The 56984-nt window shown below is 70.4% G+C and carries 47 protein-coding genes, 3 tRNA genes and 3 pseudogenes (1 of these 53 only partly in view); 25 read left to right on the forward strand and 28 right to left on the reverse strand.

What is annotated here, in order from left to right; translation table 11 throughout:
- Both cutA and ACIQM3_RS14975 read left to right on the forward strand, forming a co-directional pair.
- Window positions 1-131: the 3' end of a divalent-cation tolerance protein CutA gene (cutA, locus tag ACIQM3_RS14970; protein ID WP_401623795.1), read on the forward strand. It extends 208 nt beyond the left edge of the window; 131 of the gene's 339 nt are visible here — the last part of the coding sequence; its start codon lies off the left edge, out of view; it ends in the stop codon at window positions 129-131.
- Window positions 128-598, forward strand: coding sequence for a gamma-glutamylcyclotransferase family protein (locus ACIQM3_RS14975; protein WP_401623797.1), 471 nt, complete (start codon window positions 128-130; stop codon window positions 596-598). Before cutA ends, ACIQM3_RS14975 begins: the two co-directional genes overlap by 4 nt.
- Here the strand turns inward: ACIQM3_RS14975 and ACIQM3_RS14980 are convergent.
- Together ACIQM3_RS14980 and ACIQM3_RS14985 are read right to left on the reverse strand one after the other, a co-directional pair.
- Window positions 561-2636, reverse strand: a complete 2076-nt coding sequence (locus ACIQM3_RS14980; protein ID WP_401623799.1) for a molybdopterin oxidoreductase family protein — start codon at window positions 2634-2636, stop codon at window positions 561-563. The two genes, ACIQM3_RS14975 and ACIQM3_RS14980, sit on opposite strands and share 38 nt — an antisense overlap.
- 67 nt (window positions 2637-2703) lie before the next feature.
- Window positions 2704-3459, reverse strand: coding sequence for a vancomycin high temperature exclusion protein (locus ACIQM3_RS14985; RefSeq protein WP_401623800.1), 756 nt, complete (start codon window positions 3457-3459; stop codon window positions 2704-2706).
- 198 nt (window positions 3460-3657) lie between these two features.
- On the opposite strand from ACIQM3_RS14985, the gene ACIQM3_RS14990 reads away from it, so the two are divergent.
- The 5 genes from ACIQM3_RS14990 (at window position 3658) to ACIQM3_RS15010 (ending at window position 10599) form a co-directional block, all read left to right on the forward strand.
- Window positions 3658-4563, forward strand: coding sequence for a sirohydrochlorin chelatase (locus ACIQM3_RS14990; RefSeq protein ID WP_401623802.1), 906 nt, complete (start codon window positions 3658-3660; stop codon window positions 4561-4563).
- A 36-nt stretch (window positions 4564-4599) separates the two neighbouring features.
- Entirely contained in the window at window positions 4600-5910 is a 1311-nt protein-coding gene (locus tag ACIQM3_RS14995; RefSeq protein WP_401623804.1) for a deoxyguanosinetriphosphate triphosphohydrolase, read from the forward strand.
- A 118-nt stretch (window positions 5911-6028) separates the two neighbouring features.
- Window positions 6029-7288, forward strand: coding sequence for an NAD(P)/FAD-dependent oxidoreductase (locus ACIQM3_RS15000; protein ID WP_401623805.1), 1260 nt, complete (start codon window positions 6029-6031; stop codon window positions 7286-7288).
- Window positions 7289-7384: 96 nt separating this feature from the next.
- Entirely contained in the window at window positions 7385-9292 is a 1908-nt protein-coding gene (gene dnaG, locus ACIQM3_RS15005) for a DNA primase (protein ID WP_401623807.1), read from the forward strand.
- A 230-nt stretch (window positions 9293-9522) separates the two neighbouring features.
- The gene (locus tag ACIQM3_RS15010; protein WP_401623809.1) at window positions 9523-10599 is read left to right on the forward strand and encodes an RNA polymerase sigma factor; all 1077 of its coding nucleotides are present in this window, start codon (window positions 9523-9525) and stop codon (window positions 10597-10599) included.
- Between the two features lie 47 nt (window positions 10600-10646).
- Here the strand turns inward: ACIQM3_RS15010 and ACIQM3_RS15015 are convergent, their stop codons facing one another.
- The 4 genes from ACIQM3_RS15015 to ACIQM3_RS15030 form a co-directional block, all read right to left on the reverse strand.
- A complete protein-coding gene (locus ACIQM3_RS15015; protein WP_401623811.1) occupies window positions 10647-12569 on the reverse strand; it encodes an ABC transporter ATP-binding protein in 1923 nt (640 codons plus the stop codon).
- Window positions 12569-14302, reverse strand: coding sequence for an ABC transporter ATP-binding protein (locus ACIQM3_RS15020; protein ID WP_401623813.1), 1734 nt, complete (start codon window positions 14300-14302; stop codon window positions 12569-12571). The genes ACIQM3_RS15015 and ACIQM3_RS15020 overlap by 1 nt, the downstream gene beginning before the upstream one ends.
- A gap of 111 nt (window positions 14303-14413) precedes the next feature.
- A complete protein-coding gene (locus ACIQM3_RS15025) occupies window positions 14414-15859 on the reverse strand; it encodes an FGGY family carbohydrate kinase (protein WP_401623815.1) in 1446 nt (481 codons plus the stop codon).
- A gap of 81 nt (window positions 15860-15940) precedes the next feature.
- The gene (locus tag ACIQM3_RS15030) at window positions 15941-16243 is read right to left on the reverse strand and encodes a YtxH domain-containing protein (protein WP_401624359.1); all 303 of its coding nucleotides are present in this window, start codon (window positions 16241-16243) and stop codon (window positions 15941-15943) included.
- A 181-nt stretch (window positions 16244-16424) separates the two neighbouring features.
- On the opposite strand from ACIQM3_RS15030, the gene ACIQM3_RS15035 reads away from it, so the two are divergent.
- From ACIQM3_RS15035 to ACIQM3_RS15045, 3 genes are all read left to right on the forward strand, one after another.
- Window positions 16425-16497: transfer RNA gene (locus ACIQM3_RS15035), tRNA-Asn, on the forward strand.
- Between the two features lie 5 nt (window positions 16498-16502).
- A tRNA-Asn gene (locus ACIQM3_RS15040) sits at window positions 16503-16575 on the forward strand.
- Window positions 16576-16786: 211 nt separating this feature from the next.
- Window positions 16787-16860, forward strand: a tRNA-Ile gene (locus ACIQM3_RS15045).
- A gap of 379 nt (window positions 16861-17239) precedes the next feature.
- On the opposite strand, the gene ACIQM3_RS15050 is transcribed toward ACIQM3_RS15045, so the two are convergent.
- Both ACIQM3_RS15050 and ACIQM3_RS15055 read right to left on the reverse strand, forming a co-directional pair.
- A complete protein-coding gene (locus tag ACIQM3_RS15050) occupies window positions 17240-17542 on the reverse strand; it encodes a hypothetical protein (protein WP_401623817.1) in 303 nt (100 codons plus the stop codon).
- 166 nt (window positions 17543-17708) lie between these two features.
- Window positions 17709-18695 carry an AraC family transcriptional regulator gene (locus ACIQM3_RS15055; RefSeq protein WP_401623819.1) on the reverse strand — a complete coding sequence of 329 codons (987 nt, stop codon included), beginning with the start codon at window positions 18693-18695 and terminating at the stop codon, window positions 17709-17711.
- A 151-nt stretch (window positions 18696-18846) separates the two neighbouring features.
- Between ACIQM3_RS15055 and ACIQM3_RS15060 the strand changes: the two genes are divergently transcribed.
- Complete coding sequence (locus ACIQM3_RS15060) at window positions 18847-21744, forward strand: AAA family ATPase (protein ID WP_401623821.1); 2898 nt, start codon at window positions 18847-18849, stop codon at window positions 21742-21744.
- Here ACIQM3_RS15060 and ACIQM3_RS15065 read toward each other — a convergent pair.
- Window positions 21701-24421: an AAA family ATPase gene (locus tag ACIQM3_RS15065; RefSeq protein ID WP_401623823.1), complete on the reverse strand. Its 2721-nt coding sequence runs from the start codon at window positions 24419-24421 to the stop codon at window positions 21701-21703. The two genes, ACIQM3_RS15060 and ACIQM3_RS15065, sit on opposite strands and share 44 nt — an antisense overlap.
- A gap of 239 nt (window positions 24422-24660) precedes the next feature.
- Here ACIQM3_RS15065 and ACIQM3_RS15070 point away from each other — a divergent pair, with 239 nt between their 5' ends.
- Window positions 24661-25629 carry a helix-turn-helix domain-containing protein gene (locus tag ACIQM3_RS15070; RefSeq protein WP_401623824.1) on the forward strand — a complete coding sequence of 323 codons (969 nt, stop codon included), beginning with the start codon at window positions 24661-24663 and terminating at the stop codon, window positions 25627-25629.
- A gap of 119 nt (window positions 25630-25748) precedes the next feature.
- Here ACIQM3_RS15070 and ACIQM3_RS15075 read toward each other — a convergent pair whose 3' ends face one another.
- From ACIQM3_RS15075 to ACIQM3_RS15120, 10 genes are all read right to left on the reverse strand, one after another.
- Window positions 25749-26630, reverse strand: a complete 882-nt coding sequence (locus ACIQM3_RS15075; protein ID WP_401623826.1) for an alpha/beta hydrolase — start codon at window positions 26628-26630, stop codon at window positions 25749-25751.
- A gap of 29 nt (window positions 26631-26659) precedes the next feature.
- Window positions 26660-27505, reverse strand: a complete 846-nt coding sequence (locus ACIQM3_RS15080; protein WP_401623828.1) for an alpha/beta fold hydrolase — start codon at window positions 27503-27505, stop codon at window positions 26660-26662.
- A gap of 258 nt (window positions 27506-27763) precedes the next feature.
- Window positions 27764-28336, reverse strand: a complete 573-nt coding sequence (locus tag ACIQM3_RS15085) for a Dps family protein (protein ID WP_401623830.1) — start codon at window positions 28334-28336, stop codon at window positions 27764-27766.
- Window positions 28337-28338: 2 nt separating this feature from the next.
- Complete coding sequence (locus ACIQM3_RS15090; protein ID WP_401623832.1) at window positions 28339-28875, reverse strand: DoxX family protein; 537 nt, start codon at window positions 28873-28875, stop codon at window positions 28339-28341.
- 37 nt (window positions 28876-28912) lie between these two features.
- Window positions 28913-29575, reverse strand: coding sequence for a hydrolase (locus tag ACIQM3_RS15095; protein WP_401623834.1), 663 nt, complete (start codon window positions 29573-29575; stop codon window positions 28913-28915).
- A 302-nt stretch (window positions 29576-29877) separates the two neighbouring features.
- On the reverse strand, window positions 29878-31776 hold the full coding sequence (locus tag ACIQM3_RS15100) for an amidohydrolase (RefSeq protein WP_401623836.1): 1899 nt from the start codon (window positions 31774-31776) through the stop codon (window positions 29878-29880).
- Window positions 31777-31889: 113 nt separating this feature from the next.
- A complete protein-coding gene (locus tag ACIQM3_RS15105) occupies window positions 31890-32300 on the reverse strand; it encodes an SsgA family sporulation/cell division regulator (RefSeq protein ID WP_401623838.1) in 411 nt (136 codons plus the stop codon).
- Between the two features lie 59 nt (window positions 32301-32359).
- Entirely contained in the window at window positions 32360-33067 is a 708-nt protein-coding gene (locus ACIQM3_RS15110; protein WP_401623840.1) for an acetate uptake transporter family protein, read from the reverse strand.
- 81 nt (window positions 33068-33148) lie between these two features.
- A complete protein-coding gene (locus ACIQM3_RS15115; RefSeq protein ID WP_401623842.1) occupies window positions 33149-34120 on the reverse strand; it encodes an alpha/beta hydrolase in 972 nt (323 codons plus the stop codon).
- A gap of 141 nt (window positions 34121-34261) precedes the next feature.
- A complete protein-coding gene (locus tag ACIQM3_RS15120; RefSeq protein WP_401623844.1) occupies window positions 34262-35233 on the reverse strand; it encodes an alpha/beta hydrolase in 972 nt (323 codons plus the stop codon).
- Window positions 35234-35565: 332 nt separating this feature from the next.
- Between ACIQM3_RS15120 and ACIQM3_RS15125 the strand changes: the two genes are divergently transcribed.
- Window positions 35566-36639, forward strand: coding sequence for a helix-turn-helix domain-containing protein (locus tag ACIQM3_RS15125; protein WP_401623846.1), 1074 nt, complete (start codon window positions 35566-35568; stop codon window positions 36637-36639).
- Between the two features lie 287 nt (window positions 36640-36926).
- Here ACIQM3_RS15125 and ACIQM3_RS15130 read toward each other — a convergent pair.
- Window positions 36927-37097: pseudogene (locus tag ACIQM3_RS15130) on the reverse strand (LLM class flavin-dependent oxidoreductase); the annotation flags it as partial.
- A gap of 297 nt (window positions 37098-37394) precedes the next feature.
- Between ACIQM3_RS15130 and ACIQM3_RS15135 the strand changes: the two are divergent.
- Window positions 37395-38345 carry a helix-turn-helix domain-containing protein gene (locus ACIQM3_RS15135; RefSeq protein WP_401623848.1) on the forward strand — a complete coding sequence of 317 codons (951 nt, stop codon included), beginning with the start codon at window positions 37395-37397 and terminating at the stop codon, window positions 38343-38345.
- 807 nt (window positions 38346-39152) lie between these two features.
- Here the strand turns inward: ACIQM3_RS15135 and ACIQM3_RS15140 are convergent.
- A pseudogene (locus tag ACIQM3_RS15140) lies at window positions 39153-39428 on the reverse strand (SDR family NAD(P)-dependent oxidoreductase); the annotation flags it as partial.
- Window positions 39429-39543: 115 nt separating this feature from the next.
- Between ACIQM3_RS15140 and ACIQM3_RS15145 the strand changes: the two are divergent.
- The 5 genes and pseudogenes from ACIQM3_RS15145 to ACIQM3_RS15165 all read left to right on the forward strand — a co-directional run bounded on the left by ACIQM3_RS15145 (window position 39544) and on the right by ACIQM3_RS15165 (window position 42310).
- Window positions 39544-39744, forward strand: coding sequence for a hypothetical protein (locus ACIQM3_RS15145; RefSeq protein ID WP_401623850.1), 201 nt, complete (start codon window positions 39544-39546; stop codon window positions 39742-39744).
- Window positions 39745-39779: 35 nt separating this feature from the next.
- Window positions 39780-39980: pseudogene (locus tag ACIQM3_RS15150) on the forward strand (Tn3 family transposase); the annotation flags it as partial.
- A gap of 118 nt (window positions 39981-40098) precedes the next feature.
- A complete protein-coding gene (locus ACIQM3_RS15155; RefSeq protein WP_363173309.1) occupies window positions 40099-40428 on the forward strand; it encodes a PadR family transcriptional regulator in 330 nt (109 codons plus the stop codon).
- 2 nt (window positions 40429-40430) lie between these two features.
- Window positions 40431-40811 carry a DUF1048 domain-containing protein gene (locus tag ACIQM3_RS15160; protein ID WP_401523951.1) on the forward strand — a complete coding sequence of 127 codons (381 nt, stop codon included), beginning with the start codon at window positions 40431-40433 and terminating at the stop codon, window positions 40809-40811.
- Window positions 40812-41074: 263 nt separating this feature from the next.
- The gene (locus tag ACIQM3_RS15165) at window positions 41075-42310 is read left to right on the forward strand and encodes a serine hydrolase domain-containing protein (RefSeq protein ID WP_401623852.1); all 1236 of its coding nucleotides are present in this window, start codon (window positions 41075-41077) and stop codon (window positions 42308-42310) included.
- Between the two features lie 223 nt (window positions 42311-42533).
- On the opposite strand, the gene ACIQM3_RS15170 is transcribed toward ACIQM3_RS15165, so the two are convergent.
- From ACIQM3_RS15170 to ACIQM3_RS15180, 3 genes are all read right to left on the reverse strand, one after another.
- Window positions 42534-42929, reverse strand: a complete 396-nt coding sequence (locus ACIQM3_RS15170; RefSeq protein WP_401623854.1) for a hypothetical protein — start codon at window positions 42927-42929, stop codon at window positions 42534-42536.
- The gene (locus ACIQM3_RS15175; protein WP_401623856.1) at window positions 42905-44275 is read right to left on the reverse strand and encodes a DUF1996 domain-containing protein; all 1371 of its coding nucleotides are present in this window, start codon (window positions 44273-44275) and stop codon (window positions 42905-42907) included. Before ACIQM3_RS15175 ends, ACIQM3_RS15170 begins: the two co-directional genes overlap by 25 nt.
- Window positions 44276-44453: 178 nt before the next feature.
- On the reverse strand, window positions 44454-46172 hold the full coding sequence (locus ACIQM3_RS15180; protein ID WP_401623858.1) for a discoidin domain-containing protein: 1719 nt from the start codon (window positions 46170-46172) through the stop codon (window positions 44454-44456).
- Between the two features lie 327 nt (window positions 46173-46499).
- On the opposite strand from ACIQM3_RS15180, the gene ACIQM3_RS15185 reads away from it, so the two are divergent.
- Both ACIQM3_RS15185 and ACIQM3_RS15190 read left to right on the forward strand, forming a co-directional pair.
- Window positions 46500-47492, forward strand: coding sequence for a LacI family DNA-binding transcriptional regulator (locus ACIQM3_RS15185; protein WP_401623860.1), 993 nt, complete (start codon window positions 46500-46502; stop codon window positions 47490-47492).
- Window positions 47493-47684: 192 nt separating this feature from the next.
- On the forward strand, window positions 47685-48404 hold the full coding sequence (locus tag ACIQM3_RS15190; RefSeq protein ID WP_401623862.1) for a hypothetical protein: 720 nt from the start codon (window positions 47685-47687) through the stop codon (window positions 48402-48404).
- A 161-nt stretch (window positions 48405-48565) separates the two neighbouring features.
- Here the strand turns inward: ACIQM3_RS15190 and ACIQM3_RS15195 are convergent, their stop codons facing one another.
- Both ACIQM3_RS15195 and ACIQM3_RS15200 read right to left on the reverse strand, forming a co-directional pair.
- The gene (locus ACIQM3_RS15195; protein WP_401624361.1) at window positions 48566-49120 is read right to left on the reverse strand and encodes a TerD family protein; all 555 of its coding nucleotides are present in this window, start codon (window positions 49118-49120) and stop codon (window positions 48566-48568) included.
- Between the two features lie 84 nt (window positions 49121-49204).
- Window positions 49205-50236, reverse strand: coding sequence for a LacI family DNA-binding transcriptional regulator (locus ACIQM3_RS15200; RefSeq protein ID WP_401623864.1), 1032 nt, complete (start codon window positions 50234-50236; stop codon window positions 49205-49207).
- Window positions 50237-50352: 116 nt separating this feature from the next.
- Between ACIQM3_RS15200 and ACIQM3_RS15205 the strand changes: the two genes are divergently transcribed.
- The gene (locus ACIQM3_RS15205) at window positions 50353-51204 is read left to right on the forward strand and encodes a phytanoyl-CoA dioxygenase family protein (RefSeq protein ID WP_401623866.1); all 852 of its coding nucleotides are present in this window, start codon (window positions 50353-50355) and stop codon (window positions 51202-51204) included.
- Entirely contained in the window at window positions 51197-52639 is a 1443-nt protein-coding gene (locus ACIQM3_RS15210; RefSeq protein ID WP_401623868.1) for a sugar porter family MFS transporter, read from the forward strand. The genes ACIQM3_RS15205 and ACIQM3_RS15210 overlap by 8 nt, the downstream gene beginning before the upstream one ends.
- A 194-nt stretch (window positions 52640-52833) precedes the next feature.
- Here the strand turns inward: ACIQM3_RS15210 and ACIQM3_RS15215 are convergent, their stop codons facing one another.
- Together ACIQM3_RS15215 and ACIQM3_RS15220 are read right to left on the reverse strand one after the other, a co-directional pair.
- Complete coding sequence (locus tag ACIQM3_RS15215) at window positions 52834-54018, reverse strand: glycoside hydrolase family 76 protein (protein WP_401623870.1); 1185 nt, start codon at window positions 54016-54018, stop codon at window positions 52834-52836.
- Window positions 54019-54277: 259 nt separating this feature from the next.
- Window positions 54278-55201: an MBL fold metallo-hydrolase gene (locus ACIQM3_RS15220; RefSeq protein WP_401623872.1), complete on the reverse strand. Its 924-nt coding sequence runs from the start codon at window positions 55199-55201 to the stop codon at window positions 54278-54280.
- Between the two features lie 155 nt (window positions 55202-55356).
- On the opposite strand from ACIQM3_RS15220, the gene ACIQM3_RS15225 reads away from it, so the two are divergent.
- Complete coding sequence (locus tag ACIQM3_RS15225) at window positions 55357-55554, forward strand: hypothetical protein (RefSeq protein ID WP_401623874.1); 198 nt, start codon at window positions 55357-55359, stop codon at window positions 55552-55554.
- On the forward strand, window positions 55551-56942 hold the full coding sequence (locus ACIQM3_RS15230; protein ID WP_401623876.1) for an amidase: 1392 nt from the start codon (window positions 55551-55553) through the stop codon (window positions 56940-56942). Before ACIQM3_RS15225 ends, ACIQM3_RS15230 begins: the two co-directional genes overlap by 4 nt.
- The last annotated feature ends 42 nt before the right edge of the window (window positions 56943-56984 follow it).

Below are 56984 nucleotides of genomic sequence, written 5' to 3' on the forward strand. Positions count from 1 at the left end.
AGCTGGAGGCCCACCTCGTCGCGGCCCACGGCTACGGGACGCCCGAGATCATCGCGACGCCCGTCGTGCGCGGCAACGACCGCTACCTCGCCTGGGTGTCCGCGGAGACGGCGCCCGACGCGACGCTGTGACCGGCGTCCGGCTGCCCTTCTTCGTATACGGCACGCTGCTCCCGGGGGAGCCCAATCACGACCAATTCCTCCGGGGCCGCACCCGCGGGGAACGCCCGGCCGTGCTGCCGGGCGCCCTCCTCTATGAGGGCCCGGGCTATCCGTACGCGATCGAGGGCCACGGTTCCGTCCACGGCGCGCTGGTCACCGCCGCGCCCGGGGCGTACGCGGAACTGCTCGGGCTCCTGGACGACCTGGAGCAGTACCTGGGGCCGGACCACCCGCGCAATCTGTACGAGCGGGTGGTCCGCCGGGCCGTCCCCGCGCCGCTGCCGGACGCGCCCGGATCAGGCTCCGCCGAGCCCGTGCGCGCCTGGGTCTACCTCGCCGCCACAGCAGTCGCCCGCTCCCTGCGCACCGGCGGCACACCCGTACCGGGCGGCGACTGGCTCAGCCGGCCGCTTCCACCCGTACGGCGCACACCTTGAACTCCGGCATGCGCGACACCGGGTCCAGCGCCGGATTCGTCAAGGAGTTGGCCCGGCCCGTGCCCGGCCAGTGGAACGGCATGAACACGGTGTCCTGCCGGATCGCCACGGTGATCCGCGCCGGCGCCACCGCCCGCCCCCGCCGCGAGGTGACCGCGACGTCCTCGCCCTCGGCCACCCCGATCCGCTCGGCGAGCCGGGGATGCAGCTCCACGAACGGCCCGGGGGCGGCCGCGTTCAGCTCGGCCACCCGGCGGGTCTGCGCCCCCGACTGGTACTGGGACACGACCCGCCCGGTGGTCAGCACCACCGGGTACTCCGCGTCCGTCTCCTCCGCGGCGGCCCGGTGCGTGACGGGGACGAACCGGGCCCGGCCGTCGTCCGTGGCGAACCGCTCCAGGAACAGCCTCGGCGTCCCGGCGTGCTCCTCGTCCGGGCACGGCCAGAACACCCCGTCCTCCGCCGCGATCCGGGCGTAGGTGATGCCCGCGTAGTCGGCGGGACCGCCCGCCGAGGCCCTCCGCAGCTCGTCGAAGACCTCCTCCGGATCGGCCGGGAAGCCCTTCCCGTGCCCCAGGAGGCCGGCCAGCGCGTTCAGCACCTCCAGGTCGCTGCGCACCCCCTCCGGCGGGGTGACCGCGCGCTGCCGCAGCAGCACCCGCCCCTCCAGGCTGGTCGTCGTCCCGCTCTCCTCCGCCCACTGCGTCACCGGCAGCACCACATCGGCCAGCGCCGCCGTCTCCGACAGCACCACGTCCGCGACCGCCAGGAAGTCCAGCGACTTCAGCCGCTCCTCGATGTGCCCCGCGTGCGGCGCCGACACGACCGGGTTGGACCCCATGACCAGCAGCGACCGCACATCCCGCCCCAGCGCGTCCAGCAGCTCGTACGCACTGCGCCCCGGCCCCGGCAGCGAATCGGGGTCGACGCCCCAGACCCCGGCCACATGGCGGCGCGCGGCCGGATCGGTGAGCTTGCGGTAGCCGGGCAGCTGGTCGGCCTTCTGGCCGTGCTCACGGCCGCCCTGGCCGTTGCCCTGGCCGGTCAGACAGCCGTACCCGGACAGCGGACGGCCCGCCCGGCCGGTGGCCAGGCAGAAGTTGATCCAGGCGCCGACCGTGTCCGTCCCCTTCGACTGCTGCTCGGGGCCCCGCGCGGTGAGCACCATCCCGCTCTCCGCCCCGCAGAACATCTCCACGGCCTCGCGCAGTTGCGGCACCGGCACCCCGGTGAGGCGCTCCACCAGCTCCGGCCAGTGCGCCATGGCGCCTGCCCTGGCCCCGTCCCAGCCGCTCGTCCGGGCGCGGACGAACTCCTCGTCCACCCGGCCGTCCGCCACGACCAGGTGCAGCATGCCCAGCGCGAGGGCGAGGTCGGTGCCCGGCCGGGGCGCCAGGTGGAGATCCGCCTGCTCGGCGGTCCTGGTCCGGCGCGGATCGATGACGATCAGCCGGCCGCCGTTCTCCCGCAGTTCGGTCAGATAGCGCAGCGCGGGCGGCATCGTCTCCGCGAGATTCGAGCCGACCAGGATCACGCACCCGGTCCGGGGGATGTCCTCCAGCGGGAACGGCAGCCCACGGTCGAGACCGAAGGCCCGCTGGTGTGCGGCGGCCGCCGACGACATGCAGAAGCGGCCGTTGTAGTCGATCTGCGAGGTGCCGAGCACTACCCGGGCGAACTTCCCGAGCGCGTACGCCTTCTCGTTGGTGAGCCCGCCCCCGCCGAAGACGCCCACGGCGTCCGCGCCGTGCTCCGCGCGCGTCACGCGCAGCCCGTCCGCGATCCTCTCCAGCGCCTCGTCCCAGCTCGCCGGCGCCAGCTCACCGCTCTCGCCGCGCACGAGGGGCCCCGTCAGCCGCACCCCCGCGGCGAGGACGGCGGGAGCCGTCCGCCCCTTGCCGCACAGGGCTCCCCGGTTGACAGGGAATTCCGTACGCTCCACGACCTCGACCACCCCGCCGTCGGTGACCGGTCGCAGCTTCATCCCGCACTGGAGCGCGCAGTACGGGCAGTGGGTGGACGTCTCGGTGCGGGCCATACGCCCAGCGTGCGAGGTGGGTATTACGAGTGCCGGTGCGTCCGGTTACGCCCCCGGTACGCACACCTCAGCCCGCCCCGCCCGCCGCCGTGAGGTCGCCCGCGAGCGCCTCCTCCACCCCCGGCTCCCGCGGCCCCAGGAAGTGCGGGTCCGGCTCGAACACCACGTCCAGGAGCGCCTTGCCCGCCGCGAACACCTCCCGCGTCCCGCCGTAGTACCAGGTGACGTCGTGTACGTCGTCGGCTCCCACCCCGTAGGCGTCGATCCCCGCCGAGCGGCACAGGGCGATCGCCCGCCGTATGTGGAAGCCCTGGCTCACCAGGACGGCCCGGTCGACCCCGAATATCTTCTTGGCGCGGACGCAGGAGTCCCAGGTGTCGAAGCCCGCGTAGTCGCTGACGATCCGGCCGTCCGGCACCCCGCGCGCCGTGAGGTACGTGCGCATGGCGTCCGGTTCGTCGTACTCCACGCGGCTGTTGTCCCCGGTGACCAGCAGGGCCCGGACCTTGCCCGCCCTGTACAGCTCGGCGGCGGTGTCCAGCCGGTGCGCGAGATACGGCGACGGCCGGCCCTCCCACAGCCCCGCCCCGAACACCACGGCGACCTCCCGCGCCGGGGCGCCGGCCGTCGTCCGCACCCGGGCGTCGGCCGTGGTGTGCAGCCAGGCCGCGGGCGCCAGAGCCACCGAGCAGACGACCATCAGCGCCTGCACCAGCCGCCGCTGCCCCCGCCGGGTCCGCGGCAGCCGCGGCCGCGCGGCGGCGAGCCCTCCCAGCACCACGCGCCCCGCACGACGGAGCCCTCCCGGTGTCCTCAACCGCATGCCCGCGCCCCCCGCGCTCGTACCGGATCCCTCAGGAAAGGGACGAACGGCGAGCGCGAAAGGTTCGCCGCCCGATCCGGATTCACGCTCCGGTGTGAACACGCGCCGACACCCACGACCCCCACCCTGTGAGGCGGAGGCAAACACTCGTCACCGGTGCGAAACGGCCCGGCAACGTCCGCCCGGCACCATCGGTCCATGACGGAGACGGCATCGGAACACCCTCGTGAGTCCCTGCCCCTCGACAGCACGGCGCAACTCCTGACCCGTATCACCGCCCAGCTCGGCACCCAGCTCAGCCTCGTCTCCCCGAACGGAACCCGCAGGCCCATGCACCGCATCCGGAGATCCGCCCCCACCCTGGTCGCCGTCGCGCACGGCAGCCGGGACCCGCAGGCCCTGCACACCGTCCTGGAGCTCCTGGACCGGGTACGGGAGCTGCGGCCCGCCCTCGACGTCCGGCTGGGCCACATCGAGCTGAACGAGCCCCTGCTGCCGGACACACTGGACGGCATCGGGCGGGGAGACGCCGTGCTCGTGCCCCTGCTGCTCGGCCGCGGCCACCACGTCCGGCACGACCTGCCCCTCGCCGCGGCGGCCGCGGGCCACCTCCGGACCCGGGTGGCGGCCCCGCTCGGACCGCACCCGCTGCTCGTCGAAGCCCTGTACGAGCGACTGGCCGAAGCCGGCTGGCGGGACGAGGACGGCACGAGCCGCGACGCAGCCGTCGTGCTCGCCGCCGCCGGGTCGCGCGACCCCGACTCGGACGTCGACGCGCGCCGCACCGCCGCCATGCTCAGCGACCGCCTCGGCGGAGTGCCCGTCGTGCCCGCCTACGCCTCGGCGTCCACACCCGACGTGCCCACCGCCCTGCGCGCACTCGCCGCCCGCGGCCGCCACCGGGTGGCCCTCGCCTCGTACTTCACGGCCCCCGGCCGCTTCGCGACCGTCTCGGCCGCCGCCGCCCCGGGTATCGCCGCCGCCCCTCTCGGCGCGCACCCCGCCATGGCCCGCCTCCTGCTGCACCGCTACGACCAGGCCCTCACCGGCACCGCGCCCGCCCACGCACCCCTGGCGCACCCGCACCTCCTCGCCACCGCCTGACCCTCCCTGTCAGCCCGTCCGTCTAATGTCGGGAACATGGACGGTACGCACGACCCCAGGGACACGCCCTACGGCACCGCTGACACCGAGCGCTGGGACACCGAGCCCGACAAAAGGCCCGGACGTACGGCCTTCCAGCGCGACCGCGCCCGGGTGCTCCACTCCGCCGCCCTGCGCAGGCTCGCCGGCAAGACCCAGGTCGTCACGCCCGGCACCCGCGGCCTGGCCTGGGACGCCAGTCCTCGCACCCGGCTCACCCACTCCCTGGAGTGCGCCCAGGTCGGCCGGGAGCTCGGCGCCGCCCTCGGCTGCGACCCCGACCTCGTGGAGGCGGCCTGCCTCTCCCACGACATGGGCCACCCGCCCTTCGGGCACAACGGCGAACAGGCGCTCAACGACTTCGCGTCGGACTGCGGCGGCTTCGAGGGCAACGCGCAGTCCCTGCGCCTGCTGACCCGCCTCGAACCCAAGCGCTTCGTCCGCGATCCCCGCAGCGGGGGGCTCGTCAGCGTAGGGCTCAATCTGACCCGCGCGGCCCTGGACGCCGCCACGAAGTACCCCTGGCCCCGGGGCGCGCACCCCACCGACCCCGGCTCCCCGAAGTTCGGGGTGTACGAGGACGACCTGCCGGTCTTCGCCTGGGCCCGCGAGGGCGCGCCCGAGGACGGCAGATGCTTCGAGGCCCAGGTCATGGACTGGTCCGACGACGTCGCCTACTCGGTGCACGACTTCGAGGACGGACTGCACGCCGGACACATCGACCCCGGCTGCCTCTTCTCCGAGCCCGAGCGCGCGGAGATCTGGGGCGTAGCCATCGGGCGGTACGTCCCGGCGGGCACCGACCCCCAGGAGCTCGCCGACGCCCTCGACCGGCTCACCGCCCAGGAGTGGTGGCCGCACGGCTACGACGGCACGGCGGTCGCCCAGGCCCGGCTGAAGGACGCGACGAGCCAGCTCATCGGCAGGTTCTGCCTCGCCGCCGAGGCCGCGACCCACTCCACGTACGGGCCCGGCCGGCTCGGCAGGTACGGCGCCGAGCTGATCGTCCCGCGCGAGGTGCGCAACGAGTGCGCCGTGCTCAAGGCCGTCGCGGACCGTTACGTCATGCAGCGCGCCGAGCAGGAGGCCATCCGCGCCGATCAGCGGATCGTGATCGCCGAGCTCGCGGCCGCGCTCACCGCCCGCGCGCCCGAAGGACTCGAACCGCAGTTCCGCGCCCTGTACGAGACGGCCGCCGACGACCGGGCCCGCAAGAGGGTTCTCGTCGACCAGATCGCCGCACTCACGGACGCCTCCGCGCGGTCCCTTCACGGAACACTCACGGGCGTTGGGCAGACTGGACCATGACCGGGCCACATGCCAGCGGCGGTGACCTGATCGGGGCACACCCTCTTTCGCCATCACGCTGCGTGCGGGACGCTCGCAGGTGGCGGCGCCGCGCAGCACAGTACCGAGGAGGCATCAAGTGGTCGACGCACATCGGACGTTCGTCATCATCGGCGGAGGGCTCGCCGGAGCGAAGGCGGCCGAGACACTCCGGGCGGAGGGCTTCAGCGGCCGGGTGATCCTCATCGGCGACGAGCGCGACCACCCGTACGAGCGGCCGCCCCTGTCCAAGGGATACCTGCTGGGCAAGGACGAGCGGGACTCCGTGTTCGTCCACGAGACCGCCTGGTACGCGGGCGCCGACATCGAGCTCCACCTCGGCCAGGTGGTCACCTCCATCGACCGGGCCGGCCGCTCCGTGCAGCTCGGCGACAACACGGTCGTCCACTACGACAAGCTGCTGCTCGCCACGGGCGCGGAGCCCCGCCGTCTCGACGTCCCGGGCACCGACCTCGTCGGCGTCCACCACCTGCGCCGTCTCGCCCACTCCGACCGGCTGCGCAACGTCCTCGCCGCCCTCGGCCGTGACAACGGCCACCTGGTGATCGCCGGAGCCGGCTGGATCGGCCTGGAGATCGCCGCGGCGGCCCGCGGCTATGGCGCGGAGGTCACCGTCGTAGCCCCATCGCCGACCCCGCTGCACCACGTCGTCGGCCCGGAGGTCGGCCAGATCTTCACCGAGCTGCACGCGGAGCACGGCGTCCGCTTCCACTTCGGCGCCCGCCTCACCGAGATCACCGGACAGGACGGCCTGGTCCTCGCGGCCCGTACGGACGACGGCGAGGAGCACCCCGCCCACGACGTGCTCGCCGCGATCGGCGCGGCCCCGCGCACCTCGCTCGCCGAGGCCGCGGGGCTCGACATGGCGGGCCGGGCCGAGGGCGGCGGTGTCGTCGTCGACGCCTCCCTGCGTACCTCCGACCCGCACATCTACGCCGCCGGGGACATCGCGTCCGTGGACCATCCGCTCTTCGGCGGCCGGCTGCGCGTGGAGCACTGGGCGAACGCCCTGAACAGCGGACCGGCCGCGGCGAAGGCCATGCTCGGCCAGGACGTGTCCTACGACCGGGTGCCGTACTTCTTCTCCGACCAGTACGACCTCGGCCTGGAGTACTCCGGCTGGGCCCCGCCCGGTTCGTACGACCAGGTCGTCATCCGGGGCGACGCCGGCAAGCGCGAGTTCATCGCCTTCTGGCTGAAGGACCGCCGGGTCCTCGCCGGGATGAACGTCAATGTGTGGGACGTCACCGAAAGCATCCAGAAGCTGATCAAGGCCGCCCGGCCGGTCGACCCGGACACCCTGGGCGACCCCTCGGTACCCCTGGAATCCCTGCTCTGACCGGTGGCCCCGGCATCCGGGACGGGCCGGCGCCCCAGGGGTGCGCCCCCGCTGCCGCCGGTCCCGGATGCCCGGCCCCACCCGTAGACTTCACGCGTGGCAGGCAGGATCAATGACGACGACGTGAAGGCGGTCCGGGACGCGGTCCCGATCGACGCCGTCGTGTCCGAGTACCTTCAGCTGCGCAACGCGGGCGGTGGAAACCTCAAGGGCCTCTGCCCCTTCCACGACGAGAAGTCCCCCTCCTTCCAGGTGAGTCCGGCCAAGGGCCTGTTCCACTGCTTCGGCTGCCAGGAGGGCGGCGACACGATCGCCTTCGTGATGAAGATCGATCACCTCACCTTCTCCGAGACGGTCGAACGCCTCGCCGGCCAGGCGGGCATCACCCTGCGGTACGAGGAGGGCGGCTACAACCCCTCCCACCAGCGCGGCGAGCGCATCCGCCTGGTCGAGGCCCACAAGATCGCCGCGGACTTCTACCGCGAGCAGCTGAACGGGCCGGAGGCGGAGATCGGCCGGGCGTTCCTCGCCGCGCGTGGCTTCGACCAGGACGCGGCGGCCCACTTCGGCGTCGGCTACAGCCCCGCGGGCTGGGACCACCTCACCCGCTATCTGCGGGGCAAGGGCTTCAGCGACAAGGAGCTCATCAGTTCCGGTATCTCCCAGGACGGCCGCCGCGGCCCCATCGACCGCTTCCGCGGCCGGCTGATGTGGCCGATCAGCGACACCTCGGGCGACATCGTCGGCTTCGGCGCCCGCAAGCTCCGCGACGACGACAACGGCCCGAAGTACCTCAACACCCCCGAGACCTCGATCTACAAGAAGTCCCAGGTGCTGTACGGCATCGACCTGGCCAAGAAGGACATCGCCAAGGCGAGCCGCGCCGTCGTCGTCGAGGGCTACACCGATGTCATGGCCTGCCACCTCGCCGGGGTCACCACCGCCATCGCCACCTGCGGCACCTCGTTCGGCAACGACCACATCAAGATCCTCCGACGGCTCCTGATGGACAACGGCAGCGCCCGGGTCATCTTCACCTTCGACGGTGACGCCGCAGGCCAGAAAGCCGCCCTGCGCGCCTTCGAGGACGACCAGAAGTTCGCCGCCGAGACGTACATCGCGATCGCCCCGGACAACATGGACCCGTGCGACCTGCGGCTCGCCAAGGGCGACGACGCCGTCCGGGACCTGGTCGAGCCCCGCACCCCGCTCTTCGAATTCGCGCTCCGCCAGATCGTCGGCCGCTACGACCTGGAGACCCCGGCCGGCCGGGCCGCCGCGCTCGACGAGGCCGCGCCCGTCGTCGCCAAGATCAAGACGAGCAGCGTCCAGCGGGAGGTGGCCGTCCAGCTCGCCGGCTTCGTCGGCATCCTCGACCAGGAATTCGTCGTCCACCGGGTCAACCAGCTCGCCCAGTGGGCCCGCGGGCGGGGAGACCAGCGAGGACCCGCGTCGGCCTCGCGTACCGGCAACGCGCAGCACCAGCAGGTCCAGGCCCCCGCCGCCCCGCCCGGCCCCGCGCTCAACCTCCGCAGTCCCGCGCACCGCACCGAGCGCGAGCTGCTCAAGCTCGCGCTGCAGAAGCCCGCCCTGGTCTCCCCGGCTTTCGACGCCTACGGAGTCGACGAGTTCACCGCCCCGCCCTACGCCGCCGTACGCCAGTGCATCGCGGAGGCGGGCGGCGCGGAGCTGGGCGTCGCCGAGACCCGCGAGTATCTGGTCCAGGTGCTCGACGCGACCCCCGACGACACGGTGCGCAAGCTCGTCACCGAGCTCGCGGTCGAGGTCTTCCACGGCAAGACCATCGACGAGTCGTACGCGGGCCAGCACCTGGTCAAGGTCCGCCTCCGCGCCGTCGACCGCAGGATCGACGACGTACAGAGCAGCCTCGCCCGCCTCGGCAGCAATGTCGCCCCGGACCATCTGGCCGCCGCGCAGAACGAGGTCTGGGTGCTCCAGCAGTACGCACAGTCGCTGCGGAGCCACGGCGCCGACGCCCTCTGAGCCTCAGGGCCTGTGCGGAGTTGTCCCGCGGCGTCGCGGGACAATGCCGCACAGGCCTATCAGCACGCCGTTACTCTCCGGACGCAAAAAGTCACCGCACGCCCCTCGTGGCGGCGATGTGTCGTACCCCACACTGGGTGACGGTTCCTGAGTCGTCGGAGCGCGGCCGGTCCGCCCGGGGCGGACCTCCATCCCCGCGGTCCGCCAGCGATCACCTGGAGGTCGCCCCCGTGCAGACCCGGACCGTGCCGACCACGACCGAGCATGTCCCGGCGATTCCCGCGCAGAACCGGGTCACACGTCACCCGGAGACGGCGGGCACGCCCCAAGCGGTGCTGGAGGAACCGGTGGAGCCTCCAGAGGCATCGGAACCGCGGAGCCGCCCGGAAGCGGGCGGGCCTACCTCCGACCTCTTCCGCCAGTACTTACGGGAGATCGGGCGGATACCGCTGCTCAGCGCCGCCGAGGAGGTCGACCTCGCCCGCCGTGTCGAGGCGGGGCTCTTCGCCGAGGAACGGCTCGCCTCCACCCCCGACCCCGACTCCCGGCTCGCCTTCGACCTGGACCGGCTCGTGGTCATGGGGCGGATGGCCAAGCGCCGGCTCATCGAGGCCAACCTCCGCCTCGTGGTCTCCGTGGCCAAGCGCTACGTGGGCCGGGGCCTGACCATGCTCGACCTGGTCCAGGAGGGGAACCTCGGACTGATCAGGGCGGTCGAGAAGTTCGACTACGCCCGGGGCTACAAATTCTCCACGTACGCGACATGGTGGATCCGCCAGGCGATGTCCCGCGCGCTGGCCGACCAGGCCAGGACCATAAGGGTCCCGGTGCATGTCGTCGAGCTGATCAACCGGGTCGTGCGCGTCCAGCGCCGTCTGCTCCAGGAGCGCGGTTACGAGCCCACCGCCGAAGAGGTCGCGGCCCAGCTCGACCTGACCCCGGAACGTGTCGTCGAGGTCCGGCGCCTCGCCCAGGAACCCGTGTCCCTGCACGCCCCCGTCGGCGAGGAGGACGACGTCGCCTTCGGCGATCTCATCGAGGACGGCGACGCCGCCTCACCCGTGGAGTCCGCGGCCTTCCTCCTGCTGCGCGAACACCTGGAGGCGGTGCTCTCCACCCTCGGGGAGCGGGAGAGAAAGGTCGTCCAGCTCCGCTACGGGCTCGACGACGGGCGGCCCCGCACGCTCGAGGAGATCGGACGGATCTTCGGCGTGACACGCGAACGCATCCGCCAGATCGAGTCCAAGACGCTCGACAAGCTGCGGGACCACGCCTTCGCCGACCAGCTCCGCGGCTACCTCGACTGAGACCGGCCGGCCCCGCCCCGACCGGACCGAGCCCGGCCCCCTCCCGGTCAGTCGACCTCGGCCAGTGCCTCCGAGAACTGCGCGGCGTACAGGCGGGCGTAGGCCCCCTCGGCGGCCAGCAGCCCCTCGTGCGTGCCCTGTTCGACGATCGAGCCGTTCTCCATCACCAGGATCACGTCCGCGTCCCGGATGGTGGAGAGCCGGTGCGCGATCACGAAGCTGGTACGGCCGTGGGCCAGCCGCGCCATCGCCTTCTGGATCAGCACCTCGGTCCGGGTGTCCACCGAGCTGGTGGCCTCGTCGAGCACCAGGATCACCGGGTCGGACAGGAACGCCCGCGCGATGGTGATCAGCTGCTTCTCGCCCGCGCTGACCCCGGCCCCGTCGTCGTCGATCACCGTGTCGTAACCGTCGGGCAGGGTACGGACGAAGCGGTCGGCGTGGGCCGCCCGCGCCGCCTCCTCGATCTCCTCCCGGGTCACCTCGCGCGACGCGCCGTAGGCGATGTTCTCCGCGATCGTGCCGCCGAACAGCCAGGTGTCCTGGAGCACCATCCCTATGCCCGAGCGGAGTTCGTCACGCGACATCTTCGCCGCGTCGACCCCGTCCAGGACGATCCGGCCGCCCGTCACCTCGTAGAACCGCATCAGCAGGTTGACCAGCGTCGTCTTGCCGGCGCCGGTCGGGCCGACGATGGCGACCGTGTGGCCGGGCTCCACGCTCAGCGAGAGGTTCTCGATGAGGGGCTTCTCCGGGTCGTACCGGAAGGACACGTGCTCCAGCGAGACGCTGCCGCGCCGCTCCTGGGGCCGCTCCGCCGGCTCCGGGTCGGGTCCCTGCTCCTCGGCGTCCAGCAGACCGAAGACCCGCTCCGCGGACGCGATCCCCGACTGCACCAGGTTCGCCATCGACGCGACCTGCGTCAGCGGCATCGAGAACTGCCGTGAGTACTGGATGAAGGCCTGCACGTCACCGATCGACAGCGCACCCGACGCCACCCGCAGACCGCCGACGACCGCGACCAGCACGTAGTTCAGGTTCGACACGAACATCATCAGCGGCTGCATGATCCCGCTGTTGAACTGGGCCTTGAATCCGGCCTCGTACAGCGCGTCGTTCTGCTCGGCGAAGTCCTTCGCGGACTCCTCCTGCCGCCCGAAGACCTTCACCAGGGCGTGGCCGGTGTACATCTCCTCGATGTGGGCGTTGAGCCTGCCCGTCACCTTCCACTGCGCCACGAAGTGCGGCTGCGACCTCTTGCCGACCCGCGCCGCGACGAACACGGACAGCGGGATCGTCACCAGCGCGACCAGAGCCAGCAGCGGCGAGATCCAGAACATCATGATCAGTACGCCGACGATGGTCAGCAGGGAGTTGATGAGCTGGCCCATCGTCTGCTGCATCGTCTGCGAGATGTTGTCGATGTCGTTCGTCGCCCGGCTCAGCACCTCACCGCGCTGCTGCCGGTCGAAATAGGAGAGAGGGAGTCGCGCCAGCTTGGTCTGCAGGTCCTCCCGCAGCTGGAAGACGACCCGGTTGATCACCCGGATCGACAGCCGCGTCGACACCAGCATCAGCAGCCCCGCGCCGACGTACACCACCAGCGCCGCCAGCAGGACCTGGCCCACCGCACCGAAGTCGATGCCGTCGCCGGGGGTGAAGTCCACCCCGGTCAGCATGTCGGCGAGCCCGCCGTCGCCCCGCTCGCGCAGGCCGTCGATGGCCTGCTCCTTCGTCGTGCCGTCCGGCATCTGCCGTCCGACGACACCCGCGAAGATCAGGTCGGTGGCCCCGCCGAGGATCTTGGGCCCCAGCACGGAGAGCGCCACGCTCAGCGTTCCCGCGCCCAGCATCAGATACAGCGAGGACTTCTCCCTGCTGAACCGTCTCAGGAGCCGTTTCCCGGACCCCTTGAAGTCCATGGACCGCTCCGTGGGCCCTGCCATCATCCGTCCGCCCGGCCCGGCCATCAGGCGGCCTCCGCTTCCGTCAGCTGGGAGAGCACGATCTCCCGGTAGGTTTCGTTGCCGTCCATCAGCTCGTGATGGCTGCCCGTCCCGACGACCCGGCCCTCGTCCAGCACCAGGATCCGGTCGGCGTCACGGATCGTGGACACCCGCTGCGCCACGATCACCACGGTCGCCCCCGCCGTCTCGCGGGACAGCGCACCGCGCAGCGCGGCGTCCGTCGCGTAGTCCAGGGCGGAGAACGAGTCGTCGAAGAGGTAGATCTCCGGCTGCTGCACCAGCGTCCGCGCGATCGCGAGCCGCTGCCGCTGGCCGCCGGAGACATTGGTGCCGCCCTGGGCGATCGGCGCGTCGAGCCCGTGTTCCAGCCGCTCCACGAAGTCCTTCGCCTGTGCCACCTCCAGCGCGTGCCACAGCTCCTTGTCGGTCGCGTCCGGATTGCCGTAGCGCAGATTCGTCGCGACCGTCCCCGAGAACAGGTACGGCTTCTGCGGGACCAGGCTCACCGTCTTCGCCAGCAGGACCGGATCCAGCGTCCGCACATCCGTACCGTCGACGAGCACATCGCCGTCCGTCGCGTCGAACAGCCGCGGTACGAGACCCAGCAGCGTCGACTTCCCGCTGCCCGTCGACCCGATGATCGCGGTCGTCTCCCCGGGCCTCGCCACCAGATCGACCGAGCGCAGCACCGGCTCCTCGGCGCCCGGGAAGCGGAATTCGGCGCCCCGTATCTCCAGATGGCCGTGCTTGAGCAGCTTCGTGACCGGAGCGGTGGGCGGCACCACGCTCGACTCGGTCTCCAGGACCTCCTGGATGCGCTCCGCGCAGACCTCGGCACGCGGCACCATGATGAACATGAAGGTGGCCATCATCACCGACATGACGATCTGCATCAGATACGCGAGGAACGCGGTCAGCGCCCCGATCTGCATCCCGCCGCTGTCGATGCGGTGCGCCCCGAACCAGACCACGGCGATGGACGACAGGTTCACGACCGTCATCACCGTCGGGAACATCAGGGCCATCAGCCGCCCCGTCGACACCGCGACGTCCGTGAGCTCCGTGTTGGCGCCGCGGAAGCGTTCCTCCTCGTAGCCGTCACGGATGAAGGCGCGGATGACACGGTTGCCGGTGATCTGCTCGCGCAGCACGCGGTTCACCGTGTCCAGCCGCTCCTGCATCGTGCGGAACAGCGGCCGCATCCTCCGCACGATGAGGCTCACCGAGATGCCGAGCACGGGCAGCACCGCCAGCAGAACCGCCGACAGCGGGACGTCCTGGCCGAGCGCCATGATGACGCCGCCGACACACATGATGGGCGCCGACACCATCAGGGTGAACGCCATCAGGACGAGCATCTGGACCTGCTGCACGTCATTGGTCGTACGGGTGATCAGCGAGGGAGCCCCGAACCGTCCCACCTCGCGTGCGGAGAACGACTGCACCCGGCCGAATATCGAGGCCCGCACATCGCGTCCCAGGGCGGAGGCCGTCCGGGCGCCGTAGTAGACCGCCCCGATGTTGCAGACGATCTGGATGATGCTGACGGCGATCATCACGCCGCCGAATTCCAGGATGTAACCCGTGTCACCCTGTACGACACCGTTGTCGATGATGTCCGCGTTGAGGCTGGGCAGATAGAGGCTTGCGCAGGTCTGCAGCAGCTGGAGGAACACCAGCAGCACGATCGGACGTCTGTACGGACCCAGATAGGTCCGCAGGAGTTTTATGAGCACGCGAGTCTCTCGGAGTCGGCGAGGGCAGAGGCCGGTCCATACTCCGGCACCCCCCACCCCGACTGCCAACGCTTTTGTCCAAGTCCCGGTCAAATTCCGGGACCGCGTCGCTCAGGCGGTTCCGCCGAACGCCCCGGGGTGGATCTGGTCCCTGGTCGCCCCGTACTGCTGGCGTACCGCGCGGCCCACGGCGAGCTCCTCACCCGGCTCCAGCACCTGCGCCGCCGCGCCCTGCCAGGCCGGGGGAGTACGCGGGTCGAGCTTCCCCTCCGAGACCCCGAGGGCCCACGCCGCCTGCCTGGCCGCGCCCAGCGCCGCGTACTCGGCGGGCTGCGGCACGACGACCTGGGTTCCGAGCAACGCGGGCGCCAGCGCCTGCACGGCGGGCAGTTCGGCGGCGGCGCCCAGCAGGAACACGCGCCGCACCTCCACACCCCGGTCCCGCAGCACGTCCAGGGCGTCGGCCAGCGAGCACAGCATCCCCTCGAAGGAGGCCCGCGCCAGGTGCTCGGGCTTCATCGACTCGCGCCGCAGCCCGCTCAGCGTTCCCGCGGTGTGCGGCAGGTGGGGGGTGCGCTCACCCTCCAGATAGGGGAGCAGGACGAGCCCCGAGGAACCCGGCGTCGACTTCAGCGCCAGCGCGGACAGTTCGTCGAGGCCCTCCAGGCCCAGCATCTCGGCCGTGCCGCGCAGTGCGCGTACCGCGTTCGACGTGTGGACCACCGGCAGATGCATCCCGGTCGCGTCGGCGAAGGAGGTGATCATCCCCGTGGGGTCGGCCAGCGCCTCGTGGTGCACGGCCATCACCGAACCCGAGGCGCCCAGCGACACCACGGCGTCCCCTACCGCGACGCCCAGCCCGAAGGCCGCGGCCATCGTCTCGCCGGTGCCCGCCGAGATCAGCAGACCTTCCGGAGTCGTCCCCGCGGCGTCGGCCGGGCCGAGGACCTCGGGCAGCGCGGCCTGATGGCCGAGCGCGAGTTCCACGAGATCGGGCCGGTAGGACCCGGAGCCCGCCGACCAGTAACCGGTGCCGGACGCGGCACCGCGGTCGGTCGTACGCCGGGCGGGCCGGCCGAGGAGCTGCCACACAAGCCAGTCGTGCGGCTGCAGTACGGCGGCGACGCGCTGCGCGTTCTCCGGCTCCGACCGCACCAGCCAGCGCAGCTTCGCCACGGGCTGTGCGGCCTGCGGGACAGCACCCACGGCCTCGGCCCAGGGCTGCCGCCCACCGAGCCCGTCGATCAGATCCGCCGCGGCGGCCTGCGCCCGACGGTCGTTGCCGAGCAGCGCCGGCCGTACGAGATTGCCCTGGTGGTCCAGCGGCACCAGCCCGTGCTGCTGCGCGGACACACCGATGGCCTGCACGCCTTCGAGCAGCCCTCCTGAGGCCGCCTCACCGAGTGAGAGCAGCCACGCCTGCGGATCCACCTCCGAGGCCTTGGCCTCGATGGGATGCGCGGCGTACCCCTGCCGCAGCACCGCACCGGTGTCCGTGTCGCAGACGACGATGTGCGTGAAGGCGGATGAACTGTCCAAGCCGGCCACTATGCCCATGGGCACGATTCTGCCGCACCTGGAGAGCGTTCCGTACGCGGACCGTTCCGTACCGGGCGTGTGCCCGGTACGGAACGGGCCTCAGGTGTTCGTCGTGCCCCAGTCGTCGCTGCCGCTGTGGCCGTTGCGCTCCCGCAGCGAGCGCACCCGGTCGGAGACGGACACGGGGACCTTGTCCCCGACCTTCTCGCTCACCGAGTGGTACGCCTTGCCGGCGAAGTCCCGGCCGCCGTGCGCGGCGGACTCCGCCGCGTTCCGCACAGCGGGGTTCTCGGCCAGTGTCTGCGCCGCCTTCTTCAGTTGCTCGTAACGCTCGCGCCCGGCTCGCGTGCCGAGCACGTAACCGAGCGCCGCTCCGGCGATGAACGTGAGCCGGTACCGCATGGCTGCCACCCTTCCTTACGCTCCGTGCGACGTGTGCTGCCCGCCTACCCGCACACACCGAGATCACCCCGGGAGATACCGATTGGCGGAGCACCCCCCTGGTTGCGCTAATGTATGTGTCGCAGCGAACGCGCGCCGCTCGGCAGCCGCCAGGCAGGTACGATTCGAGGCAACGCAGCAATCCCCTGTAGCTCAATTGGCAGAGCAGCCGGCTGTTAACCGGCAGGTTACTGGTTCGAGTCCAGTCGGGGGAGCGCGATCCCCTGTAGCTCAATTGGCAGAGCATTCGGCTGTTAACCGGAGGGTTACTGGTTCGAGTCCAGTCGGGGGAGCGATACGGAGAAGGGCCCCTCGGGGCCCTTTTTCGTGTGCCCGCGCGAGGGCGCTCGTGACTCTTTCGGGGTGATTCCGCACCGCCCGGAACCGGGCAGCAAGCAGCGCAGTCTTCATGGTCACGCGAAGCCGACCATCCGCAGCAGGAGATCGTATGACCGGCTATGCTGCGGCAGAAGGCGCGCACACTTGTACGCGCCACGCCGTAACGGGGCGGTAGCTCAGCCGGTTAGAGCAGCGGACTCATAATCCGTCGGCCGTGGGTTCGAGTCCCACCCGCCCCACCCAGCATCCCCAGGCAGAAACGATCTGACCTGGGGAAACGCGAATTTGGCGGCGGTTTTCCGTGCGGTACCAGCCGCGCGCCGTGCGGTACTGGCCCGCTGGCGCAGCGTGCCGACGCACTTTTGACGCGTCTGACCTGGCCTTTTGTGTCGGTCGCTTGAGAGAGCGTCGTGGCTGGTTCCCACGGCTGTCTATCGCCTGAACGGCGAGTCGTTCAGGACCCGCGGGTCCTCGAGTCCTGCCCCGCAGGGCTGCTTCGGGTTGATGCCGAAGAGTCGAGCATGAGGACGAGACCGTCGTCCGGTGGGCACACTGTACGTACGAGCCTCTGACGGACTGGCGGCAGCTCACGATCTCGCGGGAACTCCTGGTCCCGCTTCAGGCGGTTGCGAGAACTGCGGCTGCGAGCAGCAGGACAAGTCCTCCCGCTGCGATGACACTGCTGAGGAGCCTGAAGAACAACGGCCGAACGATGTCGGTGTCGGCGATGCCCAGATTGCCAGTCCGCTGCGCCTTCAGTTCGGGAGCGGCCCGACGGCGCGTCGTCGGGCCGCCCACGGCACCACGCAGGTCGAAAGCCCACCTGCCTCCATAACCAACGGCTGCGATCCCCAGCACTGCGATGAAAATGAGAGCCCCGGTCGGGGTGGAGGAATCCGCAGTCGACGCGGCGGTGATCATGACCTGAGGCGCATCATGGCACGTAGGTGCGGGCGCGTCACTGCTCCGCCGGGATGCTTCGCAGGGTTAAGGACATCTCGGTTGCGCCTCGGTTCTCGGATCAGCCCGCGCATGCCCTGGTCAAGCCGCCACCGGGCGAACGTCGAGATCTCCGACAGGGGCAAGCTCAGGGTCGGTTTCTCCAGTCACGCGGAGTGACGCCGTACTTTGCCCGGAAGCGGCGGGCGAAGTGGCTGGCATTGATGAAGCCGCATTGGGCGGCGACGGCGCCGATCGGCAGGTGCCGGAAGCTGTCGGAGGCAAGCATTTCGCGAGCTCTGGTAAGGCGTTCGGTGATGATCCACTGTTCGAGTTGGATGCCCGCACCACTCAGCACGGCGTAAAGATGGCGCTCCGAGACGGCGTGGGCGGTAGCGATGCGCCCGGCGGTCAGGTCGGGTTCGGTGAGGTGGCGGCCCGCGTAGGCCATGATCCGCGTCACCAGGGTGTCCGCCATGGCGGATCTGACCTGTGATGTGCATTCGTCGTGCACAGCGGACAGCAGCAGTGCGCGGATGAGCTCCGTCGTGGCGCCCGCCAGAGCCGTTGCTCCGGGGTCGCCCTCGATTCGCCCGGGATCGCGCAGCAGGCCTTCGACGTGCCGGAGGACGAGATCGTGCAACGGGCTGGCCCGCAGATGTAGGGACGCCCGGTGCACTGTCTCGACGGACAGCCCCAGACGGTCGACGTCCAGAACCACCGCCCGGCTGGCACCGTCGCCGCTCCAGCCGTACACGCGTGGTGTCAGCTCATGAAAGACGCAGAGGTCATCCGGGCCGAGCAGGCGTTGGGTGCCTGCCGTGTCGGCGCGGCCGACCCCGGCTGTCTGGAGCGAGACGGAGACCACGGGGCGGCTGCGTTGGTCGTGTACGTGCCGTTGTGTGCGTCGTAGCTCGAAGCCGGAGTTGTGGGTGGCGAAGCAGTCGAGGCCGCCGACCCGCCACAGCTCCATGTGTGCCCGGATGCCGGTCTCGGGTTCCTCGTGGGCGATGTCGTTGGGGACCGACTCGTTGGTCATCGCGTGGTGGAACGCGTCCACACGGTCACGCGGCGCGACGTCCGCCAGGTCGAGCAGCAGCACGATGTTCCCTCCCTGCGAGCTGCGTTGTCTCATTGTGCACCTGGTGCAGGCCATTTGATCTGCGAAGACCTCTTCTTGCCCCAGTGTGCTCAACCGGGCTCCGCCCATGGTCGCGACTCCGCCCGCGGCTCACGATGGCTGGCGCGGTACGCCGAGGACACTGGATTTTCAAGCGGGGGGACCGATGACAGATGAGGAGGCGGCGCCCCTCGCACAGGGGGCGCGGATGCTGGAGGCCGGGCTGCTGGGCCGAGGCGCACAGTGGGCGGTACTCGCGGCTGCGGTCGAGCGGGTCCGGGAAGGACACGGTGGTGCCGTCTGGGTGCGCGGCCAGCCGGGGATCGGCAAGACCGTGCTGCTGGGACAGGCCGGGGAACTGGCGGCGGCGCGCGGGCTGAGACTGCTGCGGGTGACGGGGTCCGAAGCGGAGAAGGACGTCCCGTTCGCCGCTCTGCACCAGCTGGCGTGGCCGCTGTTGCAGCAGTCCAGAAAGTCCCGGGACACGGCCTCGCCCGGCCTGGCAGCGCTGGAGGCGGCGCTGGGACTCACCTCGGACGACACCCCGGCGTACGCCGTGGCCACGGCCACGTGGGATCTGCTGACGTCCGCGGCACGGGACCGTCCGGTCGTGGTACTCGTCGACGACCTCCACTGGATCGACGCCTCCAGCGCCGACGTCCTGCACGTCGTGCAACGCAGACTGGCGGACGTCCCGGTGCTCGTGCTGGCGACGATCCGGGACGACGCGTGGCCGGGGCTCGACGACACCGGGGTGTGCGTGGCAGCGCTCGGACCGCTGGGCGATTCCGGGGCCGCAGCGCTGCTGGACGTGTCCCATACCGGTCTGCCGGCCGACGCCCGGGCCCGGATACTGCGGGAAGCGGCGGGCAATCCGCTGGCGCTGGTCGAGTTGCCCACCCAGCTTGCCGCAGGGCACCGTGACGGTCATTTCCCGCTGCCGGAGCAACTCCCGCTGAGTGAGCGCCTGGAGCGGATCTTCGCCGGGTGGGTGCGGGGGCTCGCACACGAGACCCGGTTCGTGTTGCTGCTGTGTGCGCTGGCCGGGCACGGCGAACCGGCCGTACGGCTGGTCGGGTCGGTCGCCGACGCGGCGGGGGCCGATGCGGTGGCCGCGCATCTTGCCGCCGCCGAGCGAAGAAAGGTGGTCAGCGTGGACCCCCGGACCGGCCGGGTTCGCTTCCGGCACCCCCTGGTGCGTTCGGCCCTGGTCCGATCCGCCCCGGGCGTCGAACGGCGGCGCGCGCACGCCGCCTGGGCCGCGGTGCTGGCCGAGGGCGAGGTGCGTCAGGTGACCCACCTGGCCGAGGCCACGGCCGTTCCGGACGAAACCGTGGCCCTCGCGCTGGAGAAGGTGGCCAGGGCGACGGAGTCCCGCGGTGGGTTCACCGAGGCGGCCCGCCTCCACGCCCGTGCCGCCAGTCTCAGCGACAGCGCCCCCGCCCGGAGCCGGCGGCTGGTCGCGGCGGCGTTCGCGGCGGCGCAGGGCAGTCAGGTCGCCCTGGCGTCGCAGTTGCTCGGCGAGGCCCGGGCGCAGGGGGTGCGTGCCCAGGACCGGAATCTCTTCGACTACACCTGTGCCCAGGTGCGGTTGCACACTGAGGGTGATTTCGGGCCGATCCTCGCGCTGCTGCCGCGGGTGTTGGACCAGCTGACGGCGGACGAAGCCCCCCTGCGTCTCCCCGGTCTGTTTCTGCTGCTGCTCGCTGCCGGGTTCACCTCAGAACCGTCCGCCTGGCAGGCGGTCGCTGCCCGGCTCGGCGACGCGCCCGAGATTGTGGCGCTCGGGTACGACGCGTGGAACGATCCGGCTCGCCGTGCGCACGGTGGCGCGGAACGGCTGGCGCGGCTAGTGGCAGCCGGTCCCGCTGACCGGGCGGCGCCGGAACTCTGGCTGCTGTTGTTCGCCGCGAGTGGTCTGGGCGTCGTCGGTGAGCAGGCCGAGCTGTGGCAGTGGGCGGCTCGGCGGTATCCGGGCGCGACGGAGGCATTGATCGAGGCGGCGTCCGCGCACGACGACTACCTGAGCGGCAATTGGGACCGATGCGTCGAGCGCTCCGGCGCGGCAGCCGCGCAGGCTCGGGCCAAGGGCAGCGTCTTCAATGAACGCGTCCACGGCTACAAGGCTGGCTACGTCGTGGCGGCCCGGGGCGAGCGGATGGCCGTCGAGGCTTTCGTCGCCGAGGTGGAACCGTGGGCCGTGGACCGCGGACTGACCATGATCCGGCACCGACTCCGGGCGATGCGGGCTATGTGCGCGCTGGCACTTGGCGACTACGAAGGCGCGTACGCCCACGCCGCGGTCCTCACCCCGCCGGGGACGCTGCCGGCCGACGTGAGCCAGTTCCACCTGGTCTTTCTCGACCTCGTCGAGGCGGCTGTGCACACTGGGCGCAGTGTCGAGGCCCGCCGTCACGTGGAAGCAGGCCGAGCCGCCCGGATGGGGCTGATCTCCCCTCACCATGCGTTCGTTCTCCTCGCCGCCGAGGCCGTCGTAGCCGAGGACGTCGACGCCGCGTGCGAGGCGGTGTACGCAGCCGACGGCGAGCGGTGGCCGTTCGAGCTCGCCCGAGTCCATCATCACCACGGTGCATGGCTCAGGCGCCACGGGCGGCGGGCCGAGGCACGGGCCCGTCTGCTGACGGCTCACCGGCTGTTCGCCGACCTGGGGGCCGGCCCCTGGCTGGAGCGCACCGCCGAGGAGCTGCGCGTCGCGAACCGGTTGAAGGCGGTCGAGCCGGCTCCTCTCACGCCTCAGGAGCTGCGTATCGCCGGACTTGTGGCCCACGGCTTGAGCAACCGGGACATCGGGGAGCGCCTGCGGGTTTCCCCGCGGACCGTCGCCAGCCACCTCTACAAGATCTATCCGAAGCTCGGCATCAGCAGCCGGGCCGCTGTGGCGAAGGCGATGGCTCCCCGACGGACGGCTCCCGCCGACCCGGGTCCGCCCCGACGGGTCATCACGCCCGTCGGTCGCTCCTCCGGTGGCGCCGGGCTCCCCGAAGCCGCCGGTGCGCCTGTCAGTCCTCCCCCAGAGCCCAGGCGAGAGCCGCCCGCGAGCTGATCCCCAGCTTGGGAAAGATCCGGTAGAGGTGTCCGGAGACAGTGCGGGGCGACAGCCGGAGGAGAGAACCGATCTCCTTGTTCGTCAGGCCGTCCGCGGCAAGCCGGGCGATGCGCAGTTCCTGGGCCGTGAGGAGGCCCGGCCTGTCGCCCGGCGCCCTCACGGGATGCCCGGCCGACCGCAGTTCACGCTCCGCCCGCTCGGCCCAGGGCAGCGCGCCCAGCGAACGGAAGGTCCGGTGCGCCGCTCCCAGCGCGTCGCGGGCCGTGAGGCTCTGCGCGCGGCGCAGCCGTTCTCCGTCTGCGAGCCGCAACCGTGCCATCTCGAAGATCCACTGCTCCGCGCCGGGGACGGCGTACGCCTCCCCGTAGCGGTCGTCCGCCTCGTCGTCCGGTGCGGCGAGGGCGCCCGCCGCGGCCAGAAGGAAGGCGTGATGCGGGGAGATCTCGGCCATCCGTGCCTCACGGGCCGCCGCCAGGTGGGCCCGTGCCTCGGCGGAACGGCCTGTGCGCACGGCCGCGTATACGAAGTCCAGAAAGGGCAGCTGGAACCAGGGGAGCCCTCGGGGCAGCTCCCCGGGCGGCATGACGGCGCGGAGAGCGGTGTACGCCTCCTCGTAGCGGCCGTGGGCCAGCGCGGCGAGCGCGTGCAGATGAGCGAGCTGGCGCTGTACGAGGACCATGCCCGCACGGGCCGCGAGGGGTTCGATGGTGAGCGCGATCTCACGCAGACCGGCCTCGTCACCCCGTCCGGCCAAGAAGTGCGCGTAGAGGTGTCGCAAGAGCAAGGCGTTGCAGTGGTACCCCAGCTCGGCCGCGGTCGTCGCTTCGCGCAGGCAGACCTCCGCCTGGTCCCAGTGCCCGTGCAAGTAGTCCTGGCGAGCCTTGGCCTTGGCGATGGAGCCCTGGGTCGCGTAGGAGTGCTGGCCGAGGAACCGTCGCCGCAGGGGTGCGTCGGCCATGTCCAGAGCGGTGGCGGTCCACAGCACCAGCCAGGCGCTCCCGACTCCCTGCTCCTCACTCGGGCCGGCGGCGATGCGGGCCAGTTCTCCGGACGCGCCGTGCGCCGTCCTGGCCGGGTCCGCCCAGACCTGGTGGCACAGCCTGGCGGTCGGGGACATGTGGTGGCGGTGCTTGGCGAGGGCTCGCCAGGCCTGTGTGTCGTCTGTGTAGGACGCCGCGAGGAGCAGCTTGAAGTACACCTGTTCCGCCAGACCGGGGAAGGCGGTGTCCGGCGTCTCGGCGAGGGAGTCCAGGAGCTTCGGCAGCAGTGTGAAGGAGGACGTGAAGTCGACGAGGTGGCTGTGGTCTACGTACACCACGGCATAGGCGAACAGGGGGGCGATGTCGGCGGGGACCGTTCCGCGCCGGAGTTCTTCCACCAGTGACGCGGTGAAGGCGAGCCGTCCACCGCGAGCCGCCATGACGGCCGCCCACGTCAGCCGCCGGGCCCTGTCCTCGGCGTCAGTGCTCAACTTGCCCGCGTGGTACAGGAGGAGGGCCCCCTCTGCATCGCCGCCCCGCCCCGAGAGCGCCCGGCCCGCCTCCTGGAGACGGGCGGCGAGTCGGTCGTCGGGCTGTGTCGTCGCGGCCGCCTCGTGGATCGGCCGGCGAGGGTCGTCGGGCCCCAGTGCCACGGCGAGTTCGCGGTGAGCTGCGCGTTGCTGAGCCTCGGTCGCCCAGGCGATGACGGCGGTGCGGACCAGGGGGTGGCGGAAGACGAGTCGTCCGACCGGGTCGACCTGTGCCAGGCCGCCGGCCTCGATGTCGTCGAGCACCTCGTCCGCCCGGTCCCCAGCGACGGTCCGCAGCCAGCTGCCCACGTTCCAGGCGGCGGTTCCGCCACCGAGCGCGACCAGCAGGAGAACCCGCGCGGCCTCGGGCGACAGGCGGGTGAGCCGGGACAGGAAGAGCCGTTCGAGGCCGGGTCTGAGAGGCGTACGCCGGGACAGCGAGATGTCGTCCCCGGGTCCCGGGTCCAGCTGATGGGGCAGTTCGACCAGGGCCAGGGGGTTGCCGACGGCTTCCGCGAGGACGTATTCCACCGTCGCGGTGGCCAGTCCGGGATGGCGCCGGCGTAGAAGCTGTTCCGCGTCGCTCGGGGTGAGAGGGCCGATGTCGACCACGCGCGCTGCCCAGCCGCCGGCGGCGGGCCCGCCGGGCCGGCCGGCGCTCACCACCACCAGGGGCAGCTCGGCGATACGGCGGTGGAGGAAGGCGAAGACGGTGGCGCTCGACGCGTCGACCCACTGGAGATCGTCCAGCAGGATGAGCAGGGGGCCCTTGCGGGTTGCGTCGGCGAGCAGCGCAAGTGCCGCCGCGCCTACCAGGAGGCCGCCCTGGGCCGGGCCGGTGCCCAGGCCGAGGGCGAGATCCAGCGCCTCCCGCCATCGCCGGGGCAGTACATCGAGCCGATGGGTGAGGGGACGCAGGATCTGGTGCAGTGCCCCGAACGCCGTTCCCTCCTCGGCCTGGACGCCTTCCGCGCGCAGGACGGAGAAACCCTGATCCTCCGCGCAGGCCGCCGCCCAGTCGAGCAACGCTGTTTTTCCCACACCGGCTTCGCCCCGCAGATGGACAGCCGAGCCTTGCCGGTCGCTGCGCCGAGCGGCGTCGAAGGCTGCTGTCAGAAGGGCCGTCTCCGGATGTCGTGCGGTCAGTTCCACGCCGTCAGCCATCGGCACCGCACTCCCTCACCCCACCAGTGCGGACCACCATCGACCGCACGCCGTACGGCACTCTACGACGGGGACGGAAGCGTGTCTGCCTTGCGTTGCCGTCCCGCAGCCGCCCTGTTCCCTGCCCGCACACTTCTGTCCCCGACGTGCTCGAACGGTCCTTCGGAGTGCATCGGCACTCCCGGAATCCGTACCGTCGGCCAGGAGACCGCCGTACGAGGAAAGAAGGTGAGGAGGACTTGGTCACCAGGAATTGGGCTACCTCGCAGGTCGCCCTCACGGACCGTGCGGAGGCCCTGCGCCAGACGATCCGGCGGGAGGTGGTTCCCGTCGAACTCGACCTGCCGCGCAGGCCGGAATCCGTCTTCGCGGACGTGGTCATCAGCGGCGTGGGGCCACTGCAGGTCTCCACCGTGCGGGCCAACCCCGCCCGCGTGCACCGCACGCCGCGGCTGACCACCGCCGACGAGGAGCCCTTCCTCTTCGTCAGCCTCCAGGTCTCCGGCGACAGCACGGTTGTCCAGGACGGCAGGGCCGCGGTCCTGAGCCCCGGCGACATAGCCTTCTACGACACGCGGCGCCCGTACACCCTGCTGTTCGACCGGGGGGTGAACATGCACTTCTTCCGGGTACCGCTGGGCGACCTGGCGTTGCCGGATTCCCTCGTCAGCCGATCGGCGGCCCGGACGCTCGGTGCGGACGGCACTGTCTCGGGGCTCACCGCCAGCTATCTCGCGCGGCTGGCCGCCGATCCCCGGCTCCGTGACGGCAGCGCCGCTCAGCTGCTGGCGGTGCCCACCCTGGAACTGCTGCGAGCCGCGGTGACGGCCGGGGCGGAGACGTGCACCGCCGAGGGCCTTTCGTACGAGTCGCTGGGTGCGAGGATCACCGCCTACATACGGGCGCACCTGGCTGAGGACGACCTGACTCCGGCCACGGTCGCCCGTGCGCACCACATATCGGTCCGGCATCTGTACGCGGTCCTGGCCCGGGAGGGTATCGGGTTCGGTGACTGGGTGAGGGCCGAGCGGCTGGACGCCTGCCGACGTGAGCTGTCCCGCCTTCCCGCGGTCCAGGAACCGATCGCGGCGCTGGCACGGCGGTGGGGGTTCCGTTCCCCGTCTCACTTCAGCCGCGCCTTCAAGGCCGCGTACGGTGTTTCGCCGCGCGCCTGGCGGCAGGGGCGCCGCGCTTCCTGGAACCGATGACCGGGTGGCCCGGCTTTCCGGCGTTCGGGGCCGACGCCGCCGGACCGTACTGAACCGTGAGCGCATGACGGACCTCGGCCGGCCCGGGCACGGGCCGGCCGAGGGTAAACGCGGAGGGGTCAGCCGTGGGGGGTGTGCCCGGTGTCGACATGGCGGCGTAGGAACGCGAGCGCGGTGCCGGCGACCTCGCGCCAGCCGCTGTCGATGGTCAGGGCGTGGCCGCGCCCGGCCATCTCCACGATCTCCGTGACCGCGGCCTTGTTCCTCAGCTGCTTCTTGTACGAGGCGTTGGCGATGGCCCACGGTACGGTGTGGTCCTTCTCGCCGGAGATGATCAGAAGTGGCCCGCGGTCGGCGGCCAGCGTGTCCACCCGGACTTCCGTCCACGGGTTGACGTTGGCTGCCGCCGCCTGGAACAACGGTTCGCCCGGGGCCGGAACGGCGAAGGTGTCGTACAGCTCTCTGGCCTCGGCCTCACTGACGGCGTTGGCGAACGAGTACCGGAACTGCTCGTAGGTGAGGGGCACCGCGCGGTGGTAGTTGGCCGGGTTGCCGAGCACGGCGCCGGCGGCGCGCAGCGAGGACAGGGGAAGCGGCAGCACGCCGCGGAACGGGGCGGGATCGATGGCCACCGAGGCCCGGGACAGGCCCCGGCCCGCGAGGATCTGGGTGATCAGCCCACCGAAGGAGTGCCCGACCACCACCGGGGCGTGTTCGAGCTTGCGGACGAGGTCGCTGAAGTGGTCGGCGACCTGTCCCACGTTCTTGCCCGCGAAGACCTCGGGGTGGGCGTTGGCCTCGCCGACCGTCTCGGGGTCGTCGGGCCAGCCGGGCAGGACCGGGACGAAACCGGCCTCCTCGAACACGGCGGCCCATCGTTCCCAGCTGGTCGGCAGCAGCCAGAGGCCGTGGACGAACACGACGGGGACCCGGCCGTCGGCATTGGCCCGTTCCACCTGAGCCAGGTCACGGGCGTGGGAGTCCTTGGAGGGGAGCGACATGTAACCGTCCTTCGGGAGAGGGGTGTTGGTCAGGGCCGGACGCTGTCGGCGGCGGCCCGGATCACATCGGCCACGTTGTCGGGGGCGCTGTACAGAGGGAGGTGCGAGCTCCGCACCTCCGCCGTGTGCGAACCCGCCCGCCGCGCTTGGAACCGCTGCAGCTCAGGCGGGATGCCGCGGTCCTGGGTGGCGACCAGGGTCCAGGAGGGCAGGTCGCGCCAAGCCGCGGCCGCAGCCCGGTCCCCGAAGGCGGAGGCGCTCAGCGGACGTTGCACGGCGGCCAGCGTGTGCGCGGTGGTGGGCGGTACGTCCTGGGCGAATACCTGGTGGAAGAGGTCGGTTCTGAGGTAGAGATCGACTCCGTCGGACCCGTCGGGTGCGGGCGCGGGCACCTGGGTGAGCGCGGGGGCCAGCTGTGAACCAGGGAACCGGACCGACAGCTCGCCGAGCACCTCGCCGGCATCCGGCATGAACGCCGCGATGTAGACGAGCGCCTCGACGCCGGGGGCATGCGCCGCCGCCTCGGAGACGACAGCCCCTCCGTAGGAGTGGCCGGCCAGCACCACGGGTCCCTCGACGCTCGCCAGGACGGCGGCGACGGAGGCCGCGTCGTGGTGCAGCCCCCGCAGCGGGTTGGCCGGGGCGATCACCTGGTATCCGCGGCGCTGAAGCCGTTCGATCACGGGCGACCAGCTGGAGGCGTCGGCGAAGGCGCCGTGGACGAGGACGAGTGTGGGCTTCTCCGACCGGGAGCGCCGCCGGCCGGCGGTTGCCGGCCCGGAGGCGGAGGCGGGGGAGGTGATCGCAGCCGCCGCGGCCACGGCCGCGCCGGCCGTGATCGCCGTGCGGCGTGACACGGCCTTGGGAAGGGGCATGGGAGTTCGCTCTCTGTCGGTACGGGAAGGAAACGGAGTGGGGGAGGGGCCGGGCGGGACGGACCCTGCCCGGCGGGCGGTCTACGGGCGGGTGGCCGTACCGGATGGACGGACGGCCACGGGCCGGGCGGTGGTGCCCGGCGCGCGCGGGAGCCTTCGGCGTGTGCGCCGGGGGTTCATGGGTGACGGCTTCCTGCAAGTGCCACAGGGCGGCAGCTTTGGAGGTGTCCGACAGCACGGGAACGCCGCAGGAAGCAATCAGGGGCGTGTCAGCGGGCTGTCGACCAGATGCTCGGCGAGGAACCAGACCTGTGCCTCGCCGGTCCGGACGACGCCGGAGACGATCAGGTCGTTGCTTCCGTCGTCGCCCAGCTCCGCGATGCGCCGAGCCGCTTCCCGCGCGTCGACGAGGATCGTCTCGTGCACTTTCAGGAGTCTCGACAGCATCGCCGCCACGTCCTCCGCGCCGTCGGGCGGCCGTGGCACACGGGTCATCTCGGCAGCGTGCCGAGGGTCTCCCACCGCAACGCCCCCGAGGCTCTGGACGCGTTCGGCGAGAGTGTCGACGAGCGCCAGCTGCTGTCCGGCGTGCTGGTCCAGCAACAGGTGCAGCTGGTGGAAGGTGGCGCCGCGCATGAGCCAGTGGTGCTTCTTGTAGAGCGCGTACAGCATCTGGGTGTCGGCGAGGAGGCGGTTGAGGCGCTGACAGGCGTAAAGCCTGCCGTCGTGAGAGAGTCCGACCGGCATCTGCTTGACCGTGCCGAATGCCTGGACCTCGTGGCCCTTCTGGTGCAGCAGCGGCTGCGTGCCGCGGGAGGGGGCGGTCGTCATCTTCAACTCCTGATGTCCAAGGGGCGGGCAGGGGCCCCGGCCCCGGTGCCGGCCGGGGCCGGACGGTGCAGCGCGAGGCGCACGGCGAGACCGCAGGCCGTCCCGCCGGCGACCGCGACGACGGCCCACCAGGCGGGCCAGGGCGTGAGGTGCAGGGCCGAGTCCACGGACCAGCGCCCGGGGCCGGTGAGCGCGAGTGCGGCGGGGACGGCTACGAGGACCAGGGGGTACTCGTAGCCGTCGTTCTGTACCCACAGGCCGTGCGGCAGTTTGACGGTCAGGGCCACCGTCATCACACCGACGACACCGGCCGCCGCCAAGGGGGTGAGGGCGCCGGAGGCGAGGAGGAGCCCCGCCCCGATCTGGGTGCCCCCGGCCGCGAGGGCCGTCATGGCGCCGCCGCGGAAACCGTCCTCCCGGAACTCCTCCGCGCCGCCCGCCAGCCCGTTGCCGCCCAGCCGGACGCTCACCTTCTGCACTCCGTGACCTGCGACGAGCAGCCCGGCGAGAAGCCGAAGGATCAGCAGACCGATGTCCATGGTGGTGCTCCTCGAGTCGTGTCCGTCAGCGGACGGGTCAGCCCGCGGCGTTGGGGTCGATCATGGACTGGGCGTAGACGACACCCATCCCGTAGGCGCCGCCGTGCTCCTTCACGACGTTCAGGGTCTGGGCGTACGTCTCACCGCGCGCCCAGTCGCGCTGGAGCTCAAGCAGCACCTGCAGCCAGGTAACCGGTATGGCGCCGGCGGCGGTCATGCGCTGCATGGCGTGCTCGTGGGCCTCGGGCGTGACGCCGGCCGACGCGTCGGCGACGACGTACACCTCGTAGCCCTGGCCGAGCGCGGAGAGGGCGGGGAGTACCAGACAGACCTCGGTCCACAGCCCGGACAGGATGATCTTGCTTCGGCCGGTGGCCTTGACGGCCTCCACCAGGGCCGGGTCCTCCCAGGCGTTCATCGTGGTGCGGTCCACAATCTCGTGCTTCGGGAAGACCTCACGCAGTTGCGGCAGGATGGGCCCGGAGAACGACTCGGCGGCGACGGTGGACAGCACCACGGGGACGTCGAAGACGGTGGCTGCCTTGGCCAGGCCCACGGTGGAGTTGATGACGCCGGCCCGGTCGGAGCTGGCAGCGCCGAAGAACATCTGTGGCTGGTGGTCCACGAACAGCATCATCGCGTTGTCGGGCGTCAGCAGATCGGGGCTGGGCGCGGCCTTGACGTTGTCGAAGTCGACCATGACAGGTCCTTTCGAAGACGGGGAGGGAAAAGGGAACGAAGAGGGATGCCGGAACGTGGGTGCGACGGCCCGGATCACGGTGTCCGTGCGGCGCGGCCTTTCGGCCCGCGGCCCTTGTTCACTCCTGACGTTATGCGCGCGCCCGTGCCCCGTACTTATCCATGGGTGGCCGCATCTGTTCCCACGCTGCACGGCGGTGCCGGCCCTTTCCGCCCATGCCGAAGGCCCTCGCTGCCGCCGGGAGCCGGCGGCAGCGAGGGCCTTCGTGAAGGGGGCGCGCGGGGCGTGGACGAGGGCCGGCGTCAGAGGACGAAGCAGGGGTCGAAGACCTCCGGAGCGCTCTCGGGGGCGAAGCCCCGGGCGACCCGCCACTGGCGGTGCTGCTCCGAGGCCCCCACCGCCTCGGCCAGCCGGTCGGCCTGGCGCGCACCCGACACCCCTGGTGGCACGGTGGCCTGGTATCCGCCGAAGTACGCCGCCGGGCTCCAGGACGGACTGACCGCCGGCACCGCTTCGTCAAGCCCCTCGTACTCCGCCGCCGCGTAGACCAAGCGGCCACCGACGACGGTCAGTACGGACTCGATGTGCGGAATGTCGTCGTCGTGGACGGAGAAGTAATCGTGTGACAGGACGGTGAAGTCAGCGAAGTACCCCGCCTTGAGGACTCCCTTCACCTCGCTCTCTCCCGTCATACGAGCACCGCCCAAGGTGTACATCTCCAAAGCCTTCTCCCGGGAGACCAGCCGGTCCGGCGGGTACAGACGGAGGTCACCCACGGTGCGCCCGGTGACGAGCCAGTGCAGGGCCACCCACGGGTTGTACGACGAGACCCGGGTGGCGTCCGTGCCCGCCGCCACGGACAGGCCGAGCTCCAGCATCTCCCTGACCGGCGGGGTGCGCATCGCGGCTTCGGCGCCGTATCGGTCGACGAACGCCTTGCCCTGGAAGGACATACGGTTCTGCACGCTGATCGAGCCGCCCAGGGCGGCGGTCCGCTCCAGGGACTGCGGCGACACCGTCTCGGCGTGGTCGAAGAGCCACCGGTTGGCTCCGGGGAAGAGGCCGTCCGCCGCCAGCTTCTCGAGGACCGCCAAGTCGCGGCGGATCGTCTCGTCGTAGGTCGCGTGGAGCCGGAAACCCCAGCCGTTCTCCATAAGCAGCCGGACGGCCTTCTCGAAATCCCCTTCGTAACCGTTGGCGAGTTCGGGTCTGGGCTCTGCGAAATTCTCGAAGTCGGCGGCGGCCCAGGTCAGGTTCTCCCCGGCGCCGTTCAGCCGGAGCCACTCGTCACCCTGGTCCGGGCGTACGGCCTCGATCCAGCGCTTGAGGTCCTCGATCTCCTGACCGGCGTTCTGCGGAAAGAGGTGGTAGGCGATCCGCAGGGACAGGTCGCCGTCCCGGGCCAGCTCGGTCACCGTGCGGTAGTTGTCGGGGAAATTCTGGAACCCGCCGGCCGCGTCGATGGCGGAGGTGAGGCCGAACCGGTTCAGTTCACGCAGGAAGTGCCGGGTCGACGTCTTCTTGTCGTCCTCGCCGAGCGTGGGGGCCGCCGCCAGCGTCGAGTAGAGGATCAGCGCGCTGGGGGCGGCGAGCAGGACGCCCGTCGGTTCGCCGTCACGCCCGCGCACGATCTGCCCGCCCCTGGGGTCCGGGGTCTCGCGGGTGAAGCCGGCGGCGCGTACCGCGGCCCGGTTCAGGAGGGCGGACTGGTAGAGGTGCAGGACGAAGACGGGGGTGTCCGGGGCGGCAGCTGTCAGTTCCGCGACCGTGGGCATCCGCCGTTCGGCGAACTGCTCGGCGGTCCAGCCGCCGACCACCCGTATCCACTGGCCCTTCGGGGTGCGGCCGGCTTGCTCGCGCAGCATGGCCAGGGCCTGCCGCAGCGAGGGGACACCGTCCCAGCGCAGCTCAAGGACGTAGTTGAGGCCACCCCGGATCACGTGCAGATGGGAGTCGTTCAGGCCGGGGACGATCCGGCGGCCGAGAGCGTCCACCACACGGGTTCGTGGCCCGACGTGTCCGGCGATCGCGGCATCGTCACCGAGGGCGATGATCCTGCCGCCGCGCACCGCGATCGCTCCCGCGGCGGGGTGGTCCCGGTCACCGGTGAAGACCTTCGCGTTGCGGACGACCAGGTCCGCGGCGTCCCTGTCCTCGATGTGCTGTGCGGGGGTGATTCCGCTGACCGGCATGGTCGTCATGACTCTCGCTTTCGAAGCGACGGATACGAGTGAGGTGAGCGTTCCGAAGTGACGGGCGGTGGGCGGGTTGCGGGCTCGTCGCGACCGGAGGGCGAAGCGACCGGCCGCGTGCCTCACGCGTGGCGCAGGATGCCGTCGAGCAACCGGTCGAGGTCGCTCTCGACCTGCGCAGCGACCTGAAGGGGCCAGGGCTCGGTCCGGGCGAAGAAGGAGCGTAGGGCCGCCGTGCGGAACCGCACGACACAGTGGCCGCGCGCGGATCGCAACTCCACCTCCGTCTCCTGGGCGCCGCCCGGGCGAACACGGACGTCGCCGCCACCGACGGGGGCGGTGACTCCCTCAATCAGCAGGCTTCTGGCGAAGACCCAGGTCGCTGTGGACTCCCTCGCTCCGCCCCACGGGGCGAAATCGAGCCGCACCGCGAGGGGGTCGTCGGGCTGATGACGGAGCCATACGGTCAGCTGGCCCCCGGCATGCCCCGGCGTCGACACCTGGGCCGTGACGACATGCTGGATAGGCTGCATGGACACTCCTCGGAGTCCTGATCGGCAAGCTACCGGGCGTACTGGCGCGGCCAGTTGCCTCAGAGGGTGCGGCGGACACCGGCCGCGCGTTCGAGGTTGCGCAGTTGGACGCTGAGGTCGCCCTCGACGGCATGGTGTGCTGGGCCGCTGCGGCCGATCGGCAGCACCTGCTCGCCGCGCATGTCCTCCAGCATCAGCGCGAAGGCCGCGTACAGTGCCACACCGGCCAGCACCAGTCCAAGCGCGCCCGACACGGTGCCCACCCACGCGGCACCGGTGAGGTTGAAGACGGCCGCGACGCCGAAACGGGGCACGGCCACGCACAGCACGAGCCACAGGGCTCGTTTGGCCCGGGCCACGCTTGCCATCAGGATCGCGAAGACGGTGAAAGCGAGGTTGAGCACGCCCAGCACCTCTGTCCCGCCCGGCGGTTCGAAGGCCAGCACCAGGGAGCTGGCGAGCCAGGTTCCAGAGAAGCAGGCCATCAGGGTCGCTGCGAGGACATCTCTCGCCCCGAAGGCCAGAATTCCCACCAGGAGTTGAAGCACGAACGCGGGAAGGATGGTGAAGGCCACAGCCCGGTGAGCCGCTTCTTCGAAGACGCCGAGCTGGAAACAGCCGACGATGACCGAGGCGATAGCCACGGCGTAGAAGCCGAGGGGCATCGGTGAGGCGATCGGACGCAGGTTGATGCGGGTCATGCCACGCAGGTCGGGTTCGTGGTGCCTGCCGGTGAGGGAGTTCGGTTCACTGTCGGAGAGGGGCATCTCGCTGCCTGCCTGTCAGAAGGGGATCGAGCGGGCTGGGAGGCAGGGGGAGGCACGCGCGCACCTCCCCACGTCGCCGGTTCAGCTCTTCGAGAGGGCGAGGCGCAGTGTCTCGACAGCCAGTGCGATGGCGGACCGTGCGGCGTAGGTCTCCCGGAGCGCGTTGAGCATGACGAAGTCATGGATGATGCCCTGGTAGCGCACAGCGGTCACCGGGACACCGGCACCGCGCAACTTGTTCGCGTACGCCTCACCCTCGTCGCGCAGGACATCGGCCTCGGCGGTGATGACCAGGGCGGGCGGAAGGCCGGTCAGCTGCGCCTGGCTCGCCCGCAGCGGGGACGCGGTGATCTCGTCGCGCTGCCGCTCGTCGGTGGTGTACTGGTCCCAGAACCACTGCATGCCGTCGCGGCGCAGGAAGTAGCCCTCCGCGTACCGGTGGTAGGAACCGGTGTCGAACGCGGCGTCTGTCACGGGGTAGAAGAGAACCTGTTGCAGCAGGGGCACTCCGCCCCGCTCCTTCGCCATCAGGGTGAGCGCGGCGCTCATGTTGCCCCCGACGGAGTCCCCGGCGACGGCAATGCGGGTGGCGTCGAGGGCTTTGGCCGCTCCGTCGGTCACGATCCAGCGGGCGACGGCCCAGTTCTGTTCGATGGCCACCGGGTAGCGGCTTTCCGGAGACAGGTCGTACTCCGGGAACACGACGGCGGCGCCGGCACCGACGGCCAGTTCCCTCACCAGTCGGTCATGCGTGTGGGCACTGCCGAAGACCCAACCGGCCCCGTGGATGTAAAGGATGACAGGCAGGTCGCCCTCGGCACCTGCGGGACGGACGATGCGCGCCCTGACCACGCCCGTCGACGGGGCCGCGACGGTGATCCACTCCTCGTCGACGGAGTGCGCCTCCACCGGGCCGGACTGGACGTCCTCGACGGCCTTGCGGCCGTCGGCAGGCGGCATCTGGAACAGATAGGGCGGTCGGGCGGTGGCTTCGGCAAAGGCTGCCGCAGCAGGCTCCAGTACGGGGGTGACGGGAAGAAAGTGCTCGGTCATGGCTCGGCCTGCTCCTCGGGTGGACGTTCGCGATACCGCCGATGGGCGGCACAACGGGACGTTATGTCCGTTCACCCCGTGCGGGACGGCACGCTGTGCACAGGTCTTTACCAAGGGCGCACGCGAGCCGGCACCGCGGGCTCAGCGGCTCTGGTGCAGGGCGACGTGGAGGGTGTCCGTGATCTGGATCCGGGCGGCCCGCCCCGCGTCACTCTCCCTCAGCACGTCGAACAGGATGAAACCGTGGATCGTGCCGTGATAGCGCATGGAGACGACGGGAACGCCCGCTGCCCTCAGTTTCGCCGCGTACGCCTCACCCTCGTCGCGTACGATGTCCGCCTCGGCGGTCAGGATCAGGGCGGGAGGCAGCCCCCGCAGATCGTCCGTGGTCGCCAGCAACGGTGACGCGGTGATCTCCCTGCGCTGCGCGGCATCGGGAACGTAGCTCTGCCAGAAGCTCCGCATGGCCGCACTTCCGAGGAAGTAGCCCTCCGCGAACCTGCGATACGAAGCGGTTTCCATGGCAGCGTCCGTGACGGGGCAGACCAGGACCTGGTGCAGGAATTCCACGCCTCCGCGCTCCTTGGCGAGCAGGGTCAGCGATGCGGCGAGATTGGCACCCGCGGAGGCGCCGGCCACGGCGATGCGGCAGCCGTCGAGATCCCAGTCGGCACCGTTCTCGGCGATCCAGCGGACGACGGTGTAACCCTGTTCCACGGCCACCGGATAGCGTGCGGCCGGCGGCCGGTCGTACTCGGGGACGACGACGGCCGCGTCCGCGCCGAGGACGAGGTCTTCCAGGAGCCGTTGGTGTGCGGTGGCGGTGGTGCACATCCATCCGAGCCCATGAAGATACAGAACGACCGGCAAGGGCCCCTCGCTCCCGGCCGGGCGCAGGATGCGCACGCGGATGCGCTCCCCGTCACACCCGGGCAGGGCCAGCCACTCCTCCTCGATGCCGGGGCCGTTATCGGCTTCGCCCTGCAACGCGGCGATCACCGCAGGCGTGGACGGCTGCTCCGTGCCGGCCGGGGCCCCAGGGCATTCATGGGCCTCGATGAATGCCTGGGCCAGCCGTTCGAGGACCAGTGGCGGTCCGGAGAGATATTTCACGGCGAACTCCTGCGCGAGGGCGCTACCCCAGGTCGACGGACAACAGGGCCTTCGAGGCCCGTGGCCGAGAGCTTCCGCTCGGGCCCGGGCCTCCATCCTACGGACGGGCCACCGCCTCCTCGCCCGACCGTATGAACGGCACATGTCTCTCCGCGCACACCTGTTGTCCCAGGAGGCCGGGACGGGAGGCACCTGCTCACGCAGGCACGTCAAATGACCTACATCGAGCCGTCACGTCCCACCGAAAATGAGGCAGAGGCGCGTGACCGCTCACGTCGCCCGTTCAGGAGGCAGGTCGCCCAGCCGGCGGCCGCCCGACGCGAGGAGCGCGAGTGACGGAATTCCTGCGGGAACTGACGGAGAGACCGGACGACGGGACGCCGCGGGCGTGGCATGACGCCTTCGACGACCTGCTCGCCCCGGTCCGGTTCGTGCTGCGGACGCCTCCCGGCACTGATGCGACGCCCGCCGATCCCACACAGATGGTCGCTCACCTCGGCTACTTGGGTCTCCTGTCGCTGTCGGCAGGCCCGTTGCGCGTGACGCGTACGCCTCGTCTCATCGCCCGGAGTCCGGGCACTCAGGTAGCCGTCGTCGTGCAGCAGTCGGGCATGGCCGCGCTCACCCAGGACGGACGGAGCACCGCACTGCCTCCGGGGCACGCGGCGTTCATCGACGTGCGACGGCCGTTCTCGCTGGAACAGCGCCAACCTTTCCGGCTGTTGCTGGTGTCCCTGCCCGAGCAGGTGCTTGGGCAGCCCGCCGATCGCATGCACCGGATCTCCGGCCGCGCGATCCCGCCCGGGGAGGGGGTGGCCGGTCTCCTGATCCCGTTTCTGGAGCGATTGCCCCGGATCGCGGCCCAGCTGCCTTCGGGCGCCGGTGATCTGCTCGCCGGAAGCACGGTCGGGTTCGTAACCCTCCTGATCGATGAGCTACTGGGCGAGGAGCACCGGCCACGGGGCAGTGCGCGGACCCATCTCGTGTCACTCATCCGCCAGTTCATCGACCGCAACCTGGGTGACCTGGAGCTGACGCCGGAACGTGTCGCCGAGGCCCATCACATCTCGGTGCGCTACCTGCACCGGCTCTTCGAAGGAGAGGGGGTGACGGTAGGACGGCTCATCCAACAGCGCCGGGTCGAGGAGTGCGGGAGGGAACTGGGGCGGCGCGGACGTGCCACCCCGACGATCTCGGCGGTGGCACGGAGATGGGGGTTTCACACCCCCGCCCACTTCAGCCGTACGTTCAAGGGAGTGTACGGACTGTCCCCGCGCCAGTGGAGACTCGCGGGAACCCCGCAGCTGAGTCCGACCGCGTCCGGCGCAGACGCAAGTCGTCCTCCGCACCCCCGTGCGGAGGAGCTGGTCACACTGATGTCGTCCGGGCAGACCACCGGCGGGTGACTGCCCCCGCCGCGCGGCAGGCACTCGGCGTCCCTGGGGACCGCGACAGCTCGGTGTCGCCCCCCCCTACGAGGCGGGAGGCACCCCGACCTGCCGCAGCTGGGTCTCGAACATGCGTATTCCCTCCAGGTCGTCCGCTTCCCCGGGAGCGTAGGAGGGCGGGTTCGTGTCCGTCAGGAGGCCGGCCAGTTCCGTGGCCCCGCGCGCATGATCCGCCGGGGCAGTTCGTCGGTGGTCCGGTCTCCGGCGCTTCCCCAGTCCGCCGTCGCAGTGTGGACACCGGTGGGCGGTGCGAAGGGCGGGTTGTGATGCTCGCCCATCGCGAAGACGTCGAGTCCGACATCCTCGGCCTTCAGCGCGATCGTGGTGATCGCCTTGAGGCGCTCGTGCTCGTCCGAGGTTCGGCCTGTTGTCGGATCACCGGTGACGTCACCCACGGTGAAGATCCCGAACTGCATGTGCATCGCTTCCTTCCGATACTCGGCGCGTGGACCGGCCAGGTCGCCGCCTGCGCGTCGGACGAGCGTAGGAAGAGGCACGGCCCGGTGGGGGCCGTGCAGTGAACGATCTCGTGCCGCTCCGTGCGCGGGTGGTCCGGCCGCGGGGGCCGTCGCTCACCCCCGGCCTTCCGGCTGCGATGGCTGCTGCACACCAGCAGGTCAAACGACTTACGCCGAGACGTCCCGTAGGCAGGAGATTGGGAGAGGTGAGAAGTATCGCCGGTCCCTCCGCACGTAGACCCCGGGGAGTTCGCAGTGCACTTCGTCCCGCCGTCTCCGCATCCTCTTCCCGAGTCGGCGCGCGACAGTGTGCGCGCGGCGGGGACCCCTCACGTCCGCGTCGAGATCATCAGCGGCGAAAGACTCAGCGGTGCGCGTTCTTTGCCGGAAGCGCCGACGGCCGAATCCGGTCTCCGCGACATCATGGTCTGCGCACCCGTTGAAGGGACGCTCCTGCTCACCCCGGCGTCGCCCGTCCTGCTGGACGCGGACAGTCTCCTCCTGATTGATTCCGAACGCCCCGTCACTGTGACCGAGGCGAGCCGGTGTGAGCTGGTCGTGCTACGCGTGCCCCGCTACCAACTGCCCTGCTCCGAGGAATTGCTCGCGCGCACATCCGGCCGGGTGTACCCCACCACAACGGGAACCGCCGCTCTGTTGGGTCCCCTTCTCACCACCATGAGCACAGTGGTGGACCCGTATGGAGAATGCGTGGCAGAGCGGCTGCGTAACCAGCTGGCCGACCTGGTCGGAATCCTGGTCGCCGAAGCGACCGAACGCGCACCCCGGAACAGTGATCGCGAGCTGACGGACGGCATACGGCGGTGGGTGAACGCACAGCTCGGGGACGCCCGACTGTGCCCGGAGACCATAGCGGCCGCACATTATGTGTCCGTCCGCCGCCTGCACAAGCTCTTCGAAGGAGAGAACGGCACAGTCAGCCGATGGATACAGCAGCGCCGACTGGAGGAATGCCGACGTGAGCTCGGAAGAGGCGACGGGAGACCGGTGAAGGTGAGTTCGGTGGCCCAGCGCTGGGGTTTCGCCAACGCCGCCCACTTCAGCCGAGCCTTCCGCAGCAGATACGGCATGTCCCCGCGGGACTGGAGGCAGATGCGCACGCCGGGCGAGAACCTCCCGGCGTCGGCCATGGCATCGGAGAGCACCCCTGCGGCGAGCCCGACTTCCCTCGGGTGCGATCCCTGAGCTTGTTCCGCTTTGACGGACACCATTGGTGTGGTGGTCAGGCTGCGAGTGCGGTCTCGTATTCAACGGGGCTGAGATGGCCGAGGCTGCCGTGCAGCGGATGCGCCGGGCGGACCGACTCCCGCTGCGGGCACCGAAATGCCCCGCAGCCGTGCGGTACGTACCGCACCGCACGGCCGCTACCGGGGATCGAGGCGGATGCAGCGGGATCCAGCAGGATGTGAATGTCCGCCTCTGTGGTGTTTCCGCAGGTGAGAGGCGTCACGCTTTTGGGTTCGAGTCCCACCCGCCCCACCAGTTTTACCCTGCGGAAACGTTCTGACCTGCGGAAACACGTTTTCCGTGGGTATTTTGCGTGTGGCGGTCGCCTCACGGCGGTGTGGCGAACGTGGTCCCCGCGAGTCAAAGATGAGTTCTGAACGGCTTTGACCTGGGGTTTTGTAGCAACGCCTCCGTGGGGGCGTCGTTGAACGATCCCACGGCCGTGCGCCAGGGCGGTCACGTCGATCGGAGCGGTGCTCTGCTCGGCCTGGTACACAGGCGGATGCCGACCCGGTCGGCGCCGATCTCCTCGGCCACCGCCCGGGCGACTCCAACGACGAGGCGTCTTGCCTCACTGGTGGGGTGTTCGGTGATGTCCGTCAGCCATGACTCGTTCACCCAGGCCGGGGTGACGTCACGCCGGACGAGATCGTCGTGGCCCAGGCCGCTTGCCCTTCCTCGCCTCGGGAAACGATCTTTCCGCGCAAGGACGCCGACGCTCGCCTTCGTCGTCGGTGGGGTCGAGCGGGGCATCGTCCGCGTCAGGTCGGTGATCGGCGCGAAGGAGCCCACTGCGGCGTTGTTCACGAGAATGTCCAGGCTGCCGGACCGCTCTACGGTCCGCGTGACAGCGGTTTCGACGTCCTGTTCGCGCATGCTGTCGGCGCGGATGGCGAACGCGGTACCTCCCGACGCGATTGCGGCGGCTACTACGGCGTCCGCGCGCTCGTTGGACCGGGCGTAGGTGAACGCCACCGCCGCGCCGTCGGCCGCCAGGCGCGCGACGATGCCGGCTCCGACTCCTCGCGACCCTCCGGTCACCAATGCTGTCCTGCCTGCCTGCCTGCCTGCCTGCCTGCCTGCCTGCGAGCGGTTGTGCGGTCATGAGTCTCCCCCTCGGAATGTGGTGCTGGGCCGGGCGCCCGTGATCACGGACGTGCGTGGGCGACGAACCGGGCGGAAGACGGAGAGGGAGCGGCTGTCGACGCTGCCGCAGTTGGAGAAGGCGTCGCGCACGCTGGCGCGGGCGGCGAAGGTGCTGTTCGAGGAACTGGAGCTGGTCGAGGAGCACGGCACGGACCTGGACGTGGCCGTGCTGTGGGCGGCGCTGGAGGAGTCGCCCCGCGCGCCGCCGTGATGACCGCGGCTGCCACGGTGGTCTCGTTGGTGGTCGACGACACCTACCGGCGGCAGATGAACCGGCAGCTCACTGTGCAGGAGTCCCGCCACAAGCTGGCCCGGGACGTGTGCCACGGCAAGCGCGGCACCATTCACCAAGCGTACCGGGACGGCATGGAGGACCAGTTCGGCGCGCTCGGCCTGGTCCTCAACGCCATCGTGCTCTGGACCACGAAGTACATCGATGCTGCCGTCGCCCTGGGACGGTGCAGCTCGGGCCATCGCCGCTATTCCTTCTTGCTAAGTACCGGTAGTCAGCGTTACTGTGTACCAGTACTCAACGGCGCTAACTAGCGCGGGAAGGAGGTATTCCATGGCCAAGCTGCTCAGCGAGATGCTCAAGGGGACGCTCGAAGGCGTCATCCTCGCGTCCCTGTCCGGCCGGCCCGCCTACGGCTACGAGATCACTACGCGGTTGCGGGAGCAGGGGTTCTCCGACCTCGCCGAAGGAACCATTTACGCGCTGCTGCTGCGGATGGAGAAGCGCGGTCTCGTCGACGTGGAGAAGGTCCCCTCGGAGAAGGGGCCGCCACGCAAGGTGCACTCCCTCAATGCCGAGGGGCGCAAGTACCTCGAAGAGTTCTGGCAGACCTGGAACTTCCTCACACAACGGCTGGAACAGCTACGCGAAGGAGACAAGTGACCATGTCCGACACAGAGAAGAGCGGGATCATCGCGAAGATGATCGGGCCCAAGAAGCGCTGGAGGGCCTACAAGGCGCGGGTCGCGGAACTCCCCGAGAACTATCGGGCCGCGGTCGAGGCGATCGAGCGGCACCTGATGCATTTCGTCCCCACCGACGGCGACGCCAACGCGTCGATGTTCGAAGATCTCGCGGATCTGTTTGAGCAGGCCGCGGTCAACGGGACGCCGATCCGAGAGGTCGTCGGCCAGGACCCGACGGAGTTCGTCAAGGAGTTCGCCGAGAACTACTCGGACGGTGGCTACGTCCCCGCCCGTGCCCGCCAGCAGCTGACCGACAGCATCGAGCGCGCGACCGGCGAACAGGCCGGAACGGAAGGCTGAACGCCCTGACGGCGGCCAGGCGCAACGCGTCCAGGGCCGCCCCTTCCCTCCCCTGCGGTGCTGCGCGGCCACCGGACATGCCCGCCAAGCCGCTCCTCGCCACCCGCCCACGGCTGCATATGAGCCAGCAACTGTCATGAACGGCTCAATGGCTGCTGCCCGCACGGTTGCACGCCAGCCACCCCAGATCCACCCAGGTACAGCCCATGAGAGCCACGCCGTGACGATCACGCAAGAGCGACACCTACTTGAGGACATCCATGATGACCAAGAACAACAACGGCTTCTCCGAGGCCGGACTGGGCAAGCTCCGTGAGGTACTGGCACGTCACGTGGAATCCAACAAGATTCCCGGGCTCGTCGCCCTGGTCAGCCGAGGCGAGGAAACCCACGTCGAAGCGCTCGGAACGATGCGCCATGACAGCAGCGAACCGATGCGCCGGGACACCATCTTCCGCATGGCCTCGACCACCAAACCGGTCGCGGTCGCCGCGACCATGGTGCTGCTGGACGACTGCCGACTGCGACTTGACGACCCCATCGATCGATGGCTCCCTGAACTCGCCGACCGGCAGGTCCTCAAGCGGCCCGACAGCCCGCTGGGCGAAACCGTCCCGGCACGACGCCCGATCTCTGTGCGGGACCTGCTCACCTCCACCAGCGGGCTCGGGCTGGACATGACAGCGATGGGCTCCCCGATGATGAGCGCCTACTTCGAGCACAAGGTCTACGGCGAGAACGGATGGCTGCTGCCGGCAGTCGAGCCCGATGAGTGGATACGCCGTCTGGCCACCCTTCCGCTGATGTACCAGCCCGGCGAGCGGTGGCTGTACAACGTCAGCGACGACCTGCTCGGAGTGCTCGTGGCCCGCGTCACGGGACAGCCCTTCGAGACGTTCCTGCGGACACGCATCTTCGACCCGCTGGGCATGAAGGACACCGCATTCCACGTCCCCGCCGACAAGATCGACCGGCTGCCGCCGCTGTACGCGCCCGACCCTCAGACCGGCGAGTTCACCATCGAAGACCCGGCCGAGGGCGGACGGCACAGCACGCCCCCGGTCTTCCCGTCCAGCGGCGGCGGACTCGACTCCACCGCCGACGACTACCACGCCTACTTCCGCATGCTGCTCAACCACGGCAAGCACGGCACCGAACGCATCCTGTCCCGGCCCGCCGTCGAGCTGATGACCACCAACCGCCTCACCCCCGAGCAGGCGGCCGCCCGGGAGACCTGGGCCCGCAACGTCGTCCACCTCTCGCACGGCCAGGGACAGCATGGCGGCTGGGGCTTCGGGATGGCGGTGCGCACCTACCGCGGCGACTACGCGCCCGTCGGCCAGTTCGGCTGGGACGGCGGCGCCGGCACCACCACCTACGCCGACCCGCACAACCAGCTCGTCGGCATCCTGCTCACCCAGACCGGGATGTCCACACCGGACTCGGCACGGCTCATCCACGACTTCTGGACCACCCTCTACCAGGCCATCGAAGACTGATCCGCCACTCACCGGGTCGGCCTGACGAACCTCACAGGTCGCCCACCCGTCCCGCCTGTCGTCAAACGATGGCGAACACCTAACCGACCCCCATCCGAGCCGGATCGAGGGGGATGTAGCCGGATGGAAACGGGTGGCTATGTCCGTTACTCCGGCATCGCCGCAGGTGAAAGGCGTCACGCCCACGGGTTCGAGTCCCACCCGCCCCACCAGTCGGCGCACTTCAGATGCATCTGACCTGGCCTTTTGTGGCGATCGCCTGAGAGGGCGTCATGTAGAGGTCCCACGGCCGTTGGGGGAGACGCTCGTGCTCACCGGGGACGCCTGAGAGACGCAGCACCGCGCGCAGTCGGCGGAGGTCTCCGCGCAGTGTCGATCCGGTCTGCGCCGCCAGCTTGGCCAGGCCCGGGTCCGCCGTGCGGGAGGGAGCCAGATCGGTCAGGAGCCGTGCGCGCTCGGTCATGGGGATCATCAACAGGATCCACGCGGTGTCGGTAGCGTTGCAGGCCGGTCCCGGCGACGCGCCGGCCGTCGGCTGCGAGGTGCAGCCGACGGCCGGCAGCGCCACCACCATGGCGCATGCCGACCACAGGGTCAGAATGTGCCGGCGGAGTTGCACTTGGCCTTCTGGGTGATGCAGTCCTTCACACGGTGCCCGAGACCGGCGTTGTCCCAGGCGTTGAAGAAGTCGCCGTGGATGGACGATGCCATGCCCGAGGCGAGCCGGAAGCCCGCGGTGCTGCCGCTGGTCGGATAACTGACGACGAAGGAGAGGTTGGGGATGGCGACAGGGTAGGCGCCGCTGCACTTGCCGTCGTAGGTGGTCGCCACGTGCGACTTGTGGTCGGGACTGTCGAGGTTCTTGCCGTCCCAGCAGTCGGGGAAGACGAGTTGGTGGGTGAGGTGGGCCTTGGGGGCGCAGCGCGGCCAGTTGCCGTCGGCGCTGCGGCCGATCTCACCGCCCTCGCCGGCGCACCAGTACTGGCCCGGCGAGCCCGCCGGGGTGGGCGTCTGGGTCTTGGCGTTGCCCGCGATCATGCGGAACCCCTGCGGGAAGGGCACGGTCGCCGAGGGGTCGACGAGCCGGGAACCGTAGTACACGATCATGCCCTCGGCTTCGACGGCCTTGTCGCCTTCGTACAGGGTCGGGATCCAGTACGCCGAGAGGTCGTCGGCAGGGGTGCAACTGGTGGGTGTGTTGGTCAGCAGCGACTGGGTCGTGGAGAACGCGTCGGTGCTCTTGTTGCCGAAGAAGCTGTGCATGTGGGACGCACCGGGCAGGCCCGGCAGGACGATGGGGTCGTCCGGCTTGGAGTGACTGTAGGAGCAGGTGGCGTTGAACTCCGGGACCCGGACGATACCGGCGGGCACCGCGGCGGGTGTCATCGCACGGAACTGCGCCAGCTGGGCGTCCCACTTGGCCTGGTCGACGGGGACCCATCCGGCCGCCGGGCTGTCGCCCGCGCCGACGAAGGAGAACCAGTTGATGTTGACGAAGTCACCGGCCGCTGTGCTGCGCAGCACGGCGAACACCGTCTGTGAACCGGTGGGATGGGTGGTGACGTCGGTGGCCTGGGTCGCCCAGGTCTGCCAGCCGCCGGTCGGGGAGACCGGTATGACGGCGAGCAGTGGTCCGGTCAGGCTGCCGGTCCGGAATTCCACCGTGCCCGAGCCGACGGCGGACGCGATCCGGGCCGACACCGTCAGCCGGCCGGCCGCGCCGAGGTCGACGCTGTCGAAGCGCATCCAGTCGCCGTTGGCGAGGAACGCGGCGTTCTGCCCGCCCCCGATGTCCCCGGTCGCCTCCGACGCGACACCCGACTGGGCTGCGTAGGACTCGGCCTGGACGGTGACCGTCGCGGCCTGGGCCTGCTGGGTCGATACGGTCAAGCTCAGGGCGGCGGCCAGCACGACCGCCAGAGCGCTCGCCAGCACTGTGTACAGATGGACGGAATATCTGCGCATTTCACTTCCTTACGGGCATCAGGGGTGACGGGGCCGCATCTCGCCGAAGTACAGCGATGGAGGAGCGGGAGGCGGACAGAGACGTCTGCCCGCAGGGGGATTCGGGTGTCTCGGACCGCCGCCCGCAGAGGGTGGGCGGAGCCGCCCGGGGCCTTCGCGGTCACCGGGCGGCCAGGGGTTACTGATAGACCCGCACGTGGTCGACGAGCATTTTGGCGGGGAAGGGGGTGCCGGCGTCTGTCGGGCCCGGCCAGTCGCCTCCGACCGCCAGGTTGAGGATCAGGTAGTGAGGGTGGTCGAAGATCCACGGCCCGCGCGTCTGCTCCACCTGCTCCTTGTCGAGAGTCAGAACGGTCCGGCCGTCCAGGCTGTAGGTGATGCCCTTGCTGTTCCAGTCGGCGACCCAGGTGTGGAAGTCGTCGGAGAAGTCGGCGTTCCCGGGCAGTGTGTACGGCGCGCCGATTCCGCCTCCGCCGTTGTAGGCGGGCGCGTGGACGGTCGAGTAAGCGGTCTTCACGTCCTTGCCGAGGATCTCCATGATGTCGATCTCGCCGTTGTACGGCCACGGCCGGCCCGTCAGGAAGTCGGCGCCCATCATCCAGAAGGCGGGCCACAGACCGTTGCCCTTGGGCACCTTGATGCGTGCTTCGACGCGCCCGTAGGTGAACTGGAACGTCGCGCCGGTGTTCATCCGCGCCGAGGTGTACTGGCACGTGGTGCTGCCGCTCAGCGGGTCGGGCGGGCACGACGATCCGGCGGTGACCTCCTTGCGTGCCTCCATCACCAGGTGTCCCGCCCCGTCCAGTGCGGCGTTGCGGTGGTCGGTGTAGTACTCCAGCTCGTTGTTCGGCCCGGTGCCCGGGTCGGCCCTCCACTTCGAGGAGTCGGGTTTGCCGCCCGCGGCGCCGTCGAACTCGTCGCTCCACACCAGTCGCGGGGGGTTCGCGGGGTCACTCGGCAGGGGCGGAGGCTGGATCGGAGCGCCGCCGGTGCCATACACCTGGAACTCCCACAGCGAGTAGCCGTAAGGGGTGGCGCGCTGCGTCCCGTACATGCGCACATAGCGGCCGGTGCCGGAGACGGCCAGCGTCTGCTTGAAGCCCGTGCCGGACGTCGTCGAATAGATCGGTGTCCAGTCGGCTCCATTCGACGAGACCTGGATCTGGAAGGACTTGGCGTAGGCGGGATCCCACTGCAGGACGACCTTGTCGATCTGCGCCGTCGCACCGAGATCGACGGAGATCCAGCCTGGATCGGTCCATCCCGTGGTGGAGCTCGTGGACCAGCGAGAGGCCGGATCCCGGTCGAAAGCCCTGGCCGGTGTGCACTCCCAGCAGTTCTGGTCACTCTGGGAAGAGGAAGCCGCGCCCGGCCTGCCGTAGGAGAGCAGCCTGGCGGCGTCGCCGCCGGGACCGCCGGCGGTGCCGTACACCTGGAACTCCCACAGCGAGTAGCCGTAAGAGGTGGCGCGCTGCGTGCCGTACATGCGCACGTAGCGGCCGGTGCCGGAAACGGCCAGGTTCTGGGTGCCGCCCGTGCCCGCCGCTGCCTGGTGGACGACGGTCCACCTCTCCGCGTCGCTCGATACCTCGATCCTGAACGCCGTGCCGTACGCGGCTTCCCAGTTGAGGACGACCCGGCTGATCCCGGCACTCGCCCCGAGGTCGATCTGAATCCACTGCGGGTCGGCGAAGGCGCTGGACCAGCGCGTCCCGGGGTCGCCGTCGACGGCGCCAGGAGCGCTGAAGTTTCCCTCGGTACTCGAGGAGGTGGTGGGCTTTCCCTGAGAGAGCAGCACCTCCGCCGCCTGCGCGGAAGGAGTAGGGAGAGCGATGAAAGTGAGCAGTGCGGCCGCGAGGGCCAAAAATAAGCTGAAGCGACGCAGCGGCGCTTGCATGGGCGACTCCTCAAGTGGGGGAGGCCAGGGAGCGCTCCCTGGAAGGGAGGATGGAGGGACTGGTAAGGGCTGTCAAGGCCTCATTCACCTCGAAAAAACAGCTACGTAACACCTACGACGCATGGAGGGAGCGGTCCCTCGTGGCCTACGCGGCGCGCCGACAGCCACGGGGGTGGCGCTGAAGGAGACGCCTTTCCGAGCACGCTCATGTCGCCCCGGCCTGCGGATACGCTGCTCGCATCGCCATGACGCAGAGCCGGAGGTCGCCCTGATGAGAAAACCCGCCCCGCGCACGAACCCGGGCGGCGGCACAGGGGACGGACAGGTATGAAACGCCCCACTCTCGATGTGGTAGCCGCCCGAGCGGGCGTGTCCAAATCGAGCGTCTCCCGGGTCATCAACGGCGAGACGACGGTCGCCCCGCAGATCCGGGACGTCGTCATGCGCGCCGTGAACGAGTTGGGCTACGTGCCCAACGGCGCGGCACGCAATCTCGTCACCCGCCGCACGGACACCCTCGCCGTGGTGGTATCCGACCCGCCCCAAGGAGTCGTCTCCGACGACCCCCTCTTCTCCGCCGTGGTCCGCGCCGTCAGCAGAGAGCTCGAGACGGCGGGCAAACGGCTCGTGCTCATGCTCGCGGAATCGGACCGGAGCCGGACCAGAGTCGTGCAGTACATCGCCGGCGGGCATGTGGACGGCGTGCTCCTGGTCGCCTTGCACGGTACGGATCCGCTGCCGGCCGCACTGGCCCGGCAGGGCCTGCCCGTCGTGTCCTTCAACCGCACCTCCGCACAGGACGTCCCGTACGTCGCGCTGGACAACGCCGGCGGAGCGGCGCTGGCCGTGCGTCATCTCCTGGAGCGCGGTCGGCGCCGGATCGCCACCATCACCGGGCCGCTCGAACTGTACGAGGCGCGTGAGCGTCTCGAGGGCTACCGTCAGACGCTGCGTGACACCGGCCGTCGCTCCATCGTGGCACTGGGCGACTTCACCAGAGCCTCCGGCGCCGAAGCCATGCGGCAGCTCCTGGAGGACGATCCCGACCTCGACGCGGTGTTCGCAGCCAACGACCTGATGGCGATCGGAGCCCTGCGCACCCTCCATCAAGCGGGCCGACGCGTCCCCGAAGACGTGGCGGTCGTCGGCTTCGACGACATAGAAGCCGCGTCCTACACCAGTCCCGCGCTCACCTCGGTGCGCAGCCCGATGGCCGACCAGGCGACCGCCGCCGTCCACCTGCTCCTCGGCCTGATCGACGGCGGCCCCACAGGGCCGGTGATCATGCCGAACGAACTCGTCGTGCGCGAGTCGACCTGATCTCCCGTCAGCACGCGCTCCGAGGCCCTCTCTCGCGACCGCGTCCGCCGCTGGGCGACCGCGCCGGAGAGCGTATTTTCGGTGCGTGAGGCAAATTCTGAGCTCTGAGCTGGACGGCGCTGTTCGAGGAGCCGGAGACCATGAGTGGAAAACTGTTCGACAGGCCGGGACTCAGTCGTCATGATCCGCACGGTGACGACTCCTGAGCAGTTCCTGGCGATGGCCGCCGCCCGCAACAACGCCGAGTGGTGTGCGGCGATGTGCCGATCGCACGGGCTGGAAAGTGAGTTCGGGTCGCAGGCCTGGGCCGCTCCGGTACGGACCCCGCTCTTCTACCCCGACGCGGTGACGCTGGGGCCCGGCGCGGACGGGACCGCACTGGTGGCCCGGATCGGTACCGCGGCGGCCGGTGCCTCGGTCAAGGACAGCTTCGCCGACCTCGACCTGACCCAGGCCGGCTTCGAGGTGCTCTTCGAGGCGCAGTGGATCCACCGCCCGGCAGGGACGCCCGCCCCCGCCTCCGAGCTCCGCTGGGACGTGGTGGGGGACCGGGCGGGGCTCAGTGCCTGGGCACTCGCCTGGGACGACGGGGACGGTAACGCGCACCTCTTCCGTCCCGGACTGCTCGACGACCCCGAGACGTTCGTGCTCGCCGGACGGTCCGCCGACGGCCGCGTGGTCGCCGGCGCGGTGGCGAGCCGCAGCGAGCAGATGGTCGGCCTCTCCAACGTCTTCGCACGGGAGGGGGGTGGCCCCGACGGCGGGTGGCCGGTCGTGCTGCAGGCGGTGGGCCGACTGTTCCCCGGCCTTTCCGTCGTCGGCTACGAACAGGGCGATGAACTCGCGGCGGCCGTCCGGGTCGGGTTCAAACCGGTCGGCCCGCTGCGGATCTGGATCCACCACGGCGAGTGACCGAACCTTGCTTGTGCCGCTCCCCGGCGCCGGACCCGCCTGCCACGCCGCGGCAGCCGGACGCCGGCCGCGACGTCAGCCTCGGCTGGGCTGCCCGCGCCTACCGTCTGCGCGCGGTCGTGTTCCTGCAAGAAGGCCCGAGCATGTTCGTGTACGAGCTCCTATGGCTGAGGAAAGCGGCCCATCTCGGCCGCGAAGAGCACCGGATCACTGTCGAACCCGCGGATCATCTGCTGAAACGTCCACGCTCCGGAAGCGTCCCGTACGAACTCCGCGACCGTTGCCGCACAGGATTCACTGACCTGAGAGAGGTCGTCCTTGAGGAGCTCGTCATATCCCTCGACGACCAGAACTCCGACGTTGGAGATGTTGGCGAATGCCTTGCGGCCGTCGTTCTGGTGAATCGCCACACCTACGACAACCCGTGTGAAGGAGGAAGCGAGGCGATCGAGCTCCAGAGTCATCTCTTCCACGTAGCCGAAACCCTGCCCTGTCCGGCTGTGCCGACTCATGTTGATGGTGCCGTCCGGTGAGCGGCTGTCGAAGTGCACGACGTAGACAGGCGGGCCGTATGCGGCGGCTTTCGAGTAGGTGGTGGCGATGATGTCCAGATGCTGTTGTGACTCATTCCACGGGCTCGGATCCCACTTGAGCCGTACCGAGACCTTCCCCACTCCACGGCGCTCGCTGCTCACCCGTTGGCTACCTCTCTCCAGTCGAACTACTACAGCGAATGACCGGACAAGTATGACTGACTACGGCTCAGGTGACGCTCGAACAGCTGGATCAGTGGGACGGCATCACGTGCCGACGGCCTGAGCCTGCGGGGCCGTGCTGTCACGTACCACCAGGCGATGCGGGGCCGTGAGGTCCGAGGGCGGTACCTCGTTGTCCGGGCTGTAGATCCGGTCCGCCAGGCACTGCATGGCCATCTGGGCGATCTGGCGCTTGTCAGGAGAGACCGTGGTCAGCGTCGGCCGGCCGTACCGTCCGTCCTCGATGTCGTCGAAACCGACGACCGCGAGTCCCTCCGGGACCCGTACACCCCTGTGATGCGCCAGATGTATCGCCCCCAGGGCGAGTTCGTCGCTGAAGGCGAATACCGCGTCCGGGGCCCCGCCGTTGTCGAGCAACCTCGCCATGGCTAGAGCGCCGTCCTCGCGGTGCAGAGCGTCGACGGCTCCCTCCCACTCCGGCCGTGGCTGCACGCCGGCCCGCCGCAGCGCCCTGCGATAGCCCTCGGCACGCAGGCCTGCCGTTCCGTTGTGCAGGTGCGGCTGGAGGCCGATGGCCGCGACACGGCGGCGCCCAAGGGCCAGCAGGTGGGTGGTCGCCTCGTCCGCGGCGGTGACGTTGTCGACGGCCACGCGGTCGGCGAAGCCCTGGGGACTGCGCTCTCCGAGGAGCACGATCGGCAGGGGCCGTGCGGTGGACGCCAGTTCTTGCGCGGTCAGCGACCAGGGACTGATGATCAGCCCGTCCATGACGCGGCCGCCGCTGCCGGTCAGCAGGCGGCGTTCGGCCTCGGCGTCGCCTCGCGTCTGGTCGATGATCACTGTCAACGACCGGCGCCGGGCCTCCTCCACCAGCAGACCTGCGAGTTCCGCGAAGTAGGGGGAGTGCAGCTCGGGGATGGCCAGGCCGATGATTCCGGTACGCCCGGCCCGCAGGCTGCGCGCGGCGAGATTGGGGCGATAGCCCAGTTCGTCGATCGCTGCCTGAACCCTTCGCCGGGTGTCCGCCGCGACCCGCGCGGATCCGCTGACCACGTTCGACACGGTGCGCGCCGAGACTCCGGCGCGGGCGGCTACGTCCTTCAGGCTGCTCGTCACCACGCCATCCTGACACGCCGCCGTCGACGGCGATCAAGATTGTCCCGACCACCTATTGCAACGTGGCATTCATCGCTGCAACATGGCTCGGACAGTCCTGACGCAAGGAGGCACGCATGAGCCCGCACCCGCACCCGGGAACGTCCCCGGCCGACCTCGACCTGGACGTGACCAGGGAAGTCGAGGCCCTGTACGCGCACGGCATCACGGCCCGCAAGGGCGCGTTCACCGCGGAGTGGGCCGACCGCCTGCACGAGGACATCGAGGCCGCCTTCCAAGAGGCACTGACGCGGCCCGACGGAGCCGTCGGGCGTGGACCGCACCGTTACTACGTGGAGGTCCACCCCGAGCAGTTGCGCGGATTCGTCGAACTCGTCGACCACCCCTGGGTGCGCTCGGTCTGCGAAGCCGTGCTCGGTGCCGACTACCGCATCGTCGAGCTCGGCTTCGACGTGCCGCTCGAAGGCGCCGTCAACCAGCCCTGGCACCGGGACTTCCCCATCCCCGAGGAGACCCGTGCCGAGCGGCGGCTGACCTCCCTGGCCTTCAACGTCACCGCCGTCGACACGGAGGAGGACATGGGCCCCTTCGAGATCGCGCCTGGCACGCAATGGGACGACAGCCCGGAATTCGGCCACGGTATGTTCCCGCCCCGGTCCCACTACCCGCGCTACGAGGAGCGCGCCGTGCGCAAGTACCCCCGGCGCGGGGACATCTCGGCGCGCAGCGCCCTGACCATCCACCGAGGCACGAAGAACAACTCCGCGAAGTCCCGCCCCGTGCTGGTCCTGGGCGTCGACGGGCCGGAGGCATCCAACGGCGACCGGCACGACACCGCCGTGACCCGCGCCTTCTGGGAGGCGTTGCCCGAGCGCGTCCGGCAACATCTGGACTGCCCGGTCGTCGACGAGTTGGAGCCGATCACCCAGAAGCACACCATCGAGGGTCTGGTCATGGGCGATGCCTGAGCTGACAGCGCAGGGCGGGCGCGACCGCCTGTCCGCCGAAGACGCCCCGCGCACCCCCGCCGCGGTCTACGCCGTCTCAGCCGTCTCCGCCCTGGGCGGACTGCTGTTCGGCTACGACACCGGCATCATCTCCGGAGCCCTGCTGCACCTGCGTGAGGACCTGGACCTGACCTCCCGTGAGCAGGAGATCGTCGTCAGCGTCATCCTGCTCGGAGCCATGGCCGGGGCACTCGTATCCGGGCGGCTGGCCGTGCGGCACGGGCGGCGCAAGGTCGTCGTCGCGGTCGCGGTGGTCTTCGCCCTGGGTGCGGCGGCCGCCGCCGCGGCCCCGGGCGTGGGCAGTCTCGTCACCGCCCGCTTCGTGCTCGGCCTGGCTGTCGGCGGCGCCTCCAGCGTGGTGCCGGTGTACATCGCCGAACTCGCCCCGGCCCCGATCCGCGGTCGGCTCATGGTGCTGTTCCAGCTGATGGTCGCCATCGGGCAGCTCATCGCCTATCTGTGCGGCTGGGCCCTGGCGGACAGTGGTGGCTGGCGCACCATGTTCGCCCTGGCCGTCGTACCCGCCGCGGCACTGGGCATCGGCATGGTGTTCCTGCCCGAGAGCCCTCGCTGGCTCATCGGACGCGGCAGAACCGACCAGGCGCTGGCGGTTCTGGCCCGGCTGAGGCCGGACGGCTACGCGGTCCGGAAGGAGATCGCGGAGATCACCGAGGCGGTCGCCGGTACCGGCGGCACCGCCGTCGACGGCACGACGTCCGGGCGCTGGCGCGACCTGGGGCAGCGATGGGTCCGGCCCGCCCTGCTGATCGCCGTCGGTATCGCCGCCTTCTCCCAGCTCACCGGCATCAACGCGATCGTCTACTACGCCCCCACCATCCTCGTCGACGCGGGCTTCGGGGACTCGGCCGCGCTGCTGACAGGTATCGGTATCGGCGCCATGCTCGTGGTGGCGGGTGTCGTGGGAGCCGTGGCGGTGGACCGGGCGGGCCGCCGGCGCACGATGCTGTGGTTCCTGCCCGGATCGGCGATTGCCATGGCCGTCCTGGCACTCGCTTTCCTCGGCCCGGTCGACTCGCCCGCCCAGCGCTGGACGGTGATCATCGCCCTGTTCGGCTACATCCTCTGCAACGGCATCGGCATGCAGGCCGTGGTGTGGCTCATCGGGCCTGAGATCCTGCCCCTCGCCGTACGCGGCCCGGCGACCAGCTTGGCCACCGTCACCCTGTGGGGCTTCGACCTCGTCATCGCGCTCAGCGCACTGACCGCCATCCGGACCATCGGCCAGTCCGGAACCTTCATGGTCTACGCCCTGATGAACGTCGCCTGCATCGTCTTCGTCGTGACGAAGGTCCCGGAAACCCGGGGCCGCTCTCTGGAGACCATCGAACGAGCCCTGCGCCGCGGCGGCTCGTTCCGTAAGGCGCTCCACGTCTGACCAGGCTCGAGGTCGTGGGGCAGACCATCGACGGTTCCGGGCGGCCGCACTTCGCCGAGGCCTTCCCACTCATGGGGTGATCGTGGGGGCCGGAGCGCCGATCCGCAGGCCGCATCGGCTTCACCGCCTGCCGGTCCGAGGACATGGACTCTGCTGCCCCCCCCAGGACGGGGGCGGCAGAGCGCCGGCCAGGCTCAGTAGAGCGTCCGCCAGGCGCCGCGCGGCCAGGCCAGCACCGCGAAGACCTGCGTGGCGGCGGCCTGCTCGATGACCTGGGTGGTCCCGCTGTCGTCGAACCGCATCAGGCCGGTGGCGCTGTCCCGCTGCTCGGACCAGATGTGGTCCGCGTAGTCGGCCATCGCCCGCCGGTAGACGGATCCGCCGGTCACCGACTCCAGCAGCAGCAGATTCTTGAAGAAGATCGAGTTGAAGAAGACGGGCTGGGTCAGCAGCCTGCCCTCGGTCACGTAGTGCGTGTACGCGGCCTCGGCCGTACGCCGGGCCTGGCTCAGGTACTTCCGGTCGCGGGTCGCCTCGTACAGCAGGACGCCGACGCCGACCGGGACGCCCTGGTTGTAGGACCAGATGGTCCGGTCGACCGCGCCGGCCAGGTCGAGGCTGTCCCAGTAGAGGCCTTCGGGGGTCCGAAGGTGGGTGTTGGTCCAGTCGTAGAAGCGCAGGGAGGATTCCAGATAGCGTCCCTTGCCGGTGATCTGGTGCAGGCGCATGCCGAGTTGGGCGCCGGGCATGTTGGAGACGGTGTTACGGCTGTGACTCCAGTCGGCCTGGGTCCAGAACACTCCGCCGGGGGCGGGATGGCCCGGGTCGGTGTCCCAGCCCGACTCGACCAGCGTGAAGATCTCCTCCGCGCGGCGGAGCGCCGCCCGGTCGCCGGTCTGCAGGTGCAGCTGGGACTTGGCCAGCCCCACCCACTCGTTGTCGTCGTAGAACATGTCGCCGCCGTCGCCGTGCGGAGCGACCGGGTAGGAGTCGTAACCGGGGAGGCCGGTGGTGCCGCCCGCGGCATTCCAGTACAGCTCCTGCGCCTCGGCGCGGACGGCCAGGGCCGGCGCGTAGCGGCGGTCCACGAAGGCCAGGTCGAGAGCGGCGACATGGGCCTGGGAGAGCGGCCATTCATAGGAGTACGGGCGGTCGTCAGCGGCGGCCGGGTACTGCTCGCGTACGAGTCCGGTGCCGTCCGCCGTGTCGAAGTACTTCTTCAGGGCGTCGTACGTGACGCGCGCACGGGAGAGGGAGCGGGAGCGGGAACGGACGTCGGCCGGGGCCGCTGCCGACGCGGCGGTGGTGGCCGCGGGCGCGGCGGCCAGTGCGGCCAGGGAGGCGCCGAGGACCTGACGGCGTGAGAGGGACCAGCGCATACGGAGCTCTCCTGTTCGAGGTACGGCACGGTACGGAGCGACCGACAACGTTGTCATCAGCTCGGGGGAGCGTCAACGGCCAGGACCATCGGTTTTGCGTCACAGCGGATGCGGAACGGCGAACGCCGCACCGCCTCCGCTGGAGCGGGGTCGAGGGGGACGCAGGCGGACGGAAAAGGGCTTGTACGCCCGCTACATCGAGAAAGCCGCAGGTGAGACGTATCGCCGGTTTGGGTTCGCCCGGGTGCTCGACGTCCGGTCAGCCGTGGACCGGCGCCGCCGGTGCCAGTCGGTACGCGTCACCCTCGCGGCGCACGTGTCCGGCGGTGGGTGGCGGGAAGTGGCTGCCGAGCAGGAGTGTGGGCGTGCCCGCGAGTGAGTCGAGCATCCGGCGCCGTGTCCGGGCGGCGAGTTCGGGCGAGATGTCCACGCAGCTGCAGATCCCGGGGTGCGACAGCTGGACCGGGTGGTGGATGCTGTCGCCGGTGACCAGCGCGTTCTCACCCCCGCTGCTCAGCCGCACCGCCATCTGCCCGGGGGTGTGGCCGGGGGTGGGCAGCAGGCGCAGGCTCGGTGCGATGTCCGTTCCCTCGTCCGCGACGTCGACGAGCTCGAGCAGGCCCGCGTCCCGGACGGGGTGGACCGAGTCCCGGAACATCTGCTGTCGTGCCTCCTCCATCTCGGCTCCGGCCCAGTGGTCCCATTCCGTGCGGGCGGTGACGTAGCGCGCGTTGGGGAAGGTGGGAACCCAGTCGTCCCCCTCGGCCCGTGTGTTCCAGCCGACATGGTCGGTGTGGAGGTGGGTCAGGATGACGAGGTCCACGGTCTCCGGGGCGAAGCCCGCCGACCGCAGTCGAGCTTCGTAGTCGCTGTTCAGGTCGTGCCAGGCGGGGTTGGCGCGCCGCTTTCCGTTCCCGATGCCGGTGTCGACCAGGACCCGCATGCCGTCCACCTCGACGGCGAAGCTGTGGCTTGCCAGGCGGAGCGCGCCCTGTTCGTCGGCGAAGTCGGGGTGGAGCCAGGGTGTCCCGGTGACGATGCCGGCAGTCGCTCCGGGCAGCAGCCACGGGCCGGTTTCGGCGGGGAGGGCTATCTCGTCGATGCGCCGCACGGTGTGGTCGCCCACGGTCCATGCGGGCGTCCGGGGGGTGGGTGTGGTGCTGGTCGGCGACGTCGCGGGCATGGCGGTCTTCCTCACCTGTTGCAGCTAAAAGCAATTGGTTTGCTTTAACCGACCGTAGGGCCTACGTTCGTCTAAAGCAAACGATTCGCTTTTACGTGGTACCGGGCCGGGGCGCTCCCCGGCCCGACGCACCGTGCAGAACCGGAAGGACGCGCATGACCAGCGAACTCACACCCCAGGAAGCAGCCCGAGGGGCGCTGCGGGCGGGGCTCCCCCTCGGCGGTGACCGCCACGACGCGGTGGCCGCGACGGCCAACCACATCCACTCCGTCATCTCCCTGCTGCGTGAACTCGACTTCGGTGACACTCCGCCGGCAGCCTCCTACCGGGCCGGAGAGGAGGACAACCGATGAGGCCGTTCGAACTGTCGCTCACCGAGGCCTCCCGTGCGGTGCGCGCACGGGAGTTGTCCCCGGTCGAACTCACCGAATCCGTACTCGGTCGTATCGGCGCGGTCGACGGACGGCTCGGCGCCTATGTCACCGTCGCCGCGGACGCGGCCCGGGCCGCGTCCGCGCGTGCCGAGAGGGAGATCTCCACCAGCGGACCGCGTGGGCCGCTGCACGGGATCCCCATGGGGCTCAAGGACCTGATCGACGTCAAGGGGATGCCCACCACGGCGAGTTCGGACGTCCGGGCCGGGCATGTCGCGGAGCGCGACAGCCATGTGGCGGAACGGCTCGGCGCCGCCGGGGCCGTCCTCCTGGGCAAGACGCACACGCACGAGTTCGCGTACGGCCTGACCACGCCGCAGACCAGCAACGCCTGGGACCACAGCCGTGTGGCCGGAGGGTCCAGCGGCGGATCGGCGGTGGCCGTCGCCGCGGGTGCGGCGACGTTCGCCCTGGGCACGGACACGGGCGGCTCGATCCGGGTCCCCGCGGCGCTGAACGGAGTGGTGGGTCTCAAGCCGACCTACGGCCTGGTCTCCCGCTCCGGCGTCACCCCCCTCTCCTGGTCCCTGGACCACGTCGGACCCCTCACCCGCACCGTCCACGACGCGGCCCTGGTGCTGGCCGCGACAGCCGGTCACGACCCGCGCGACCCCGCGAGCGTGTCCGGTCCGCCGACGGACCTCTCCGGCGGAGGTGACCTGAGGGGGCTCAGGGTCGGCGTACCCGGCAATTACTACTTCGACCGGGTGTCGCCCGACGTCGAGGAGGCGGTACGCCAGGCGATCGGGCGGCTGTCGGAGCTCGGGGCGGAGCTCGTCGAGGTCGAGATCCCGATGGCGCGCTACATCCAGGCCGTTCAGTGGGGGCTGATGGTTCCCGAGGCCACCGCCTACCACGAGCGTTCGCTGCGGGCCGCCCCCGGCCTGTACGCGCCGGACGTCCGCATCCTGCTGGAGGCCGGCGAACTGACCTCGGCCGGCGACTACCTGCGTGCCCAGCGGGCCCGGACGATGATGTGCGACGCCTGGGCCCGCATGTTCGACGGCATCGACGTCCTGGCCGCGCCGACCGTGCCGATGACGGCCGCCGAGGCCGGCCGGGACACCGTGGAGTGGGCCGACGGCACCACCGAAGCGGTGTCCGACAGCTACGTACGGCTCTCCGCCCCGGCCGACATCACCGGAGTACCGGCCCTCACCCTCCCGGTCGGCCACGACCGGGCCGGCCTGCCGATCGGCATGCAGCTGATGGCGAGGCCCTTCCGGGACGCGACGGTCCTGCGGGTCGGACGGATCTACGAGGAGGCGGTGGCCGACCGGCGGCGGATCGCCCCGGTCGCCGTCTGAGGCCCGGCGGTACCGGTGGCCTCGCGGGAGCCCACGGCATCA

It is taken from the genome of Streptomyces sp. NPDC091271 (genome assembly GCF_044757505.1).
GTDB lineage: Bacteria > Actinomycetota > Actinomycetes > Streptomycetales > Streptomycetaceae > Streptomyces.

Coding starts and splice junctions, on each gene's coding strand:
- ACIQM3_RS14980 (WP_401623799.1), bottom strand. CDS start 2,636: ATGGCCCGCACCGAGACGTCCACCCACTGCCCGTACTGCGCGCTCCAG.
- ACIQM3_RS14985 (WP_401623800.1), bottom strand. CDS start 3,459: ATGCGGTTGAGGACACCGGGAGGGCTCCGTCGTGCGGGGCGCGTGGTG.
- ACIQM3_RS14990 (WP_401623802.1), top strand. CDS start 3,658: ATGACGGAGACGGCATCGGAACACCCTCGTGAGTCCCTGCCCCTCGAC.
- ACIQM3_RS14995 (WP_401623804.1), top strand. CDS start 4,600: ATGGACGGTACGCACGACCCCAGGGACACGCCCTACGGCACCGCTGAC.
- ACIQM3_RS15015 (WP_401623811.1), bottom strand. CDS start 12,569: ATGGCCGGGCCGGGCGGACGGATGATGGCAGGGCCCACGGAGCGGTCC.
- ACIQM3_RS15025 (WP_401623815.1), bottom strand. CDS start 15,859: ATGGGCATAGTGGCCGGCTTGGACAGTTCATCCGCCTTCACGCACATC.
- ACIQM3_RS15030 (WP_401624359.1), bottom strand. CDS start 16,243: ATGCGGTACCGGCTCACGTTCATCGCCGGAGCGGCGCTCGGTTACGTG.
- ACIQM3_RS15050 (WP_401623817.1), bottom strand. CDS start 17,542: ATGATCACCGCCGCGTCGACTGCGGATTCCTCCACCCCGACCGGGGCT.
- ACIQM3_RS15055 (WP_401623819.1), bottom strand. CDS start 18,695: ATGAGACAACGCAGCTCGCAGGGAGGGAACATCGTGCTGCTGCTCGAC.
- ACIQM3_RS15060 (WP_401623821.1), top strand. CDS start 18,847: ATGACAGATGAGGAGGCGGCGCCCCTCGCACAGGGGGCGCGGATGCTG.
- ACIQM3_RS15065 (WP_401623823.1), bottom strand. CDS start 24,421: ATGGCTGACGGCGTGGAACTGACCGCACGACATCCGGAGACGGCCCTT.
- ACIQM3_RS15075 (WP_401623826.1), bottom strand. CDS start 26,630: ATGTCGCTCCCCTCCAAGGACTCCCACGCCCGTGACCTGGCTCAGGTG.
- ACIQM3_RS15080 (WP_401623828.1), bottom strand. CDS start 27,505: ATGCCCCTTCCCAAGGCCGTGTCACGCCGCACGGCGATCACGGCCGGC.
- ACIQM3_RS15085 (WP_401623830.1), bottom strand. CDS start 28,336: ATGACGACCGCCCCCTCCCGCGGCACGCAGCCGCTGCTGCACCAGAAG.
- ACIQM3_RS15090 (WP_401623832.1), bottom strand. CDS start 28,875: ATGGACATCGGTCTGCTGATCCTTCGGCTTCTCGCCGGGCTGCTCGTC.
- ACIQM3_RS15095 (WP_401623834.1), bottom strand. CDS start 29,575: ATGGTCGACTTCGACAACGTCAAGGCCGCGCCCAGCCCCGATCTGCTG.
- ACIQM3_RS15100 (WP_401623836.1), bottom strand. CDS start 31,776: ATGACGACCATGCCGGTCAGCGGAATCACCCCCGCACAGCACATCGAG.
- ACIQM3_RS15105 (WP_401623838.1), bottom strand. CDS start 32,300: ATGCAGCCTATCCAGCATGTCGTCACGGCCCAGGTGTCGACGCCGGGG.
- ACIQM3_RS15110 (WP_401623840.1), bottom strand. CDS start 33,067: ATGCCCCTCTCCGACAGTGAACCGAACTCCCTCACCGGCAGGCACCAC.
- ACIQM3_RS15115 (WP_401623842.1), bottom strand. CDS start 34,120: ATGACCGAGCACTTTCTTCCCGTCACCCCCGTACTGGAGCCTGCTGCG.
- ACIQM3_RS15155 (WP_363173309.1), top strand. CDS start 40,099: ATGGCCAAGCTGCTCAGCGAGATGCTCAAGGGGACGCTCGAAGGCGTC.
- ACIQM3_RS15160 (WP_401523951.1), top strand. CDS start 40,431: ATGTCCGACACAGAGAAGAGCGGGATCATCGCGAAGATGATCGGGCCC.
- ACIQM3_RS15165 (WP_401623852.1), top strand. CDS start 41,075: ATGACCAAGAACAACAACGGCTTCTCCGAGGCCGGACTGGGCAAGCTC.
- ACIQM3_RS15175 (WP_401623856.1), bottom strand. CDS start 44,275: ATGCGCAGATATTCCGTCCATCTGTACACAGTGCTGGCGAGCGCTCTG.
- ACIQM3_RS15180 (WP_401623858.1), bottom strand. CDS start 46,172: ATGCAAGCGCCGCTGCGTCGCTTCAGCTTATTTTTGGCCCTCGCGGCC.
- ACIQM3_RS15185 (WP_401623860.1), top strand. CDS start 46,500: ATGAAACGCCCCACTCTCGATGTGGTAGCCGCCCGAGCGGGCGTGTCC.
- ACIQM3_RS15205 (WP_401623866.1), top strand. CDS start 50,353: ATGAGCCCGCACCCGCACCCGGGAACGTCCCCGGCCGACCTCGACCTG.
- ACIQM3_RS15210 (WP_401623868.1), top strand. CDS start 51,197: ATGCCTGAGCTGACAGCGCAGGGCGGGCGCGACCGCCTGTCCGCCGAA.
- ACIQM3_RS15215 (WP_401623870.1), bottom strand. CDS start 54,018: ATGCGCTGGTCCCTCTCACGCCGTCAGGTCCTCGGCGCCTCCCTGGCC.
- ACIQM3_RS15220 (WP_401623872.1), bottom strand. CDS start 55,201: ATGCCCGCGACGTCGCCGACCAGCACCACACCCACCCCCCGGACGCCC.
- ACIQM3_RS15225 (WP_401623874.1), top strand. CDS start 55,357: ATGACCAGCGAACTCACACCCCAGGAAGCAGCCCGAGGGGCGCTGCGG.
- ACIQM3_RS15230 (WP_401623876.1), top strand. CDS start 55,551: ATGAGGCCGTTCGAACTGTCGCTCACCGAGGCCTCCCGTGCGGTGCGC.